The organism is Rhizobium mongolense USDA 1844 (assembly GCF_000419765.1).
In the GTDB taxonomy this organism is placed as follows: Bacteria; Pseudomonadota; Alphaproteobacteria; order Rhizobiales; family Rhizobiaceae; genus Rhizobium; species Rhizobium mongolense.
The window spans coordinates 223,747-281,417 of the sequence record NZ_ATTQ01000009.1; the positions used below are offsets into that span (position 1 = coordinate 223,747).

General features: G+C 60.2%; 42 protein-coding genes and 2 pseudogenes. 15 read left to right on the forward strand and 29 right to left on the reverse strand.

The features are described from left to right. The first annotated feature begins 70 nt into the window (after positions 1 to 70). Positions 71 to 1,009 carry a LysR family transcriptional regulator gene (locus A3C3_RS0119420; RefSeq protein ID WP_022716249.1) on the forward strand — a complete coding sequence of 313 codons (939 nt, stop codon included), beginning with the start codon at positions 71 to 73 and terminating at the stop codon, positions 1,007 to 1,009. Here the strand turns inward: A3C3_RS0119420 and A3C3_RS0119425 are convergent. Next, positions 960 to 1,700, reverse strand: coding sequence for an SDR family oxidoreductase (locus A3C3_RS0119425; RefSeq protein ID WP_028739799.1), 741 nt, complete (start codon positions 1,698 to 1,700; stop codon positions 960 to 962). The genes A3C3_RS0119420 and A3C3_RS0119425 overlap by 50 nt on opposite strands. A 307-nt stretch (positions 1,701 to 2,007) precedes the next feature. On the opposite strand from A3C3_RS0119425, the gene A3C3_RS0119435 reads away from it, so the two are divergent. Further along, entirely contained in the window at positions 2,008 to 3,969 is a 1,962-nt protein-coding gene (locus A3C3_RS0119435) for a methyl-accepting chemotaxis protein (RefSeq protein WP_022716252.1), read from the forward strand. A 392-nt stretch (positions 3,970 to 4,361) separates the two neighbouring features. Beyond that, positions 4,362 to 5,345 carry an AraC family transcriptional regulator gene (locus A3C3_RS0119440; protein ID WP_022716253.1) on the forward strand — a complete coding sequence of 328 codons (984 nt, stop codon included), beginning with the start codon at positions 4,362 to 4,364 and terminating at the stop codon, positions 5,343 to 5,345. Between the two features lie 297 nt (positions 5,346 to 5,642). Here the strand turns inward: A3C3_RS0119440 and A3C3_RS0119450 are convergent, their stop codons facing one another. After that, the gene (locus A3C3_RS0119450; protein WP_028739800.1) at positions 5,643 to 6,284 is read right to left on the reverse strand and encodes an alpha/beta hydrolase family protein; all 642 of its coding nucleotides are present in this window, start codon (positions 6,282 to 6,284) and stop codon (positions 5,643 to 5,645) included. A gap of 365 nt (positions 6,285 to 6,649) precedes the next feature. Between A3C3_RS0119450 and A3C3_RS0119455 the strand changes: the two genes are divergently transcribed. The 4 genes from A3C3_RS0119455 (at position 6,650) to A3C3_RS0119475 (ending at position 14,197) form a co-directional block, all read left to right on the forward strand. Continuing rightward, the gene (locus tag A3C3_RS0119455; RefSeq protein ID WP_022716256.1) at positions 6,650 to 7,732 is read left to right on the forward strand and encodes a substrate-binding domain-containing protein; all 1,083 of its coding nucleotides are present in this window, start codon (positions 6,650 to 6,652) and stop codon (positions 7,730 to 7,732) included. A gap of 82 nt (positions 7,733 to 7,814) precedes the next feature. Next, positions 7,815 to 10,070: an ABC transporter permease gene (locus tag A3C3_RS0119460; RefSeq protein WP_022716257.1), complete on the forward strand. Its 2,256-nt coding sequence runs from the start codon at positions 7,815 to 7,817 to the stop codon at positions 10,068 to 10,070. After that, positions 10,063 to 10,845, forward strand: a complete 783-nt coding sequence (locus tag A3C3_RS0119465; protein WP_022716258.1) for an ATP-binding cassette domain-containing protein — start codon at positions 10,063 to 10,065, stop codon at positions 10,843 to 10,845. The genes A3C3_RS0119460 and A3C3_RS0119465 overlap by 8 nt, the downstream gene beginning before the upstream one ends. A 1,078-nt stretch (positions 10,846 to 11,923) precedes the next feature. After that, a complete protein-coding gene (locus tag A3C3_RS0119475; RefSeq protein WP_022716260.1) occupies positions 11,924 to 14,197 on the forward strand; it encodes a glycosyltransferase in 2,274 nt (757 codons plus the stop codon). Here A3C3_RS0119475 and A3C3_RS43810 read toward each other — a convergent pair. Together A3C3_RS43810 and A3C3_RS0119480 are read right to left on the reverse strand one after the other, a co-directional pair. Next, positions 14,084 to 14,671: a hypothetical protein gene (locus tag A3C3_RS43810; RefSeq protein ID WP_233450556.1), complete on the reverse strand. Its 588-nt coding sequence runs from the start codon at positions 14,669 to 14,671 to the stop codon at positions 14,084 to 14,086. The two genes, A3C3_RS0119475 and A3C3_RS43810, sit on opposite strands and share 114 nt — an antisense overlap. Positions 14,672 to 14,682: 11 nt before the next feature. Next, entirely contained in the window at positions 14,683 to 16,824 is a 2,142-nt protein-coding gene (locus tag A3C3_RS0119480) for a caspase family protein (protein WP_028739802.1), read from the reverse strand. Positions 16,825 to 17,112: 288 nt separating this feature from the next. Here A3C3_RS0119480 and A3C3_RS0119485 point away from each other — a divergent pair, with 288 nt between their 5' ends. From A3C3_RS0119485 to A3C3_RS0119495, 3 genes are read left to right on the forward strand one after another with little or no spacing between them, the layout of a single operon-like run. Next, positions 17,113 to 19,419 carry a type VI secretion system Vgr family protein gene (locus A3C3_RS0119485; protein WP_022716262.1) on the forward strand — a complete coding sequence of 769 codons (2,307 nt, stop codon included), beginning with the start codon at positions 17,113 to 17,115 and terminating at the stop codon, positions 19,417 to 19,419. An 11-nt stretch (positions 19,420 to 19,430) separates the two neighbouring features. Then, positions 19,431 to 19,856 carry a DUF6484 domain-containing protein gene (locus A3C3_RS0119490; RefSeq protein ID WP_022716263.1) on the forward strand — a complete coding sequence of 142 codons (426 nt, stop codon included), beginning with the start codon at positions 19,431 to 19,433 and terminating at the stop codon, positions 19,854 to 19,856. After that, on the forward strand, positions 19,856 to 20,209 hold the full coding sequence (locus tag A3C3_RS0119495; RefSeq protein WP_022716264.1) for a hypothetical protein: 354 nt from the start codon (positions 19,856 to 19,858) through the stop codon (positions 20,207 to 20,209). The genes A3C3_RS0119490 and A3C3_RS0119495 overlap by 1 nt, the downstream gene beginning before the upstream one ends. A 20-nt stretch (positions 20,210 to 20,229) precedes the next feature. Here A3C3_RS0119495 and A3C3_RS0119500 read toward each other — a convergent pair whose 3' ends face one another. From A3C3_RS0119500 to A3C3_RS0119590, 19 genes and pseudogenes are all read right to left on the reverse strand, one after another. Then, on the reverse strand, positions 20,230 to 21,144 hold the full coding sequence (locus A3C3_RS0119500) for a hypothetical protein (RefSeq protein WP_022716265.1): 915 nt from the start codon (positions 21,142 to 21,144) through the stop codon (positions 20,230 to 20,232). An 81-nt stretch (positions 21,145 to 21,225) separates the two neighbouring features. Next, positions 21,226 to 21,876 (reverse strand): annotated as a pseudogene (locus A3C3_RS38765) (IS110 family transposase); the annotation flags it as partial. Positions 21,877 to 22,030: 154 nt separating this feature from the next. Further along, positions 22,031 to 23,014 carry a DUF4150 domain-containing protein gene (locus A3C3_RS47145; RefSeq protein ID WP_022716267.1) on the reverse strand — a complete coding sequence of 328 codons (984 nt, stop codon included), beginning with the start codon at positions 23,012 to 23,014 and terminating at the stop codon, positions 22,031 to 22,033. Beyond that, positions 23,011 to 24,036 carry a beta-ketoacyl synthase N-terminal-like domain-containing protein gene (locus tag A3C3_RS0119515; RefSeq protein WP_022716268.1) on the reverse strand — a complete coding sequence of 342 codons (1,026 nt, stop codon included), beginning with the start codon at positions 24,034 to 24,036 and terminating at the stop codon, positions 23,011 to 23,013. Before A3C3_RS0119515 ends, A3C3_RS47145 begins: the two co-directional genes overlap by 4 nt. Beyond that, the gene (locus A3C3_RS0119520; protein WP_022716269.1) at positions 24,033 to 25,139 is read right to left on the reverse strand and encodes a DUF2169 family type VI secretion system accessory protein; all 1,107 of its coding nucleotides are present in this window, start codon (positions 25,137 to 25,139) and stop codon (positions 24,033 to 24,035) included. Before A3C3_RS0119520 ends, A3C3_RS0119515 begins: the two co-directional genes overlap by 4 nt. Then, positions 25,139 to 25,684: a type VI secretion system-associated protein TagF gene (tagF, locus tag A3C3_RS0119525; protein WP_022716270.1), complete on the reverse strand. Its 546-nt coding sequence runs from the start codon at positions 25,682 to 25,684 to the stop codon at positions 25,139 to 25,141. The genes A3C3_RS0119520 and tagF overlap by 1 nt, the downstream gene beginning before the upstream one ends. Beyond that, entirely contained in the window at positions 25,666 to 29,196 is a 3,531-nt protein-coding gene (tssM, locus tag A3C3_RS0119530) for a type VI secretion system membrane subunit TssM (protein WP_022716271.1), read from the reverse strand. The genes tagF and tssM overlap by 19 nt, the downstream gene beginning before the upstream one ends. A gap of 1 nt (position 29,197) precedes the next feature. After that, positions 29,198 to 30,517, reverse strand: a complete 1,320-nt coding sequence (icmH, locus tag A3C3_RS0119535) for a type IVB secretion system protein IcmH/DotU (protein WP_022716272.1) — start codon at positions 30,515 to 30,517, stop codon at positions 29,198 to 29,200. Positions 30,518 to 30,521: 4 nt separating this feature from the next. Continuing rightward, a complete protein-coding gene (gene tssK, locus A3C3_RS0119540; protein ID WP_022716273.1) occupies positions 30,522 to 31,856 on the reverse strand; it encodes a type VI secretion system baseplate subunit TssK in 1,335 nt (444 codons plus the stop codon). A gap of 16 nt (positions 31,857 to 31,872) precedes the next feature. After that, positions 31,873 to 32,334 carry a type VI secretion system lipoprotein TssJ gene (gene tssJ / locus A3C3_RS0119545; protein ID WP_022716274.1) on the reverse strand — a complete coding sequence of 154 codons (462 nt, stop codon included), beginning with the start codon at positions 32,332 to 32,334 and terminating at the stop codon, positions 31,873 to 31,875. Beyond that, entirely contained in the window at positions 32,334 to 33,602 is a 1,269-nt protein-coding gene (gene tagH / locus A3C3_RS0119550; protein WP_022716275.1) for a type VI secretion system-associated FHA domain protein TagH, read from the reverse strand. The genes tssJ and tagH overlap by 1 nt, the downstream gene beginning before the upstream one ends. Then, positions 33,599 to 34,660: a type VI secretion system baseplate subunit TssG gene (gene tssG, locus A3C3_RS0119555; RefSeq protein ID WP_022716276.1), complete on the reverse strand. Its 1,062-nt coding sequence runs from the start codon at positions 34,658 to 34,660 to the stop codon at positions 33,599 to 33,601. Before tssG ends, tagH begins: the two co-directional genes overlap by 4 nt. Next, a complete protein-coding gene (tssF, locus tag A3C3_RS0119560; RefSeq protein ID WP_022716277.1) occupies positions 34,624 to 36,498 on the reverse strand; it encodes a type VI secretion system baseplate subunit TssF in 1,875 nt (624 codons plus the stop codon). Before tssF ends, tssG begins: the two co-directional genes overlap by 37 nt. A gap of 2 nt (positions 36,499 to 36,500) precedes the next feature. Beyond that, a complete protein-coding gene (gene tssE, locus A3C3_RS0119565; RefSeq protein WP_022716278.1) occupies positions 36,501 to 37,259 on the reverse strand; it encodes a type VI secretion system baseplate subunit TssE in 759 nt (252 codons plus the stop codon). Beyond that, positions 37,246 to 37,695 carry an Hcp family type VI secretion system effector gene (locus A3C3_RS0119570; RefSeq protein ID WP_022716279.1) on the reverse strand — a complete coding sequence of 150 codons (450 nt, stop codon included), beginning with the start codon at positions 37,693 to 37,695 and terminating at the stop codon, positions 37,246 to 37,248. Before A3C3_RS0119570 ends, tssE begins: the two co-directional genes overlap by 14 nt. A gap of 28 nt (positions 37,696 to 37,723) precedes the next feature. Further along, on the reverse strand, positions 37,724 to 39,232 hold the full coding sequence (gene tssC, locus A3C3_RS0119575) for a type VI secretion system contractile sheath large subunit (RefSeq protein ID WP_022716280.1): 1,509 nt from the start codon (positions 39,230 to 39,232) through the stop codon (positions 37,724 to 37,726). Between the two features lie 3 nt (positions 39,233 to 39,235). After that, a complete protein-coding gene (gene tssB, locus A3C3_RS0119580; protein ID WP_022716281.1) occupies positions 39,236 to 39,772 on the reverse strand; it encodes a type VI secretion system contractile sheath small subunit in 537 nt (178 codons plus the stop codon). Then, positions 39,769 to 40,932, reverse strand: coding sequence for a type VI secretion system protein TssA (locus A3C3_RS0119585; RefSeq protein WP_028739803.1), 1,164 nt, complete (start codon positions 40,930 to 40,932; stop codon positions 39,769 to 39,771). The genes tssB and A3C3_RS0119585 overlap by 4 nt, the downstream gene beginning before the upstream one ends. A gap of 93 nt (positions 40,933 to 41,025) precedes the next feature. After that, complete coding sequence (locus tag A3C3_RS0119590) at positions 41,026 to 43,119, reverse strand: serine/threonine protein kinase (RefSeq protein WP_022716283.1); 2,094 nt, start codon at positions 43,117 to 43,119, stop codon at positions 41,026 to 41,028. Positions 43,120 to 43,281: 162 nt separating this feature from the next. On the opposite strand from A3C3_RS0119590, the gene tssH reads away from it, so the two are divergent. Continuing rightward, positions 43,282 to 45,999: a type VI secretion system ATPase TssH gene (gene tssH / locus A3C3_RS0119595; RefSeq protein WP_022716284.1), complete on the forward strand. Its 2,718-nt coding sequence runs from the start codon at positions 43,282 to 43,284 to the stop codon at positions 45,997 to 45,999. Positions 46,000 to 46,036: 37 nt separating this feature from the next. Here tssH and A3C3_RS0119600 read toward each other — a convergent pair whose 3' ends face one another. Further along, positions 46,037 to 46,792: an OmpA family protein gene (locus tag A3C3_RS0119600; RefSeq protein WP_022716285.1), complete on the reverse strand. Its 756-nt coding sequence runs from the start codon at positions 46,790 to 46,792 to the stop codon at positions 46,037 to 46,039. Positions 46,793 to 46,911: 119 nt separating this feature from the next. Here A3C3_RS0119600 and A3C3_RS0119605 point away from each other — a divergent pair, with 119 nt between their 5' ends. The 4 genes from A3C3_RS0119605 to A3C3_RS45355 all read left to right on the forward strand — a co-directional run bounded on the left by A3C3_RS0119605 (position 46,912) and on the right by A3C3_RS45355 (position 51,573). Continuing rightward, entirely contained in the window at positions 46,912 to 47,679 is a 768-nt protein-coding gene (locus A3C3_RS0119605; RefSeq protein ID WP_028739804.1) for a PP2C family protein-serine/threonine phosphatase, read from the forward strand. Beyond that, complete coding sequence (locus tag A3C3_RS0119610) at positions 47,676 to 48,581, forward strand: M15 family metallopeptidase (protein WP_022716287.1); 906 nt, start codon at positions 47,676 to 47,678, stop codon at positions 48,579 to 48,581. The genes A3C3_RS0119605 and A3C3_RS0119610 overlap by 4 nt, the downstream gene beginning before the upstream one ends. Then, positions 48,557 to 51,076, forward strand: coding sequence for an ImcF-related family protein (locus A3C3_RS0119615; RefSeq protein ID WP_084796983.1), 2,520 nt, complete (start codon positions 48,557 to 48,559; stop codon positions 51,074 to 51,076). Before A3C3_RS0119610 ends, A3C3_RS0119615 begins: the two co-directional genes overlap by 25 nt. A gap of 113 nt (positions 51,077 to 51,189) precedes the next feature. Further along, positions 51,190 to 51,573 carry a hypothetical protein gene (locus A3C3_RS45355; protein WP_022716289.1) on the forward strand — a complete coding sequence of 128 codons (384 nt, stop codon included), beginning with the start codon at positions 51,190 to 51,192 and terminating at the stop codon, positions 51,571 to 51,573. A 418-nt stretch (positions 51,574 to 51,991) separates the two neighbouring features. On the opposite strand, the pseudogene A3C3_RS43825 reads toward A3C3_RS45355, so the two are convergent. The 5 genes and pseudogenes from A3C3_RS43825 to A3C3_RS0119645 form a co-directional block, all read right to left on the reverse strand. Continuing rightward, a pseudogene (locus A3C3_RS43825) lies at positions 51,992 to 52,186 on the reverse strand (ISNCY family transposase); the annotation flags it as partial. Positions 52,187 to 52,223: 37 nt separating this feature from the next. Next, positions 52,224 to 53,768 carry an adenylate/guanylate cyclase domain-containing protein gene (locus tag A3C3_RS0119630; protein ID WP_022716291.1) on the reverse strand — a complete coding sequence of 515 codons (1,545 nt, stop codon included), beginning with the start codon at positions 53,766 to 53,768 and terminating at the stop codon, positions 52,224 to 52,226. After that, on the reverse strand, positions 53,768 to 54,133 hold the full coding sequence (locus A3C3_RS0119635; protein ID WP_022716292.1) for a response regulator: 366 nt from the start codon (positions 54,131 to 54,133) through the stop codon (positions 53,768 to 53,770). Before A3C3_RS0119635 ends, A3C3_RS0119630 begins: the two co-directional genes overlap by 1 nt. 14 nt (positions 54,134 to 54,147) lie before the next feature. Beyond that, the gene (locus A3C3_RS0119640) at positions 54,148 to 56,742 is read right to left on the reverse strand and encodes a response regulator (protein ID WP_233450554.1); all 2,595 of its coding nucleotides are present in this window, start codon (positions 56,740 to 56,742) and stop codon (positions 54,148 to 54,150) included. Positions 56,743 to 56,858: 116 nt separating this feature from the next. Beyond that, on the reverse strand, positions 56,859 to 57,617 hold the full coding sequence (locus A3C3_RS0119645; protein WP_376774906.1) for a Tll0287-like domain-containing protein: 759 nt from the start codon (positions 57,615 to 57,617) through the stop codon (positions 56,859 to 56,861). Positions 57,618 to 57,671: the final 54 nt, after the last annotated feature.

Below are 57,671 nucleotides of genomic sequence, written 5' to 3' on the forward strand. Positions count from 1 at the left end.
GCGACATGACAGCGTCGGCGCTCATCTCGCTATTCTATCGCGCTGACTTTGTGCGCTTTGGCCCTTCTCGATGCATCCTAGGTTACTCAAGACATTCCTTGCGGTTGTCCGGCACCGAAGTTTCACGCGGACAGCGGCAGAAATTCACCTCGCACAATCGAGCATCAGTGATCAGATCCAAGCCCTGGAAATCGAACTTGGCACGGCTCTCTTTATCCGAGCGAGATCAGGTCTGGAGCTGACGCAAGCAGGCGAGGTGTTGAGGTCCCATGCCGAAGCCATACTGAACTTGGCAGACGAGGCCCGCGCAGCCGTGGCAGCAATCACAGCGCAAAATGCCGGGTCGGTCACGATTGGTGCACTGGAGACGATTGCTTCCGTCAAGCTTCCAAAATGGTTGTCCGCTTTTCAGAGCCATCATCCCGGCATCGATCTCAAGTTGAAGGTTGCCGGCAGCGGCGGCCTACTGCAAAAGCTCGAAGCAAACGAGATCGAAGTCGCCTTCTGCTTCGATCAGCAGGGGGTCGGCGAACGTTTCGCCAAGCGCACGATTGCCGCGGAGCCATTGGTTCTGATTGCGCCTCCTGGACGGGGACTCGCATCAACGAAACTCGATTTGAGCGCGATTGCTTCGGCGCGCTTCGTGGTGACCGAGGTCGGCTGCGTCTACCGGCATCTGTTCGACAAGGCGTTTGCTGAAGCAGGCATTGCCGCACCGAGGCTTGCCGCCGAAGTTGACAGCATTGGCACAATTGGGCGGCTCGTGGCCGAAGGTGCAGGCTTAGGTCTGGTTCCGCGTTTTGCGGTCGTCGAGGCCCTTGATCGCGGCGAAATCAGCGAGATGTCTTGGCCAAACGCCACGCAGGCGGCTTTGCTTGTAATGATCTGGCGGCGCAGGCGCGTGCAACCGCCAGCCCTGAAGTTGCTGCTGGCGGCGGCAAGCGATGCCTTCGGGCCAGCTAGATCAGCCGATGCCCACCCTCGACGTGCAAGACCGTTCCCGTCGTGAAGGTATTGCCTATCAGGAAGCTGATGGCGTCGGCGATATCGTCCGCACGTCCCACGCGTCCGACCGGCAGCCTATCTGCCATTGCGCCCAGCGTGTCGTCCTTCTTGTCGCCGGCCACAAAGGTCCAAATGGGGGTGTCGACCCAGCCGGGCGAGACGGCGTTGACACGGATCGGTGCCAACTCGATCGCAAGGGCGCGCACCAGTCCCTCCAACGCGGCATTGACGGCGGCCACAACCGCCCCGCGTGCCGATGGCCTGTAGGCTGCGATACCCGATGTAAAGGTAATGGAGCCGCCGGCCGGGAGCAAAGGTGCGCCATATTTTGCCAAGAGCAACGGTCCGTAAATCTTGCTTTCCACGACCCGTTGCGCTGTCTTGAGGTCAAGCGATGGCAAAAGCTCATAAGCGCCTTCGATATCGGCGGCTGTGCTGACGATGTGATCGAGCCGACCGATCTTTCCAAGCAGGCCGGCGACCTGATCCTCCTGTGTTATATCGATTGCGGCCGTGTGGAGTGCCGCGGGGTTGTGTAGTTCCTCGCTGACGCGTTTCAGTTTTTCTGCGTTCCGCCCGGCAATGACGACTTCCGCACCGGCGGCGAGAGAGCGTCTCGTCAGCGCCAGGCCCATTCCGGAACCGCCCCCGACAACGAGGATCCTTGAATTCGAAAATATAGCCATGTCTTCCATTCTCCTGCAGGTGATTGCCGCAGCCGAGAAATTGGCAAAGAAGACCAGACACAGAAAACGGAGAAAAACGATGGCACTATCGAAAGCTCCGATGGAGCTCCGGGGCGCGGCGTGAGCTTTTAGCTGCGAATGTATAACTTACCGTTGTATTTTGTGACGACCTTATTGCCGTAGACTGTATTATGTCCGGTCGTTTGAAGGATAGAATTTCGTTTTTTGGATACTTCAATGTTATTTAAGATTTGTAGTGAATTTTACTTATATATCAAATGCCAGGCGCCTGGCCACATTCAGACTGGAAATACTGATGAGGAAAATGACCCGCTTTCGAATTGGAACACGCTTGGGGATTGGCTTCGGTTTCCTCCTTCTCCTGATGCTGGCGCTGACCCAGTATTCGGTGACCGAGGTCAACGCGATCAATCGCGATCTGAGCCAGATCAACGACGTCAACAGCGTCAAGCAGCGCTTTGCCATCAACTACCGCGGCAGCGTGCACGACCGGGCTATTGCAATCCGGGATGTTGCCCTGGTCGAAGCAGCTGCAGACCGGCAGGCAGCGGTGGAACTGATCGCGAAACTGGCCGAGGCCTATGCCGTCAACGAGAAAAAAATGGCGGAGATGGTGTCTTCGCCGGCGGGCGCCTCGGCCGAGGAAAGGACAATCCTTGCTGATATTGCCGACATCCAATCGAAAACCAATCCGCTCGTTGCCCAGATCATCGATCTGCAGGCAAAGGGCGATGGAGCGCAGGCAAAGAAAATCCTGCTTGAACAGGCCCGTCCGCTGTTCGTCGCCTGGCTCGGCGCCATTAACAAATTCATCGATTACCAGGAGACCCTGAACCAGAAGGTCGGCGGCGACGTTCGTCAGTCCGCCAGCGGTTTCCAGACTTTGGCGTTCGGCTCACTGGCCGGCGCCATCTTATTGGCGATCATCGCCGCCTTTTTCGCAAGCCGCTCGATTACGAGACCGATCGCAAAGTTGCAGTCGGCACTGCAGCACATGGCCGGCGGAGAAGGGCTCGCAGCCGATTCCACGCTCGATGTACGCCGCGACGAGATCGGTGATCTTGCGCGCGCCGTCGGCGCCGTGCGCGACGCGCTCAGTGCACAGGCTACGCACCGGGCCGAAAACGACGCGAGACGCGCCGCTGCAGAACGCGAGCAGCTCGAAGGCGCCGCCAAGGAGCGTGAGGCTGCCGCAACCGAAACCAACGATGCCGTTGCGCAATTGGGTCAGGCACTTGAGGCAATGGCCGACGGCGATCTCGCCTTCCGCCTCGTGCGGCCATTCGGTCCGGCGCTCGACACGCTGCGCATAAACTTCAACAATTCCGCCGACAAGCTGCAGTCGTCCTTGAAGGCAATCGGCGGCAACGCGTTCTCGATCGACGCTGGTGCAGCCGAAATCAGCACGGCCTCCAACGACCTTGCTCGACGCACGGAGCAGCAGGCTGCCTCCCTCGAAGAAACCGCAGCCGCGCTCGACGAGATTACAGCAACCGTTAATGGCTCGACCGCACGCGCTGAAGAAGCGCGCACGGTTGTTGCCAAAACCCGGCAGAATGCCGAACGGTCGGGCGACGTCGTCAAGCGCGCCGTCCTTGCGATGGGACAAATCGAAAGTTCGTCCAGCGAAATCAACAACATCATCAGTGTCATCGACGAAATCGCCTTCCAGACGAATCTCTTGGCGCTCAATGCGGGCGTTGAAGCGGCCCGTGCGGGCGAGGCAGGCAAGGGTTTTGCCGTGGTGGCACAGGAAGTGCGGGAATTGGCGCAGCGCTCCGCCAGGGCCGCCAAGGAGATCAAGCAATTGATCCACACATCCGCCGAACAGGTGCGCTCCGGTGTGGCGCTGGTTGACGAAACAGGCAAGGCTCTGACGGAAATCGTCCTGGAAGTGCAGGAGATCAACCGTCATGTCGATTCGATTGTTGAATCGGCAAACGAGCAGTCGACGGCTCTGCGGGAAATCAACAATGCGGTCAATGCGATGGATCAATCGACGCAGCAGAACGCCGCCATGGTCGAGGAGACGTCGGCCGCCGGACAAAAACTGGCAGCTGAAGCAGCAGCGCTTTCAGCGCAGCTGGCAAAGTTCCGTTTCGACGGTGCAAAGTCGGTGGCCGTCCGTCAAGCGGGTCCCGCGTCCCTGCCAAGACCCTCTGCGCCTGCAGCCATGATCCGTAAAATCTCATCCGCGTTCACCGGTGGAAAGACCCAGGCAGCGACTGCGGTGTCGGCGGATTGGGAAGAATTTTGACAATCCCTCGCCACGTGCCTGAGATGCATTCAAGGCCCGCGCTTTTGCGGGCCTTTTCAAGTTCAAATCATCTTTGCGAAATGGGTCTCACGCTTTCGGCCCATCCTTCAAGGCCTGCTCAAACGACAATCCCACGCGCGCAGCGGATATTCTATTCGTTCTCTGGATATGAGTTGATCTCGTCAGACATTTACGAAGACACTAATGTGTGCATAAAGTAATACTAATGCATGCGAAGCCGCACAGGTCGGAGGAGGACTTGTCAACCGGGGAGAGTGGCGCATTCTTCGTGAATCTCTGCACGGCGCGGCCGTCCAGCTGCCTCAATCAAAGCGTCGCCTCATCTTATACAGCGGCGTGACGGCTTGCGTTGTTCCGGAGCAGTTTAGGCCATGACGGGCAACCTGCACGCTTCCCGTTTTTGCATCTTCGACGCCGATGTTGACGAATTGCGCGAGCATTATGCCAATACGTTGAAGCCGGTTCGGGTTAGCCCGATCGACCGAAGGAGTACGATATCGGTCGAAGACACCCATTTCTCCGTTGGAGAATTCGACATCTGGTCGGGGCTTTGCCAATCCGGCATGGAGGTCAATTTCTCGGAGCCGCTGGACGCCTACGCGCTTTATGTGCCGATAACGGGTGCGATGGAAATGGGCGGAGGCGGGCATCAGTTGACGTCCGCGCCTGGCACGCTTCTGGCCGCCGACCTGTCAAAGGCCAATCTACTGCGGCTGCATAGCGAACGCAGTCATATCGGTATAGCTTTCAGTCGCCAGTCCGTTACCCGCCAACTGAGCGAACTTCTCGGTTCGCCGGTCATTCACGATATCGAACTCTTTGCCGAGTACGATGCACGTTCGGGTGCGGGTGCGAAACTCGCCGCGATGGCCCAGTTGCTCTGGGATAGTCTGATCAGCGAACCGGCGGGCACCATCTCGGCACGTTCCACGGAGTTCTTCTTCCGCACGATCATGGTCGCGCTCCTCGAAAACGTGCCGCATCGCTATTCGGCTTTGCTGGAACGCCCCGTCTCGCCTGCAATGCCGCGACAGATGAAGCGCGCGATCGACTATATGATGGCTAACATTGCAACTGCGGTCAGCGTCGATGAGATCGCGCGCGATGCGGGAGTCAGTGCCCGTGCCCTTCAGGCGGCATTCAAGCAGTTCAAGAATACGACACCCTTGAACTATCTCCGCCAACTTCGTTTGGAGGGTGCCCGAAAAGACCTCCTTCTCGGCCGTCAGGATGGGGTCTCCATCTCCGATATCGCTCGGCAATGGGGATTTACGCATGTGGGGCGCTTCTCCATCCTTTACCGGGAAACGTTCGGCGAAATGCCGACGGAGACGCGCCGGTTTACAAGAGGCTAGGGCGGACGACAGCTCAGGTCACTTTACGGGGCATCGAACAAATCTGACCGGATGTTCTGCGGGGACCGCCCATCGAGATAGGGGTGGTCGATGGGCGGCCGATGCTCAAGCTGGCGGCCGTCATGACCGCCGCATTCGCCTCCAAAACCTGCCCGGCCGAATGCTCGACATCAATGCGCTATGCCCATGGTCGACAATTCAATGTCCACTTTGCTGCGGCTTCCGTATAGGGAATTCGCTATGCGTATACCGCCTGACGCCCGCGACGGTGAGTTGCCGCGCTCAAGCACATCGGGGCTATGGTGCCAGCGAAGATGCCCAGGTTTTGACGGCCTCTGCCATGCTTGCCAGATGATCTGCCAGTGAGAAGCCCGATATCTTCTTTCTCGGCGTCAGATCATGGTCGCCGTCTTCAAGCCAAACGAGTTCAATTTTGTTGGACATCTTGTAGCTTTTGACCTCCTGCCGCGTGCCGAACACGTCTCGCGTTCCCTGGACAATCAGCGCCGGCGTCGTTAGCGTTTCGAGATGCTTTGTGCGGAGCTCTTCGGGCTTGCCAGGCGGGTGGAACGGATAACCGAGGCAGATGAGGCCTGCGATCTTGCCTTTGGCGAAAAGATCATCGGCGATCATGCTGGCAACGCGGCCGCCCATCGATTTTCCGCCGATGATCAAAGGACTGCGCACGCCGAGCCGCTCGATTGCGGCACCATATTCGGCAATGAGCTTGTCGGCGCGCGGCGGCGGCTTGCGGCCCTCGGAGGTTCGCCTTGCCGCCATATAGGCAAATTCGAACCTGGCGACGCGAAAGCCGATGGCGGCCAGAGCTTCGGCCGCAGCCGTCATCGACGGCGAATCCATGGCCCCGCCGGCGCCATGAGCAAGCAGGACCGTAAACGCGGCGTCGTCGGGGCCGTTTATCAGAAAGCCGTTGTGCATGCGCAATTCATAAGGGGTCGTCCAGCCTTTGTCAGCATACTGATGGCAAATTAGGGCTACCATGGGGTGCCTCTTCCAATCGCCGAACCTGCTCGATTGAGCCGGAGACCCCTGACGACGCTGCTTAAGATGCCGCGAGCCTCGGCATTGTTCGCAACCGGCCCGATCATACCGGTTCTCTAAAATCCGGCAATCGGACTCGCTTCGAAATTGAATAAATTCGCCGAATGCGGTGAGTTCGCCATTTACTTCCGCGGGATTTGCGTCGCATATTAGAATATTACAAAATATTGGGAGGGGAGCATTCGAACAACTCAATAAGTGCGCTCGAATGGGCTTCCGATCCTGGTAAGGGAGGACCAATCATGAGGCGAATTATTTTGCTCGCGGTATCGGCCGCGATGGTATCGCTTGGCGTCTCGTATGCCTTCGCGCAATCGGGTAGCGTCGAGAAAGCGGTTGGCGGCTACAATTTCGATGAAGCCGCAAAGGAGGCTGCCGGCACGAAGGATTTCCATTCGGCAGACGGCCATCTCACATTCGCAATTGTAACACACACGGCTGGCAATGGATTCTTCGACCCGGTCTATGTCGGCGCGACGGTTGCCGGTAACATGATCGGCGCCAAGATCCTGTTGCTGGGTTCGGAATCGCCGGTAGATGACCCTGCCCGCGAAATCGAAATCCTGAACCAGATTGTTCAGGACCCGACGATCGACGGGATTATCATGACGACGCCGCAGGTCGGCGCCTACAACGACATCGTCAAGGCCGCCGAGGCCAAGGGCATCCCGGTCGCGACAACCAACTCGTTCGACGAGACCATCCTGAACCGCAGCACCATAAGTCACACCGGCCAGGATGCATCGGCTGCGGCAATCGGCGGCGAGGCGCTCGCCAAATGCGTGCTCGACAGCGGCAAGACCAGCGGCTCGATCGTGCTGCCGTCTTCGACAGCCATGGGCAACATCGAGGTGAACAACCGCGTGACTTCCGCCTTCAATGCAATCGTCAAGACGCTGAAGGATGCCGGCAAGCTCGACGCCTTCAAGGTTGACGCCGGCCCGGAGAATGTCGGGATCGACACGAACCCGAACGACCCGGTCAATGGGCTTGTTACGCTCTTTGAATCGCGCGGTGATGTGGTCGGCGTCTTCACCGCCAACAACGTCTTCACGCCCCCGCTCGTCAAAGCGGTCGCACAGGCCGGAATGACCGGCAAGATCTGCGCCTTTGGCTTCGATCTCGGCCCGGCCCAGCAGGAAGGCATCGCCGCTGGGAACCTGACCGGTTCGCTCGGACAGCAGCCTTTCCTGCAGGGCTTCTGGCCGGTTATGCAGCTTTATCTGCAGATCGATCGCGGCGTCTCGGCCGCCAATCTCGATACGCGCGCCCAGCTCGTGACTAAGGAGACCGTGGCAAACGTCGGGAAGCGTTTCGAGAACTGATGGCGCTTGAAACTTCTGAACAAATGAAGGAGGCGGCGCACATGCCTCCTACCGTCCGATGCAGGATCGACCGGAGAAACCCATGGCGCCTACCACGACGACTTCGCTCGGCCGTGCGCCGCCTCAGCTCTTCGGCGGCTGGGAGGGCGGTCTCGTGGCCTTTCTCGCGCTGCTCTATCTCGCCGGAGCCCTCGTCAACCCGGCGTTCTTCGGGTCAGCGGAGGCACTGCACGCGCTACTCCGTGACACGTCGCGTGTGGGGATCATCGCGGTTGGAATGACGTTTGTCATTGCCAACCGCGATCTCGATCTTTCAGTCGGTTCCACCTACGGTCTCGTCGCCGTGGCTTTCGCTCGGCTTTTTTCGCCGAGTTTTCTGGACTTCGACATTGCTACTTCGGTCGGCCTCTGTTTGCTTTTGGGCGCGGCGATTGGCTTAATCAACGGCGTCCTGGTGACCGCCCTGAAAGTGCCGGCATTCATCGCGACGCTGACGATGCTTTTCATCGGCCGCGGTTTTGTGCTCGCGCTGACGCACGGCCAGGCGATCTACTACTCGGAAAAGGCGAGGGCGGCTCCATTCTTTTTCCAGCTTGGCGAGACGAACGCCCTCGGTTTCAATAACCAGATCGCAATCTTCCTCGTCGTGGCAGTTGTCGGTGCCCATGTGCTTGCCAAGACCCGCTGGGGGTACGAAACCTTGGCCACCGGAGGCAATGAGCAGGCAGCCGTCTATGCCGGAATCCCCACCCGATGGGTGCGCATCCGCGCCTACCTGATCTCATCGCTTTGCGCCACGCTCGCAGCTCTGCTGTCGGCCGCGCAGGACAAGGGTGTCACCCCTCTTTATGGTGTTAGCTGGGAACTCACCGTCATCGCGTCCGTCGTCATCGGGGGTGCATCGATCCTTGGTGGCCGCGGCCGTGTGATCGGCTCGTGCTTCGGCGCCGCGGTCGTCGTCCTGATCGACAAGGTGCTGCGCGAAGGTTGGCCGATCACGCGCGTCATCGTCATCGACGGCGAGAATATCGCGGTCAATGCCAAGTTCACTTTGCCCGCGGGCGCAGTGCTGGTTTTCCTTGGCTTGCTTCTGGTTATCGCTGTCCTCATCGAGCCCCACCTCATTCGTCGCCAGTTTGCGGCCCGGTTCTGGGCGTGGCTCCGCGGCCGGCCGCCCCCTCCAGCCTACGAGATGGGCGGCGTGGCGCTCGAAGGCGTCCAGACCAAAGGAGCGATGGCGACTGATATGGCGCTGTCGGCCAGCGGCCTCGGCAAGTTCCTTGCCCGCCGTGACGCGCTCGCCATCATTTTGACCGTCGTGCTGTGGCTGACAGGTCTGGCGCTAAGACCTGACTATTGGTGGCATCTGTCCAACACCTTCGCCATCCTGCTTAACTATACGGAACTGGCGCTGATTGCGGTCGGGCTCACCTACGTTATCGCCGCTGGCGACATCGACCTCTCCGTCGGAGCGGTGCTCGCGCTGGCCGGCAGCACTGCGGCCTATTTCCTGAAGGTGCTAGGCGCCGACCCGCTGACAGCGGTAACCATGGGCCTGCTCGCGGGGATGACTGCCGGGCTCGTCAACGCCGTCGTGACGGTCGGGTTCAAGCTTCCGGCCTTCATCGCCACGCTCGGCATGTTCTATATCGCGCGAGGCCTCGCCGCCTGGTTCGTCGCTGGCAAGCAACTGACCGGCTGGCCGGAGGGCTATAACCTCCTCGGTCGGAAGATGAATGACGTTTTTCTCTATTTCGGTCTTTCGCTGCCGTCCGGAATTATGCGTACCGTGGCGGAGGTCGTCAGCGTTCAGACGATCTGGATGTTTTTCGTCGCCCTGATGGCCGGCGCCGTGCTCGCCTATACGCCGTTCGGGATGAAAGTCTGTGCCACCGGCGGCAACATCCGCGCTGCTGCCTATGCCGGCATCGATACCAACCGGGTGCGCTTCATCGCACTCATGCTGGCGGCACTGTGTGCAGCCATGGCCGGGATCATCAACGTTGCCTATTTTCGGAGCTTCAATCCGGTTGCCGGTCAGTTCCGCGAGCTTGACGCCATCGCCTCCGTCATCATAGGCGGCGGTTCGATCTTCGGTGGCTACGGCACGATGATCGGTGCACTCGCGGGCGCGGCGGTGATTACGCTCGTGCGGGCTCTCATGCAGCTCAACGTCCAGGGATTCACTATGCCGCAGCACTGGATCAACGTCTTCATCGGCCTCATCCTCATCGTCGCGGTACTGATCGATATATGGGTGCGCCAAGCCAATATTTTCGGACACCTGCTAGCCCGTCTTGCAAGAGTGCGCAGGGGTAAGGAAATCGCTCATGGTTGACGTAACACAATCCGAGCCGATCGTGGAAATGCGGAGTATCGAAAAGGCCTTCGGTGCGGTGCAGGCCCTCCGCAAGGTGGATCTCGTGCTTTATCCCGGCGAGATACTCGGCCTGGTCGGCGATAACTCGGCTGGCAAGTCGACGCTCATGAAGATCCTGACCGGTGCCTATCAGCGCGATGCCGGTGAGATCCTTGTTGCCGGACAACCGGTGCATTTCAAGAGCCCGCACGAAAGCCGGGATGTCGGCATCGAGATGATCTACCAGGACTTCGCGCTGTGCGGCAACATGGATGTCGGTCAGAACATCTTCCTTGGCCGCTGGCCGCTCAAAGGTCCTTTCGTCAATCGCCGCAAGATGTATGCGGAAGCTGACAAAGTGCTGAAACGGCTCAAGGTCGACGTGAACTCCGTCTATCAGAAGGTCGAAAGCCTGTCGGGCGGCCGCCAGCAATCGGTGGCGATCGCACGCGCGATTTCCTTTGACCCGCGCGTCGTGGTCCTCGACGAGCCGACAGCCAACCTTTCCGTGATGGCGACCGAGCGCCTGCTCGAAACCATGCTGGAGCTAAAGAAGCAGGGGGTTGCACAGATCATCATCTCGCATCGCCTCGTCGACATTTTCGCCGTGGGCGACCGCGTCATGGTGCTGAAGCGCGGCGAGTATGTGGGCGACCGCTACATCAAGAACACAGACGAGCATGAGGTTCTTGAGATCATCGTGTCTGGCACGCGAGAGCACGCGCTGACAGCCGACGAAGCAAGGCGGATTTGAGAGGCGAGCTTTTGATGTTTCGAGAGAAAAGGGATGGCGAGATCGATTTCTTCATAGGCGAAGTGTCAGAAGAGGTCGTTGGTGGTCGCTAGGCTGGCAGTGTATCCGGAGCATTTCTGACCGCGTCGAAGAATGATTACGCAAGTTCGGTCTATGAGATCTGCGGGGCTGCCGGCCGGCCGCGTGGGGCGGAGGAATCGCGCGTGCGGGTTGATGAGCATGCTGACGTTGAGTGACATCCAGCACAAGATCGTCCGCTCGTACATTCGCGAGCGCGGGTCGAGAGCGGACCCTTCGATGAGGACGCTTAAATGCGCGCGGCTTGGGGAAGTCGATGTCGGCATTCCGGATGATGAACGGTGGTGGTATGCCGAGCAGACGAAGAATCAATCTAAGACTGCAGATTTACGGCATCGCGCATAGATGTCGTATTTAAAACTGACGCTCTCGGCCACGAGTGGAAATACTGAACGAAAGAGCTGCAGCGTCTTACGGCTGTTCAAATTTACCTAACCACCGGTCGCAGCGGATCGCTGTTTCAGGCCCTCTGCGGAGCTTGTTATTTGGAGATAGTTATTCTACTCTTTCTTGTGGGTTTTTAGCCTTGCCCTGGATTGGAGCGTTCTCGAATGCTGAAACGTGTTGCCGTCCTTTTCTCGGTCTTTCTGACGGGATGTGTGCCGTCCTGGCCGTACCTAACATTGGCGCCACCCAATCCCAGCAACTGTCAAAGTACGCGACCGAGCGCAGCTGAATCTGCCGCTTGGCGCCGGGCACAAAGGCTGAATACACGTCAATCCTACCAGGCTTTCCTCGCTGAATATCCTCGCAGCTGCTACGGGACGTTGGCCGTCGAGAGGATGAAGACGACGGTTCAAAAGCAGCCTGTTACAGTACGGAAATTGGCGACCCAACCTCGGCGAGATTTTCGGGGACGGCGAGTCTACTAGCGCTGTCTGCCCTGCTTCATAGACTGCGGCTTTCGAGGAGCAATGTGCCGCCGCATCTCGAACTTGGGGACACTCTTTGATCTCATTGAGGGAGAGGTGGCGGGCCGCGAAGCTGAGCGGATACAATCGTGGGGTTAGCCGTGCATTTTGACGTTGTTCATGCTGCTGACCCGCGATTTCACGGCGGTACGTCGAGCGCACTGAGAGCCGAGCTGAAGGCGGCGAAACAGTGGGGGGTGAGCTGTGGCCTGCTGCCTTTTTTGGGGCAGCGCACGCGTGAGCTCGGCGTCTTCGACAGTCGTATAGCCTCAGTTATCAAGCAATCGAATACTGTTTGGCTCACAGGATCCGAAGAGGCGACCTGCGACATTCTTCTGGCTCACCATCCTGCAGTGTTCGAGCGAATGCCGAGTTCGCCGGTGCGTTTGCAGCCTCGCCGCGTCGTGTGTGTGGTTCATCATCCTCTGTTCGATGCCAATCGCGTTCGGCAATACGATCTGGCGGTCGTGGAACGCGTGTTGGATCGGCTCTTTGGTGTTCCGGTCATGTTTGCTCCTGTTGGGCCGAAGGTTCGATCCCAGTTCGACAGTATCGGAACCGAAAGTCCGGCGCTGCTCCGGCACGATTTGTGGAACATGATTGACCTTGCTGAATGGGCATCTCCCCAGCGAACAGCTCCAACAGCTACTGTCAATTTGGGGCGCCACACGAGAGCGGACCCGGCGAAATGGCCCAGTTCCGCAGATGAGCTACGGGCGGCCTATCCCGACACACCCAATTTCGCCATCAAGGTGTTGGGCGGTGCCCCGACGTCAATCCAACCCTGGATAGGCTCGAACTGGCAGATCAGTCCATTCGCGCAAAACAGCGTATCGGACTTTCTCAGGCGCCTTGATTTTTATGTTTATTTTCACAGCCCGCAGTGGGTGGAAGCCTTCGGCGTATGTATCGCGGAAGCAATGGCGAGCGGTTTGGTGACGGTGCTCGATCCTTCATTTGAAGGCCTCTTCGAAGATGGCGCCGTCTATTGCAACGTTGCCGAAACGCGGAACGTCATCGAGCGATTTGTCGCTTCACCTTCGACCTATCTCCAACAATCAAATGCCGCGCGAGAGCTTGTCCGGAGAAAGTTTGCGATCGATCAATACCCGCACCGCATGGCACGCCTATGTGATGATCTTGAACTGTCCAGGCCCTCCGCCCTGAAATGCAGCAGAACCGCGGGCAAGTGGCATCTAGCTGGCAAAACCGCCGAAGACAAAGCGCCCGGATCATTGCCACGGCGTATGGGCAAAAAGCGGCGGATACTATTCGTCGCGACAAACGGTATCGGGCTCGGACATATCACCCGTCTGATGGCTATCGCAGAGCGTCTTCCCGATGACACCGATCCTATTTTCTTTACCCGATCGTCCGGATCCGCATTGGCTTATGCGCGAGGTCACGCTGTTGACTATACTCCTTCCGGCTTGGCGATCGGCGTGACGGACGACAGTTGGAATAGGGCATATGCGCAAGAGCTGTTGACGGCCGTGGAGGCGTTTGATGTTTCGGCGGTGGTGTTCGATGGGAACAGACCGTTTCCAGGATTGATTGCCGTTGCCGAAAACCGTCGCGATCTGGCCTGGTTTTGGATCCGGCGTGCCTTGTGGCGCCTTGACCACGACTTTGACCCACGTTCCCAGGATATCTTCGACATGGTGATCGAGCCGGGCGAGTTTGCTCATGACGAAGACCATGGTCCGACACGCGATATGCTGGGGACTGTCGCCGTCCCCCCTCTGCTTCTGTTGGATCCAGGGACGGGACTGCCCAGGAGCGAAGCTGCCAGCAAGCTAGGCGTCGACCCGGGCCGCTTTACTGTCGCGGTACAACTAGGCTCGCAACGCAACTTTGACTTTGAGGATTTGCCCGGCCTAATTTTCGCCAGCCTGGTGAGGCGGAATATACAAACGGTTCAGATTCTCAATCCGCTCGCGAAACCTTCCAAGCAGGAATGGCCGGGCGTTTTGCGCACAAGCGTTTACCCCTTGGCTGAATATGTCAGCGCGATCGATCTTCTTGTCACCACTGCCGGGTATAACAGCTTCCATGAAAGCATCTTGGGAGGAATCCCTTCGATCTTCGTGCCCAATGAAGCGCCGGAAATGGATGACCAGCATCTTCGCGCTGTTTATGCCCAAACAGCAGGCTTGGGTCTCTGCCTGCGGTACTCGGAGTTCGATCGTGTGGAGACAACCCTCGATCTGGCGCTATCTGAGGCCTTCCGCACCGAGGTTCGCCGGCGATTAGCTCGCGTGAGTTACGTCAATGGCGCCGCCATGGCCGCGAATGCGATCGAGCAGCTTATCTTCAGTATCCGCGCTGACCGCCCGCTGCATGCCTCGATTGCTCGCAGGTGAACGAATGGACGCATCGGCGCTCAGCTGGTCGGCAAGAAACTCGTCGATGGTCGATGAAAGTGTGATTTCGCTGGAGATGTCCCATTTCGCGAGGATCAATGACCAGCGCCGGCGAGCGTATCTTCCATAGATTTCAGGGGAGAGCGAAGGCAGGTAGCTCCGGGTAGGGAGAAATTCCAAAGGGGCGGAACTTGCAGCGATCAGATCGGGACGGAGTTCTGACAGAACAACAACAGGAAATTCACCATTTGCCCTGCAAGCCTCCACGGCCGTATCAAGAATCTCGGGGAGATTGGCGGGCATCATGCCGAGGACAGAAACAAGGCTCCTAGGCCTGGCTTCCTCCTTCGGATCTTGCAGGACATAAAGAAGGCTGTCCTCTTCATCGGCCGGATCGACGATCCGGGCATTTCTCCTGCGCCTGCCGAACGGCAAAAACCAGCCAACTTTGTCTATGATCCAGCGCAAAGCCATTCCTGTGTTCCTCAAAGTCCATTCTGCTGAACAAAAAGCTCGACTTCTCCCTCGATTTCCTTTCGCGTGGCAGCGTTCAGTTTTTCACCCACCGAAGACTTGGTGCGTTCTGCCTCTTCGACCTTGAAACGAGTGGCGAGCGTTGCGTTGAAATATGCCTTTTGCAAATCCGGCTTTCCACGGCTAAAACTGCCCTCCTCGTAACCCTTGGCGAGTTCCAGATAGGCGTCCTCGAAGCCTCGGCGTGCTGACAGTTCCAGCAGGGCAAGTGCGCGATTGGCATCGCGAGGAACGTTGCCTTCGCCCTTCACGAGAAGGCGTGCTGCGTAGAAGGGCGCATATTGGTTACCCATTTCCGTCGCGCGGATCATCAGATCATAGCCCCGCTTGACATCTTTCTTGACACCCAAGCCGCTGACATAGGCACGGCCGAGATTGGTCATGGCGTCGATCTGACCTGCATCAGCCGCCGCGGCATAGAGCCTCGTCGCCTCCACATCATCTTTCTTCACGCCGGTACCGCGACGGAAGCTGTCGCCGAGCGCCGTGATCGCATTCGACCAGCCGCTTGATGCTGCAAGTCTGTACCACAAAATCCCCTCTTCGGTATTTTGAGGCACGCCTTGACCGCGGATGTAAGCCGTTCCCACATTCGTCCTTGCTCTGAGATTTCCGAGCGGTGCCGCCTTCATGTAGAAGTCCAGGGCACGCTTGTAATCGACCTCGCGGCCGATACCGGCCCGGGCCATGTAACCGAGATTGACGAATGCGGCGCTGTATTGCTGCTGGCTGGCAAGTTCGTAGAAATGCTCCGCCCAGTCATAGCGTTTCGCTATTTCGAGGACGCGGGCTAACTGAAACTGCAGGCGTGGGTTGCTGGGGTCTGCAGCGAGCGCATAGCCGCAAGAGCGCAGCCCGTCGCGGACATTCACCAGCCCGTTCGTAACACCGGGTACCACGCGTTGAGGATCGTTGGGATCGGCTGCATATAGGTCGCAATCCGTAACGAGCGTCTTCATGCCGCTTTGTGTGTCGGGCATTTCGCGTGGCCAGATACGAAAAGTCTCGCTGACGGCGCGCTCGCCGGCCTGCTGAAAAATAAACTCCGCTCCAGCGGCTGCAGTAGCCTCATCGGACGGCGGCTCGGTGGAAATCGGGGTGGCGGCAAGTGCACCGCTGACAAACAGCCCGCGCTTCTGCAACTCTGCAACCTGGAGACTGCTGCGTTTGAGCGCTTCGGCCGCAAGTTGGCTCTTCGGAAACACTTTGGCGAAACGTTCGAAATCCGTTGGATCAGCGCTGTCTTGAATGAAATACCAGAGGACCTGGTCAATAGTCAGCTCGCCAGCGCCCCCCAGGACCTCGGGTGCTGGTTTCTCGGCGCCGCCCGGCTTTAGGACGAATTTGGTTTCGATCGAGCCTGTGATCCACGGTATCTGCGATCCGTTGGTGGCAAGGCGCACGTCTCCGCGCACTGTTCGGAACGTGTCGTAGATGTCGAGGCCCGGCTGCTGAAGCGCATTGGCCAGCGCCAAAGAATAAGGGCTGTTCACTCCGGTGCCGTCATAAGCTACTTCGCCGGCGCCTGTGGCGAAGGCGATGAGAACCTGACCTGCGCCGGCCTCGATATTTGCCAAGCCCTGTCGCAGTCCCTTTTCCGAGGTGAGGGGGTTATTGCGGCAGGCGTCCAAAATGATCAGCTTGACGCCGACCGGGTCGTCCTTGACGATGTCAATGAGGTCATTGAGAACCATGGCGTCATCGATGACTTCCTTAGCCGATCCGGTTCGTACATCAACGGGTAGCAGCAGGCTTCGCCCTTCGTACTGCAGCGCGTGTCCCGCGTAGTAGAGGATAGCCAGATCAGCGCCGAGGAGATGGGTGCGGATCGCATTTTCGAGGTCGCCAGCGGCGGCTTTCTTGACGTCGTAGAAAAGCAGGACATCGAAACCAAGCTCCGTGAGTGTCGCGGCAATCAGCTTGGAATCGTTTTTCGGGTTAGCGAGAGGCGCAAATTCGTATTCGCCGTTCCCCACCACGATGGCGGCTTTCCGCTCCGCATAGGCCATCTGCGAGAATGCCGTTAAGAACAGCGCCAACAGCGGAAGCAAGAATATCCATTTCGGCCGAAAGTAGGAACTTCTTTGCGTCATGGCAGGTAAGCCCAGGTTGTTGACTTCGTTGTCCTGATGAGCGGCAAGAATAATGCCTCCATAGTAATGCAATTTTTGCAACTTCGCATGGGGGAAAAGGATCGCAGCCGGGGAGAGTCGTTCCCAAAATGGCTTTGCGTGTCCAGGCTGACGCATTTCTGAGGCCGGATCATTTGCCCGCAGAGGATAGACCCGGTGCAATAGCCATGCGTCTTTCGAGGTGGCGGGTCTTTATGGTAAGTTCATGATCCAGGACTGCCGGCGTCACGAGACAGGGGCACTCTCCGCATGGACGAGCAACGCAACACAACCGTCCAGACGCCGCTTGGACCAGCGACGCTGACCTTCACGCACCTTGTCGGCCATGACGAGATCAGCAGGTGTTTTGCCTTCACCGTCGGTTTCATCAGCCCCGACGCGAACGTCGACGCCCTGAGGCTTCTCGGAAAGCCAATTTCGGTTGAGGGGGAGGCCGGAGACCCGAAGCGCTGGTTCAGCGGGCTCGTTTCAGACTTTCGCCTGACCCGCATCGAAGAAGGGTTTGCCTATTACGAGGCGGAGCTGCGGCCTTGGCTTTGGCTGCTGGGTAACACCACCGACTGTCGCATCTTCCAGAACATGAGTGTGGTGGAAATCGTCGAGCAGATATTTTCGAAATATAAGCCCGCCAAGTTCGAGAAGCGGCTGCAGGGTTCCTACGAGGCACGGGAATACTGCGTGCAGTATGACGAAACCGACCTGGACTTCGTGCAGCGGCTGCTCGAGCACGAAGGCATCATGTATTTCTTCGAGTATGGCGAGGGAGAACACACCCTCATTCTTGCCGATGCTATGAACAAGCTGAAGCCTGCGCCGGGTTATGCGACGGTCATGTTCCGTGCCGAAGGAGAACCACTGCGCCGAGACCAGGAATATATCACGGAGTGGGTGGCGACCAGTTCTGTCCACCCGGGAACCTATGCCCACACGGATTACGATTTCACCAAGCCCGGCGCCGACCTGATGGCGCAGTCGGCGCAGCCGTTTGCTCACGCGGAATCGCAGGGCGAGCATTATCGCCATCCCGGCGCCCATCTAACAGTGGGACGCGGTGACACCGTCGCCGTGGTGCGGCGCGAGGAAATTCAGGCAGCGCATCAGCGCATCGCCGCCGCCGGCACCGTGCGGGGGCTCGCTTCGGGCTGCAACTTCAAACTGGAAAATTTCCCGCGCAAGGATCAGAACACGGAGTATGTCGTCCTGCGCGCCGACTACCGCCTGTTCGACCCAGGCTACCGCCCCGCCGTTTATGCGGGGGAAGAAAGCTTTCGCGCGACGCTCCAGGTCGCGCCGACTTCCGTTACTTACCGGCCGCCGCGCACCACGCGCCGGCCGATCATGCGAGGTCCGCAAACCGCGACGGTGGTGGGCCCTTCGGGCGAGGAAATCTTCACGGACAAATATGCACGGGTGAAGGTGCAGTTTCACTGGGACCGCCTCGGCAAGAAGGACCAGAACAGTTCCTGCTTCGTGCGGGTCTCGCAAACCTGGGCCGGTGGGGGCTGGGGCTTCATCCAGATTCCCCGCATCGGCCAGGAGGTGATCGTCGATTTCCTCGAGGGAGATCCCGACCGACCGATTATCACCGGCAGGGTCTATAACGGCAAGGAGATGCCTCCCTATGAACTGCCGGGAAATGCCACCCAGTCCGGGTTGAAGACGAATTCCTCGCCCGGCGGCGGAGGTTGGAACGAACTGCGTTTCGAGGACAAGGCGGGATCGGAAGAGGTCTATTTCCAGGCGCAGAAGGACCACAACCTGCTGATCAAGAACGACCGCAGCAAGCTGGTCCAGCACGACCAAGCGGACCGCATCGACAACAATGCCAAGCACTCTGTCGGGGTGAACCTCGACGAGGACGTCGGCAACAACAAGACGACCAAAGTTGGCGTCGACCGCACCGTCAATATCGGCTCCAACGACACCGAGACGGTGGGTATCAACCGCTCCCTCACCGTCGGGGCTGACGAGACGATCGGCATCGGCGCGAATTCCACCGAGACGATCGGCTCCAACCACACCCAGACAGTTGGCATCGTCCAGACGATCACCGTGGGTGCGGGCCGGATCGATACGGTCGGGGCCGCTGAAGCCCGAACAGTCGGGGCGGCACAGTTGAACACCATCGGCGCGTCGCGATCGGTCAGCGTCGGTATCAGCCAGAGCCATGACATCGGTACATCCGACAGCTGGGAGATCGGCACTAATCAAAGGGTCGAGATCGGCGGCGGACAGACGAGCGAAATCGGCAAGGGGCGCAGCGCGAAGATCGGCGAGGACGATGCAACCGAGATCGGAGGGGCCCGGGTGGTGAAGGTCGCCAAGGGCAGCGCGGTCGAGGTGGGTGAGGACGGGGTGATCAAGATTGGAGAGGATCTGCTGATCGAAGCCGGCGACTCGATCGTCATCAAGTGCGGCTCGGCGGCCATTACAATGAAGAAGGACGGTACGATCTCGATCGAAGGCAAGGATATTTCGGTGAACGCCACGGGCAAGTTCAACGGCAAGGCGTCCGGTGAGGTCGTTTGGAAGGGCAGCAAGATCAGTCATAATTGAGGGGTTTTCAGATGTTCGACACCCGGGAACGTATCGAAGGAGTGGTGATCGGCGTGTTGCTGGGTTTCGACGCAGGTGCGCCACTGGTGGTCTTTCCCGGCAACCCCCGTGATACTGCATTGCCCGCACGAAGCTTAGCCGACCTCACATCAGCAATGATCGGTGCCGAGGTCGCGCTGCTCTTCGAGGGTGGAGACGCGACGCGACCGCTGATCGTCGGCCGAATTGTGGAGCCGGCGCGCAAGTCGTCGACGCCAAATGTCATTCGTGATGGAGAGCGCGTGCGGATCACTGGAGAGGAGCGCATCGAGCTTCGTTGCGGCAAGGCGACAATCATCATGGAAAAGGACGGCCACATCACCATCCGCGGCACCTATGTGACAAGCCACGCCAGCGCCGCAAACCGCATTCGTGGCGGATCGGTGAACCTCAACTGATGCCCACTGTGCCTGTTCTTCGCGAAATCGTCCGCCAGCACGCCGAGCAGGCCGCTTTCCTGTGGACGGTCTACGACTACCACTTGCTCCATCCGGACGAGAACCCCGACATGGATGAGGAGCGGCTTGCGCGCTTGGTCGAGCGGCTCGAGGCGCATCTCGACGGGCTCCGAGTGGCGGGAGAGGCCGGGCTGGAGATCGCGAAGGAGCGGTACGCTGAGTTTCCGGAGGCGGGGGAGTTGTTCGTGGTGAGGATGCTGTCGGTGAAGGCGCCGCCGCGAGTCGTCGATCTCGACCTCGCGAAGGTCCGGGCCGTCCTGACGCAAATGACGAGTTCCCGAGAGGCTTCATAACTTGCGCAGGTCGCAACGCGTCAGATTTCGACGGTCACGAACCCCCAGCCGTCGGAGCTGTGGCGCAGTTCTACAGCCGTCCACGCCTTGCCGTCAAAGAAGGCGACTTGCGGACCGCTTGTTACCGCCATTTTTTTCCGGCTGGCAGTCATGTAGTAGGCAAAATCTAGGTCTTTGGACAATCTGAGCCGCGTCCTCTCCTGTTTGAAAACGCCGGTCTCGTCATCGCCCCAGTAACGTTTCCCCTGAAACTCGCAGATCGTCTGAAACATGCTGTCCGGGACGTCGAAGTCGTAACGCTCCTCGTCCTGAAGGCGAAAGCAGGTCCCTTCGGCTCCGCCGACATAGATCGCTCCGTCCGAACCGACCGATACCGCGCGCAATTCGTTCTCAACGCCGGCGTCGACGGTGTGCCAGCGTGAGCCGTCGAATCTCGCCATGGCTCCGAGGTCTCCCACCGCATAGATGCGGTCGGCCGAAAGGCCATGCATATCGTTCAGCCGCTGCTCCGTCGGCATGTCGAAGTGTGTCCAGCGTGCGCCGTCATATCTGTAGGCATTTCCTTCCGTGCCGAACAAAAAGACATTCCGGCGTCCCAGCCCCCAGACGCGAAGCATCATGCTGTCTGCAAACTTGTTACTTGTCCAAGCGGAGTTGTGGCATTCATGGACGGCACCGGCTGCGTCCAGAACAAAATAGTCCTGCGGAGAGGCGACATACAACGATAGCGGGAATTCATTGAAGGCATGCAGTAACTCGAAACTCGGCAAACGCTCGGAGTCAATTTCGTATATAGCTGCCTCGTTTATCGTCATGTCCTGGTCGCTGAAATGGTAGAGGACACGGCACTTCCCGTCTTCGCCTTGCCAAGCCTGGATCGCTTCCACGTGCGCGTCATCAGGTGCGACAACCAAACTATTCGTGCTTCTCGTCATGGTAGCCTCCAATGAAAGAACTCAGGGGGTAAAAACGGCTCCATTTGGCGGCTTTTCCTTGGGTTCGGTTGTGTTTTGACCGGCATTGGCCTTGGTCATCGTCCGGATCGTTGTCTCCGACTGCTTGATCCGCACATCGATGTCGCCGATGAAGGCAAGGCCTCGGTCGATCTGGATACGGTCGATCTCCGGTACGTTCATCTGAGCCAGCTGAACACGGCCGGCCTTGCCGAACAGATCGCCGAGTTTCTTCAATTGCGCCGTCTGCTCCGGATAGCGATTGAAGACCGTCACGATGCGGTTCTTGGTCGTCGTTCGCAGCCGCACATAAAACATCCGCTCGCGAAGAGCGATGCGCAGTTCTCTTGCTCGTTCGCCAGGAGCCCGCGCTTCCGGCACCAGGTCGGCCCGGAGCAGATGCGCCAGCACGGTGGCGTCGATCTTGTCGGTCTTGATCTTGGCGTCAGCGATCGCCTTGACCTTCAACGGATGGGCGGGAACGACATCATCACAAATGTCGTCGAGCCGGTCGTAGATCACCATCCAGTTGCGGGTGGCCTCGACAACCGCATGCGAATTCTCCCGATAGCGTTCGAGGAACCCACCCAGCGACTGCCGGTCGTTCTTGATCCGGCCGGATCTCAGCGTCTTGCCGCTGCTGTCCTGGACCACCAAGCAGCTATAGGATTTGGAGTAGTCGGCGCCGATATGGTAATCATAAGAGGCGGTCATGCCTCCAACTCCGTTATTGAGATCTGCAGAACCCCAATAAGGTAAGGCGGCGAAGCGTGACTGTCCCTCCATCATATCCATCTCATTCGATCCGTGCATCCGTTCTCTCAGTAGGCGCGGCCTCTTTCATGCCACCTCCTCAAAAGTCATTTGCTCAGCGGATTTTCAATGCGCGTACTTCGGCCTGCGTTATCTTATTGTCGCTACGACGGGTTTCGTTAATCTTGGCAGTCAGATGCCGGATAAATATGAGCTCCAGGCATTTCATGATCTGCTCCGCCTTCTCCTTCTGCGCTTTGGTGCCTGAACTGAGTCCCTTGGTCGGTCCGTGATTGTCGACGACTGCTTTGCAGCATTCCTTCAGCGCCTCATCTATGGTCGGGACCGTTTTGCGACTGGCGAGGAAGTTGCGAACCTGAGCCGTCTTGCCGTGATGAGGGGTTCCGACCTTCGGCCAGTTCGCCTTGTCTACGCCTTTCTTCCGCTTGCGAGCAACCATGCAGATGCATGGCGCCGACCCTTCGTCATAATTCTTGAACCGCGCCACCGTGCCGGCGACACCGCCACGCATCGATTCTTTCTGCATGAACTGGTTTTCCATGAAGTGCTCTGACTCCATTGTATCTTTTGGGCAGTCATTCTTGTCGTGGGGGGTGGTGCTGAGGCCGAACTTCTGGAGCAACTTGACGCAGTTGTCGGGCGTCAGAACCATCTTCCCGATCTTTGGATATGGTCCCGTGTTCGAACCTGGCGAAGAATGATTGTTGGTTGAGAGGTCGGAGAACCGGCTCACCGGTTCTCCGTCCGCCTTTACATTGCCGGACCAGGCCCGCGCATATTCCTTTCCGGTGTTGGCCGAGGTGATAATTCCTTTCTTGGCAGCACAGCCCGCCTCGGTTCCACTCGTCCTCGTGTAGTAGGACTTGTTCTTCTGTGTGATCGTTTGGCCACCGATCTTGACGGTGCCGGTGCCGTTGTCAGTGTCGGAGTCGAAGCCGAACGAAGGATAGGGAACGGGCACGCCGGGCGGCGTTGCCGGATTCTCGGGCGGCGTGAAACACACATCAGGAAAGGCCGCTATGACCTTGTTGGACTGTGCCTTGCAGGCGATCTCGAGCCCGTTGGCGTAGACGGTCATTGCGTCATCCTGTCGCCGAGAAGCGCGGCACCGCAGGCACCTGCGTCATTCGCCGCCTCTATCAGCACTGGAGTGCCGGCCGCATAACCCTTGCGGGCGGCGGTCCACGCCATGCCGACCATCATCGGAACAGACGCAGCGCCGATGTTGCCGAGCGACTCCGCCGGTGACCAGAGGTCTTGGAACTCATGCCGCCCACGCAACAGACGCAGGCTGGCGAGAGCCGTTTGCTTGAACCAGTATTGTTCCCCGATGAGGTCGGAGATGCGGTAGCCGAGCCGGTTCATCTCGATGCCGGCTTCGCCCAGCGCGAGGCTATAGGCATTCGTCATGCCATCGCCGCGCAACGGAAGGTCTTCCGCATTGTAGATTGAAGCTCGCTCCCGCGTCAGACCCAGCCCGTAGAGCCGCAGGCTGCTATTGCCCGTTTGCGCGCAGAGCACCGCCGCCGCAGCCTCGCCGGGAATGAAGCCGTTGGGATTGTCGGGGGTCAGGATCCTCTTCTGGGAAACATAGTGGCCGACAGCCGGGGACGTCAGGTAGGTGTCGACCCCAGCGATCATCACATAGGGGGCTTCGCCGGATGCAATCAGCCTGCGTGCCTGGTCGAGCGCTACGTGTCCGGAGGGTCGTCCGTACGCGACGATGCGCGAGCGGGCGTGCGGCTCAACCGCGACGATCTCGGCGATGCGCCGGAGCAGGTCGGCATCGTCGTGGACGGGCCGCCCCGGACGGTCGTGCTCTGCGAGGCACAGGATCAGCGCCGCCTGGCCGCGCGCATCGGGAACCGCCTCGAACGCCTCGCATATCGCGCCCGCGGCCAGATGCGCCAGCCGCTTCTCGCCGATCCAGTTGCGCGGCAGCGGCACCGGCGCGCCGATGATCCACTCTCCGCCCGATCCGACGAAGCGCGTTTCCTGGAAGCCGTCGAGCTTGGCGCGCATTGCCGCGCATGTAGAGGGCGCATCGAGACCGACGGCCGTCACCATGCCGATCGAGACGATGTCGATTGGCGTGTTCATGCCTCTTCTTCCTCGTCTTCCGGCAAAAGTGCGCCGTTTGCGCGCACAAAGGCGCGGCCCGTCGCGCGAGCCCTCTGCATGGATTCGGTCGGCGGGCCGACCCAGCATTCGCTGAAGTCGAGGATCGTCCGGTGGATGCGCTGCGACACGCGCCAGACCAGTGAAAAGCGCCGGTTCTCCGGATCAAACAAAACGGTGTCGGGCGGTATCGCACTCTCGAAGGCCCTCTCACTACCCTTGAATAACGTTATCGGCAGGCTGGTGGCCGGCAGCCGGAAGCTCTCGCGCCCGGCCGGCGTCAAATTCACGAGCATCACCTCTTCGTTGCCCCTCGGCGGGTCTATCTGCTGGTCAGGCGGCGCCATCTGAAAATAGCGTTCGTCGAAATCCGGCGGCAGGAACGGGAAGATGTTTTTCGTCCAGTTGTCGTCATAGGTGCCGCCATATTCGATCCGGCCGGGCCAGCCGCGCCCCATCGGCCCGAAACTCATCGGCCGGTAGTCGCCGAAAGGCGAGCGGATTTCCTCGCCTATGGCCTGGGTATTGGCAAGCCGCAAGCCGGGGATCAGGTGCTGGTTGCGCGTGCGCGCCCAGCCGATGCCGAGCGGGTTGAGCGGGTAGCTCGCGGGAAGCCTGTCGTCCGGGTCGAGGCGGTCGGTGCCTCCCCACGCCGTGTCGTAGGAGAAGGGCTGACGCAGGAAGGGTTGCGGGGCAGTGGCGATGAAGATCGGTCCGCGGGCGCGCCATTCGCGATGCCCGACCACGTCGAAGATCTTCGACCAGTTGCCCACCTTGATTCCGACGCTGACACGGTCGGCCGGACGGCCGCCAGGAGCATAGGCACAGCCGTTGGCGATGACGTCGCAGCGCGGCTTACGGAATGCAAAGTCCGATTCCCAGAGGGTGGCCGAAAAACCCGGTTCACCCGTATGCGTGTCTGCCATCACCAGCGGCACCTGTACGGATGATTTTCGCACAGGGCCGCCCGGCGTTTCCGGAAAGTCGAAGGTTCCCTTAACAACGACGACGATGTACTCGCGGCCCTCTTTGTCCATGCCCATCGTGAATTCGGTCGGAAAGCCGGTTTGGTTCCAGATCTGCATCAGCCAGCCTCCAAACCTTCGGGGAAGAGGTGGCGGAGCGCTGATTCAGGTGCGCCGGGATCAACCTCGATTTTCTTGCACTGGCCCGTCCACAATGCCATGCGCCGGACCGGGTCGCCGGACGCCGTGATCGCGGGATAGGGCAGGGACGCAAGGCGGGCAGCCAGTCCGTCACCGTCCATCTCGCCGTCGCTCGCAGACTTTCCCGCAGCTTCCAGCGCATCGAGCCAGTCTGCGGCGAGGGTGGCGATGTCAGTGGAGGCGATCGGCGGCGCAGCCGCGATGGTCAACGGAAACCGCCGACCCGCGCGGTCGGCGCTTGCCATCACCACGCCGGTCATGGGTCCGAAGGCTTCCGGCCCGAGGATAAATCGCAACGCTAGATGAGCCGACACCGAACCTTCCGAAAACCGGTGAACCAGATGCCGGGTGATCCAGCGGTCCCATGGGCCAACGAAGGATGCCGTCAGACCGCGCGTGACGAAATCCCCCATCGCGGGCAGTTTTCCGAAGAAGCCTGGCAGGATCACAGCTGCGTCGGGCACGAAAACCTCGCAAACATTTTCAGGTCGTAGGGATTGGCCACGCTTGCTGCCCGAAGCTCGAAATCGGCGTAGTGGCCCTGGGCGGCAAGCCGCAGCTTGTAAAGTTCCGGAAGCTCGGTCCCGCTCAACCGGCCGGCACGCAGCATCCGCAGGAAAGCCCAGCTCCCGGTTTCGCTGACCATCACTTCCGGCGAACCGTCGATCGGCTGGAAGGCAAGAGTAATTACGCCCGTTCCGTCCTTGCCCGGCCAAGTCATCGGCTGCGGGCGAGTTGGGTTGTTGAAATAGGTGAGGCTCTGGCCGTCGACGTTCAGCGTCACGCGGCCGACCGTCGGCGAAAGGTCCTTGGGCTCGAGCGTAAAGGTCAAGATCGGTCCGGCACCACCTGGAAAGAGGCTGTTGCGGATCAGCCGGGCCTGTTCCAAGGCAGCTAAAGCTGACGAATCGAGCCGGATGTCCGCGCGCCATTTCCAAGGGTGACGCGTCATGTCGACGTAGTTGATCAGCTGATTGTTGATGAAGCTGTCAATCAGCCCGCCCGGACCAAAGACCCGCGCAAAGTCGACTACGTTGACATCGATTGCGCTGTCAGGAATGAACGGGTAGCGGTTCGCCAGCGCGGCCTGACAGAAAGGCAACACATCGGCGCGCCAGATGGCGTTAAGTTCAGAGGTGACCGCTTCCGTTGTAAGGCCGCTCGTGTCGCCGGCGATGCCGGCCAGCCAGTCGTCTAGCGGGTCGGGGAGGGTTATGGCCTGTTTTGCCACCGCCCCTGTGAGTTCCGCCAAGCCGCCTTGCCGCTTTATTGCATCCTGGGCATCGGGACTTGCCGATACGGTCTGCAGCATGTTCGAGAGCGCAGTGAGCGCCGCGACGGCGTCATTGAGTGCCGGAGGTTGGCCGTCGACCTCGGCGATCGCGGCCTTGATGGGTTTGAAATGCTCGGCAACCAGCATGCCCGAAAGGTCCACTTCAGCCTTGGAGCCGGGGGCGGGCATCAGCTTCGCGCCCTTCTTGGCAAGCTTGCCGATCTTGCCGAGCTTGGACAAAAGCTTGGAAGTTGCCGCCGGAGGGACTTTGCCCCCAGCGTCATCTTCGGAACGGGTAAGTTCCGTCTCCTGGACGATTGCGTTCAGCAGCCGCTTCATCGAAGAGTCTGCGCTGGAGAGATCCTTGAGATTTTCGCTCGCCGTCTGCAGGTCTACCAGCGGCGCGAGCCTTACGTCGCGCAGGAAGCTGTCCCACTTCGCGATGTAATTGTCGTAGTAAAGCTTGAGGATGTCCTGGGAAAGCGCGGCGACCGACGGGGTGGCACTTTCCGAGCAGCCTCCGGCGAAGACGGAGCGATCGAGTGCAGCCTGCGTGGCCACGTCCTCCAGCCGCGCAAGAACCACGTTGTGAAAGCCGTCATAGGTGAAGGCGCCGCTGATGCCCACTCTAAGGGTCTTGTCCGAGCGTCGAGCGAGAACCTTAAGGCCGTTTGGGCCGACGTGGTCCGCCGGGATCCAATCCTTAAGCGCTCTGACCTCCGGATCTGAGAGCAGTGCATTATAGGCACGCACCGGAAGCGGAATTGAGCAGATGCTCCGCAATGCTTCGCCCACCAGCGCCTCATCGGGCTGGATAAGCGCTTGATCCGCTGCCATGTTGTCGATTGCAGCGAGTTGATGGTCGGCGGCCATCTCGGTCCGGAAGGGCGGCACGGGCGCGAATTCAGGCAGCCGCTCCGTCCACCATTGCTTGGCGAATTCGGGGTCCATCGGCGACAATCCGGTCATCATGCGATACGTCTTCAAGGCGCCGAGAAGGAATTCCGGGTCGCGGATCTGACGCCACATCGTCGCCTCGAGCAGCGCGACCATGCGCGGTTCCAATATGTTGCGCAGCGAGCGGTGATAGGCGTCGGCCTGCGCCTGTCTGATCTCGGTTGCCGCGGAAGGCCCGATCAAGGCGGCTATGCCACCTGGCGGCTCGGTACGGGCATTCGATACTTCGGTTGCGGCCTCGAGCGCCACATCCAGATCGAGCGGTTCCAGCGGCGCTTGACGCGCAGCAACCGGAGTGAGCGGAAGCTGCAAGGCTTCAAGCTGTTCGGCCTGCGCCGAAAGAGCCGCGGTGTTTTTCCGATAGGAAACCGTAAAGGCCAGACCGGCCACGACAACCAATGCCGCGGCGGCCACTGCAGCGCCGCGCCATATCCAGATACGCCGTTCCTCCGCGGCAGGATCGAATGTGCCGAGGCCCGCCTCCTTGAAGATCACTTTCGTGAGCAGGTCCTTCAGGAAGAAGCTGCGCTTCTCGACCCGCGGCATCGGCGCGGCGAGCTGTGCCGGGAGGCCGAAAGAGGAAGCGAGGGCCGCCGTCAGCCGGTCGATTGCCGTGCCTTCCTGAGTGGCGGAGGTTAGATAGATACCGCGCAACCAGGCGCTTTCGGCATAGCGGCTTTCACCGAAAACGGTTTCGACCAGCACGCGAATAGGCTCGGAAAGGCTTTCAACCTGTGCCGGGAAGCGGAAGATCTCTGCGCGGGCGGTAAGGTTTTCTTCACCTTCAAGACGCGGAACGAGGCGTCGTTCGAGCACGCCGGCCAATGCTGCGAGTTCCCGCGTGACTTCGCTGCCGTCGATGCTCGCGCCGGGCGGGAAGGTTGCTCCCCAAACCTGTTCGCGATCGGCCGTCGAGAGCCCTCCGAAGAAAGTCTCGAACCCCTTTATGAGATCGGCCTTGGTCAGCATCAGGTAGACGGGCAGGCGGATCTCGAGCCGTTCCTGAAGTTCGGTCAGCCGTTTGCGGATCTGACGGCCATGCGCTCGAATGGTCGCGTCGCCTTCCAAAAGCGTGTCGATGGCGAGTGCCACGATGACGCCGTTCAAGGCCCGGCGGCCCCGGTGCTTTTTCAGGAGATCGAGGAAGCCCAACCATTCCGCTGCGTCGACGTCGGGTTGGCTTTCCTGTTGAACGTAGCGGCCCGCAGTGTCGATCAGCACCGCCTCTTCGGAAAAGAACCAGTCGCAGTTGCGCGTCCCGCCCACCCCATGCAAATCGTCGGAGAGGTCGATGGGGAAGCTCAGTCCAGATTGCCGCAGTGCCGTTGTCTTGCCGGTCGCAGGCGGGCCGATGATCACGTACCAAGGCATCTCGCGGAGAAACTTTCGGCCGCCGATTTTGTGGCGTTTCAGCTCCGCCATCACTTCCCGGAACTTTGCGCCCACGGAGGCGACGCCTTCCTCAGCCGGGCTAGGGGGCGCTTCCGGCGGCGGGGCGATTTCGGAAACGAAAAGACGATTGGCGCGGACTGCCCGGCGGTGTGCCGCGATCCACCAGATGAGAAACAGCACGAAGAGAAGGCCAATGATGACCAATCGCACCGTCTCGGACGCTAACGGCGCGCTCTCACCGACACTGACGATTGGGCCGAAGATCCAGACGATCAGGGACAGCAACACGAGCCCGATGAAGGTCCAGAGCCAGCGCGAGGTTAGGATCGCCCAGAGGAAACGGAAGATCGCCATCTCAGAGCCCCTTCTCGATCAGGAGCTCGATGCGGCGGTTGGCAGCCCGGCCTTCGCGAGTGTCATTTCTGGCAAGGGGCTGCGTTGCCGCACGTCCTTCCGATTTCAAGCGCTCAGGCGGCAAGCCGCTTGCACGCAGTAAAGCGGCAATCGTTGCGGCGCGCGCCTCGGAGAGGCGCTGGTTGTTGGATAGCGGATTGGTGGCCTGGAGCGGAACATTGTCGGTATGTCCGATAATCGTGACACTTCTGATCAGTTCGGCATTCTCCTTGATAACAGCTGCGACGGAGGCGACGAGTGGCTCGAAGCTTTTCGTCAATTCGGGCCGGGCAGACTGGAAAAGCTCCGGAGTGCTCGACTGAAGCAGGAGTGTGACCCGAGAGGCGTTTTCATTGCCCTTCAAGGCCGGCAGAAGCGCAGGAGGTGCGGCGGCACGGAATTCCGGCAGCAGCTCAAGGACGACAGGTTCGACCCGCGGCGCATCCGGTGCCGGTGCGCGCTTTTCCGGCCGATAAATCTCGGCACGCTCCGGCGGCGGTATTGCCCGAACGAGCGTAGCAAGTTCTTCCGCCTTGGCGCCTAGCCGCATTGACAGAAGCACGTAAATCGCCGTCGCGAGCGCCACAGCCACGACTGCGAGCACCCAGATTGGAACGGCAAAGCGGGAAGGCTCGTCCGCTGCCGCGACACCCTCCCACCTGGGCGAGAGCGGCGCGCCTTCGGCATCGGCGTCCCGCAGGAAACGAGCGGCTGCAGCGCGAACGGCGCTGATGGAGCGATCGCCCGCACGCCCTGGCACCCGATATTTGCCGCGGAAACCAAGCGCCAGACAGAAGTATTGCAGCTCCAGCAGTTCACGATCGCGGCCGGGATAGCGCTCCAGCTCCTCCAGCCTGGCGAAGAACTGCGCTCCGGCATCCACATCGCCGCGGAGCATGACGACCAGCGGCTGGCGCGGCCAGGCGCTGGAGCCGCCCCAAGGCGTATTGAGCGCCAGATCGTCAAGCAGCGAGGCGACAGCCCAGGCGGCCGCGTCTGCCCGTGCCAGGCTTGCGCCGGAGGCCACGGCCGCATCGCGCGCCGAAACCAGCTCCTCCATAAGTCTGGTCCGCAGCGCTTCCGGATTGCCAGGTGGCAATGCATTCTCGAGTTCCGGCGCAAATTCAAGCAAGGTGGCGAAAGCGTTGATCAGCGTGTTGGGGTGGGATCGCGCGCGTGTCGCCAATGCGCCGGTGGGAATGACAGGCATTGCCCCCGCCGGCGGGCGGATGCGTGTGCGGCCCTGATCTTCCGAAAGGCCGAATGGATCCTCACTTGCCATGGTGCTACCTGTTTACCGAATAGCAGTCGACCTGTGGTTCGCTGGGCAAAACGCCGGAAACTCCGATCACGAAGCCGGGCGAGCGCAGAAGCGATTCCCAATGCTCGCTGCGTTGATCGAGCTCAAGGCAGAGACGGTCTCCGTCGTAGGGGATCTCGCGGGGCTGCGAGTGAAGAGGCTTGAGGCGGATGCCGGGCAGTCGAGACTTCCACAGCGCCTCGAATTCGTCCGCAGCACCGACGGTCACCTGATTGACGAAGATCTTGCGCAATGCCTCGTCGGACATGTCGCATCCGACGCGCACAACGATGCGGCTGGCCGTTAGCAGTTCGGGATTGTCGACGCGGACCTTCCAGACGTTGGTCGCGTGCTTCAGAACCGGCAGCGCCCGCGACTTCGGTTCGACATAGCGCAGGCTCAAGATCAGCGAGCGCAATGTGTCGGCGAGTGCGGCAAAGGCCGGCCCCGGCGCCATATGCTCATAGGTGGGAAGCTCGCTCAGCCGCCGGGAGCCCGATCCGTAGGTTGCCATTCGGCCAGCCAGTCCACTGAGCTCCAGAAAGAGCTCGGCCGGATGAAAAACCTCCTGAGGGAGCATGTGGGCCAGTCGCGGGCGCGCACTGTTGGCGAGATCGAGCACCAGGAGATTTTCCACGCTGCGGCCGGGGCCGCCAAGCACCATCTTGCCATGCGCTTCGGCTATGCGGTCGAGCCCCGTGATTACTTCCTGCAGGAGCTGGCCGTAGAAGGGCACCGCACCGGTTGCGAGTGCCGGCGGCAGGAAATTTTCGGAGATCGCCACACTGCCGTCGGAGAGCAGCCCGGTAACGTTCGTCACCGGCATTGCCGTGTAGCCACCGGTCGCCTGCGCCGGCGAGAGCAGCAGGGCTTGCGGCCGGGCGATCTCGATCTCTTCCGGATCAGCGCCCCCGTGGACGGCATCGCGTATCCACTCTATCCGTCCTCTAAACCGTGCTCCGGTTGGTTCGCGGTGAGCCGGGTCGAAGCTGGCGCCGCCGGGTGGCTCCAAGGGCAGGGCGAGCTGCACCGCTCCCGCGCCCATGTCACCCGTGATTGTCAAAGGTGTGGGGGCGTCCATCGTTTCGGGTATGGCAAACGGGGTGCCGTCCGGAAAAATGCCGCGCGCCGACGTTACGGCCACCCGCCCGGCTTCCAGCTGTGCGGCATCGAGCGTGAGGGACCTGAAACCGAAGGTCTGCAGCCGTCCGGCCTGCAGCGCGCCCCGCACCAAGGCTTCTGTATAACGGTCCTGCTGCTGGAAATGCTGCGTCCGGAGGAAGAGCCCCTCGGACCAAAGCACCTTGTTGATATCCGTCATGCTGAACGCCCTCCATTCAGGCGAGCGCGAGCGCCATACCGCCGCGGCTGAGTACGACATTCGCCGTCACCGTCGATTCCGGCCTGATCGGCACGCTCCTGCGCCAGGTGCGACCGCCCGGTTCCCGGAACAGCGCGACAAGACCGAGGAAAGTGGCTTCTGGCGGGAACGCGACCGTCTTTGAGGCGCTTGCACCCGGGGCGACCGTCATTTGCTCGGACCCGACGAGGTCTGCTCCGAGCGCGCCGGCCGGATCGGATTGAAGGGCGAAAATATCGGCAGAGTTGAATTTTCCGACATCCTTCAGCCGAAGAATAAGGAGGGTCACCGGACGTTCCCCACCACCAGCGGCAGCATTCATCCCCGCTTGTCCCGTCGCCGTGACTGTTACGGTCGACGATTTTGGCGGGCCGCCCATGCATGCGGAAAGCGCGCCTGTCGCGCCGATCACCATGAGAAAGTCGCGTCGGTTAAGCATCAGTCATTCTCCCCCTCTTCATAGCCGTCCCGAAAGTCACTGCCGATCTCGCCCAGGAAGCGCGTCGACGCACTCTTGGCGATCTCGCGATAGCGTTTCTCATAAAGCTCCCAGAGCTTTGCCCGCCGGCCACCCGCAAGCAGGGCATCCAACACCGAGTGCGATTTCAGTTCGCTTTCCAGGGTCGCCGGGTCGAAGCGGTCAATCATCCTGGCGAGCGCCGCCTGGACGCCGCGCCACGTTCTCACGTGGTGGTGTGCGAGATCGCGGATGGAACTGCCGATGGCGGCCTCAGGAGGAAGAAAGCCGGCCTGGCGCTGCGCCAGGAAGGTCGCGATCACATCGTCCACCGTGGGAAGGAATTTAAGAGGGTTGACCTCGGATGCTCCAACCACAGTCTGGGCGATCCTCGCTTCGCCTTTTTCTTCGGTGCGCTTGCGCAGGAGATGCATCAGCCCTTCCAGCATCATCCGGTATTCCCGGCCGAAATTCTCCATCTGGGCGACCGGATCGGATGTCATGAACTCATCGGCGCCGAGCCCCAGTCCCCGCAGGAAGGCGTCGCGCAAGGCGGTTTCGGTCTCTGCCGTCCTTTCCTGCATCGGTCTTGCTTGTGGTTTCGGGGCAGGACGCGGTTCGGCTGGGGGCTCTGTGACAGACGGCTCGGGCGGCGTTGTACTGGGTAAAGATAAATCCCAAGCCCCCCTGTCCTGACCCGATGCTGGCAACGGATCAAGGCTGAAGGGATCGTCGAACATGGGCGTCCGTTTTGCTGTCTCGCCCCTGCTTGCCGCGGCGAATGCCCCTGCGGCTGGTTGTTCGAATGGGTCGGGCAATCCCGCCGGCCGCGGGGTGGGCGCTGCCGGCTCCCTGCGCTCGGAGAAGAAGTCGTCCCGCTCGAAGCCGACCGGCGGTGGGGAAGCCGGCTGTTCAGACACCCGCTCCGTCGGCGTCGCCTGGAAATCGACGCGGACGACATAATTGCCGAGCTGCAGCCGCGCTCCGTCATGCAGCGGCGCGGAGTTCCCAAGCCCAAGCGGCGTGCGCGACCCATCGATGAAAAGCCCGCCGCTGGAGGTGTCCGTCACCACATACTGGCCGCGAACGCAGCCGATCGTGCAATGAGCGCGTGAGATATACATGTCGGGATCGTCGATCCGCCAGTCTGCGTCTGCGCTGCGACCGATGACGAGCTCTCCCTCGACGAGCCGCATCTGGCGAACGGCTTGGGGTCGGGGCGCGTGCTCGAGAGTAAGGATGAGGCTCATGCCGCAGCCTCCGGCATTTCCGGCCGCCAGCCAATGATGGTGCGTATGCACAAATCATCCGCGTCACTGCGATCTTTCGGTCGAGCGAGCCAAGCAATTTGTCCGATCCGCGCTGCTCCCATTTTGGCCGCGGGAACTTCGTCCCGCCTGAGCACGAGCCTTACGTCGACATCGAGCCCGTATCCCACGAGATCGCGGATCGCGGTCTGCAGGGTTTCGCGCCGTTCGCAGCCGGGCAGGAAAGCTACGTAGTCGGCAAGCGTCAACGGGCCGATGGAGAGCTCTATCCTTTGCTGTCGCTGGAACGTCCTCGGTCCGATCGTGGCGCTTCGTCCGAGTTGCACATGCGCGCCGCCAAGCCGGGACTGGAGCCCGTTCGGTATAGGCATCCAGGTGCCGACAAATTCGCGAAGCCGAACCGGCACCTTCAAGAGGTCGGCAAGAAACAGGGTGAGCCTCTCCGGTCCGTCTACCTGATGGGCAAGCGCCGGAGCATGAGAGAGCTTCGTGGCATCGATAGCTGCGCACTCATCATGCCCCCTACCACACAAGCCAAGGCCCGCCAGGGCTGCCGACATTGCGCGAATACGGCCGCCGTCGTGGCGCCTGACCTGCACAGCCGGATGAGCGTCGGCCCACGCCCGGTAAAAGAGCGCGATCATGCGATGCTGAAGAATATTCACGAAATCGACGAAGGTCGTATCGCTGACCTCCCGCATGTCCGCCCTGGCAAACCAGCGCTGCGACAGCCGATCCAGCACCCAACGCGTTAGGTAGAGGGGCATTGGACCCTCTGGCCCGAGCAATCCGAGGTTCGAGACCGTGACGCGAGCCGGCGTGGTTTCGGTGGCCGGTTCGACCTTGGCGACATCCTGCACGGCAAAACCAAGCCGCACATGCTGTCCGAGTCGCGCCGGCTCCCGGTCCGGGCGGCCGGCCTGCCCAAAAAGTCGTCCGTCGTCTTCGAGGCGCCGCAGGAGCTCGAAAAAGTCGAACGCCTCAAGGGATGGAGCCGCGTCCTTCAGATCAGGAAGCGATTGCCCGGCGCTATGGGCCATAGCACATCCTCCTGCTTTTGTATGATCCGCGCGCGGGTTCGCACGAATGCGTTGATTGCCGCATAGCGAGCAAAAAGCCTGGCCAGCAGCGCCGAGAGCAACACCGTGCTGTGCCCGGCAAGCACGGATTGGTCGATATGAAGCGTAACCTCGGTGCCGCGCGCGAAACACATTGGCCCGGCAATTGCCAAGCGCTCGATCAAGGGTCGAGCCTCGACGCGGGCGACGGCGCGCACATGCCGGCTTAGGCTTGGATCCCCGCGATTCGCGTAAAGCTCAAGTAGAGCGTGAAGCGGATCAACCCCGCGGCCCTCCTCGGCCAGGCTGAGGAAATTCAGCGAGAGTTGCGCAATGAGCCGCCAGGCGAGTTCATCGGCTCTGGAGCCTTCCACTGCTCCAGCCGGGAGCGTCGCTGGAATCGAGGGCCACGGCGGCCGCAGCGCGCCAAGGAGCTGGATGGTCTCGACGGGATCGCCGCTCTCGAGCGTGAGGGACGGCGTATCGTCCAATATCGGTAGATCGCGATTGGTGCACAGCGCCGTCACCTCGATCCGCTTCGGCGACCGGGCGGCTTTCGACTGAGCCGGGCGCGAAAGCGTGATGAAGACATCGTCACCTGTATAGGAGGTCCGCGTTTGCCCCTGGCGAAGCTCGTCTTCACTCGGGCGCCGCGGGCGGCGTTCGGTAAAATAGACCCAGCCGTTTCCACGGTTCTGGCCCAGGCTGAAGAGAGCCGGCATCTCGGCGTCGGGGCCTTCAGCATCGGCATCGTCGACGCGGATTGCGCGATAGATCTCGAAATCCCGTGCACGGGTGCGATCGGCGTGAAGCACTTGCCGGGTCCGCCGTGCATCGAGTTCGATGACGTTGCAGCCGCGCTCGAACAGATTGATGATTGGCGTTGCGAAGAGTTCGAAATCCTTCGCTGCGATATTCGCAAGCTCGGGGATGGGACGCCGCAACAGAAAGAGCAGTTCCAGCCCAGCCCCGCAGCGCCGAACGACCGGCTGCAGCCCTCTGACGCGCACATAGTGAAATCTTTCCGGCGCGATGAAGTATTCCCGCAAAAGCCTGTAGCCTTCGAATGTTTCGCGTGTGCGCGGCATAAGCGCTTCCTCGTCGGAGATCCCGATCATCTCCGGCTCCGGAAGTGCGCTCAGGGCGTTATCGCGTCCTTCCGGGCGGGCGCCGGTCGCGGCGCAAGCGCCAAAGAGCGTATCGAAGAGCAGCGACGCCTTGCTCTTGTCACCAAAATACAGATCCAGGCGGTCGAGCGACAAGTCGCTGAGCTTGCCTTTGCCAGTTCGATTGAAGGTGATGCTCAATGCCGCCGAACCGGTTACCCCGTCAATCGGAGCAATCCCCGCTGCCGCGAGTGCGCTGCGATCCTGTATGTAGGTGGCCGAGGTGATCGCGAGCGGCCAGAGCATCACATCCTGCGCCGTGGTATAGATGCACCGGGTGGAAATGCCTGGGCGGACGCTCGAAACCAGCCGGGTCCCGCGCTTCACAAGGTGTCCTGCGAGCATCGTTTGAACCTGCTGGCCCGGCTTCAGCAAAGCCATGGCGGTTGCGGGTGTCGGCGAAACGAGATCCGGATAGAAATTTTCGAGCACGCTTCGTGCGAAACGGGAGCTTTCTGCATCCACCTTCTGTCGGGTGCGCGCGGCGAGATAAGCCACGCCGTCCAGCAGGCGTTCGACGAAGGGGTCGGGACACGGGACCGTATCAAGGGAAAGGTTGCGTGCGATCGAGGGATGCATATCTGCAAATTCGGCGGCGAGCGCGCGGATGTGGGTGAGTTCTTCCTCGTAATACTCCAGGAAGACCCGGTCCATGGTCAGGTGTCCTTAAGTTCAGTCCGCGCCGAACCGTCGTCGAGGTTGAGTATCGTGCGCAGGAGCAGCCGTTCCGGCGCCGGCGAGGTAAGCAGCAGTGCGTCGATGTCGATCCTGAGGCCGGTCGCCCTGTCGCCGAGGCTGACGGTAACTTTCGTCGCGCTTTCCTTCAGCCGAGGTTCAAACGCGGCGAGCACGCTTCGGATTTCCTTCGACAGTTCATCGCGGTCGAAGTCACGGGAGGAACGGCCGGAGAAGGGGGGGACCCCATAATTGATCACGCTGCGGCGAACTTCCGGGAAATCCTCAAGCGACGGAGGGTTGTCCCCAGCCTGATCTGACTCTAAATCCGTCAAGAGTGGCGTAGATTCGAAGCGTTGTGCATTAAAAAGCGCCTCGATGTCGCGCCGCACTGCCTCGCGCAGCACATCGGTCGAGACGACGACGCCGCGACTTTCCAGTTCTGCCTGGCGTCGCTCAAGAGAGAACAGGCGGTGTATGTTCTTCTTCTGCTCGGCGCTGATATCCGCAGCGGCCTCCATTTGGTGAACCCCTGCGGCAACCAGCCCGTTCAGACGTTCGAGGTCTATCTCTTTCTGGATCGCCTGCCGAAGTTGGTTGATTTCCGAGTTGAGCCCCGGCAGGTCGTTCACCAGGCGATCCCACAAGGACGGCTGGATCGCTTCGCGAGTCGCCCGCAGGTGCCCCCCGGGTCTCGCCTTCCTTCCAAACCCTTTTTGCCAGCTGTCACTTGCCGACATAGACATCCATCTCGACCTCGTCCTTGTCGTCGTAATTGAAAGTGATGTTCTTGTAAGCGAAGCCGACGCGCTCTTCGATCACATCTGGCTCTTCCTCACTCGGCCTCATGGTGTAGTTGGTCACCGAAGCTTCCTTCAACGTGATGACCAGGTAGTCGCTCGTTTCGCCTTCTATCGTTCTGCGCGCTGAAAACTTGACCTCGTCCAGAAGCTTGTTGTCGAACAGAGCCTTCTTCAGATAGGGCGAGGCCTTGTCGTAGTGCTTGATGAAATTGAGCATGCCCAAGCTGACGCGGCCTCTCCGCGATAGCGAATTCGGATCGAAAGGAGCCTGCATTTCAAACTCCACTCCGTGCACCTCGATTTCGTCTTCGTGGCCGTCGCGAACGCTGGGCCCAGTGATGTCAGGTACCTTGAGAAAACCGTCGATCTTCATGAATAACCTCCCATCGGCTAAATGTTGTTCAGGACTTCATAGACGGCAGCTCCGAAACGAGCCGGAGCGAAGCATTGATGCCTTCCAGCTGGTAGTGGGGCCGCAGATAAAATCGAGCATTGTACCAGCCGGGGCGACCCTCCACGCTGTCAACCTGGACCTCGGCGGCTGCAAGGGGACGTTTTGCGCGGGCTTTTTCGTCGGCAAAGGCAGGGTTGGCGAGAACGTAGCGGTTGATCCACTCCGTCAGCCAAATCTGCATGTCGGCACGTTCCTTGAATGAGCCGATCTTATCCCGAGCGATCGCCTTCAGGTAATGGGCGAAACGGGAAACCGGGAAAAGGTAGGGCAGATTTGCACTCAGTCTCTCGTTGGCCTGAGCATCCGGGTCGACCAGGCGGCCGGCTCGCGCCTCGTCGTCTTGCAACGAATGGGCGCCGATGAAGGCAGCAATATCAGTGTTCTTGCGATGGAGGATGGGCATCAGCCCGAGCTTGGCGAGCTCGGCCTCGCGCCGATCGTCAATGGCGACCTCGGTCGGGCATTTCATCGCCACCGTCCCGTCGTCGGTCGGGAAGTTATGGACCGGGAGATTGATCACTGCCCCGCCGTTCTCGACCCCACGGATTTGCGTGCCCCAGCCGAACAGCTTGTGGCTGCGGTTGATGTTGACCCCCATTGGGAAGGCCGCGTTCATCCAGACATATCGGTGATGGTCGCCCTGGACCTCTTCCTCGAACGCGAAGCCCTTCACAGGAACGGTTTCTGCGCCATAAGGCAGCCTCGCCAGCACCCGTGGCATTGTCAACCCTATGTAACGGGCGTCCTCGCTCTCGCGCAGTGACTGCCATGAGGCATAGGCCGGCGACGACACGATCTGTTGCAGGTCTTGCGGGTTCGGCAGTTCCTGCCAGCTTTCCATGCGGAACAGACGGGGGGCGGCGGCTGCGATGAAGGGGGTGTGCGCCGAGGCGCAGATGCCGGACATGTTGCGGAGGAGACCGGCATCCTTCGGGTGATTTGAGAATTCATAGGCGCCGATCAGGCAGCCAAAGGGGTTACCGCCGAGCATCGAGTATTCGTCGGTGTAGACTTTCTTGAATATGGGGCTTTGGTCCCACATCTGACCCTCGTAATCCTCAAGGGTATCAGCCAACTCCTCCTTCGAAATGTTCATGACGCGGATCTTCAACTTTTGATCCGTCTCGGTATTATTCACGAGGTACCACAGTCCGCGCCATGTCCCCTCCATCTGAAGCACTTCAGGCGTATGGAGAATTTCGTTGGTCTGCTCGGTCAGCAGCTTGTCGATGCCGGCAATCAAGGACTTGATCGATTTGACCGCGTTGGAAGAGATGACGGTCGATTCTGTACGGCCGCGCGCAGCAAGCGCCAGATTTCTGACCAAGGTTTGAAGCTTGTCGCTGTCATCTTTTTTGACCTTGAAGTCCTTTTCCAGAAGTTCGCTGAATTCCTGAAGGTCGACTTCTTTGGCTTCCGTGACACCAACCGCAGCGGTTCTTTCCTGTTCGGCCATGGCTCAGACCTCCGACTTGCTGCTATCTTCGAGCGCCTGATCGGCGATCTTTCCCAACAGGGGCTCGTTGTTCAAAAGTTGCGCGATGCGTTTTTCGGCGTCGATGCGGCCATCCATGAAACCGAGCAATTCCTCAAGTTGGCCGCGCATTCTCAAGAGTTCTGCAAGCTGCGGAACTTGTTCGGCAATACGATCCGGCGCGAAATCGGCCATGCTCGTAAAGGTCAGGTCTAGCGCAAGCTCTTCGTCGCGCTCTTCGCCGGCAGGCTGGGGAAGGGTGTTTTTCACACGAGCTTTGACGCGCGGGCTGAGTGCTTCCATGAAACGACCGAACCTGTTTGCGTCGGTTTCGACAAAGGAGCGGTCCCGGACGGACTTGCGGGCCTCCGGCGTCTGGGAGGCGCCGGCGAGATCAGCCATCACGCCCATGACGAACGGCAATTCGATGGTGGTCGGGCTGCCGTAAGTTTCGACTTCGTAAGCGATCTGGACGCGAGGCGCCCGGTTTCGTTCAATTACCTTGGCCTTAGTTTCGCTCATTGGTGATCACCTTTCGTCCCAGGGACAGGTTTTTTTCTCTCCGGCACACCGGCCAGAAGCCGGAATTCCTTCAAACCGGAGGGCGCCAGGTCCTCCATGAGTTCCAGAAAATCCATCGGCACCATACGTTTGATCCTGTGCGCCAGATGGGGAATAGGACTCGACGGTTCGGTGCGGTCGTAGAAGGCAATGATGAGGTCGATGCACTTTGTGACCTCCTCGCGTGAGGTGAGCCGCGATGGAAAGACTGCCGGTGCTCCGATGTAAGCCGGAGCTGCGTCAGAGATCGTTTTTGCAGGCGCGGTCTCACGATCGAGCGTTTCCTCGTTTGCAGTTTCCTGCCTGGGGTTGGGCTTCGCACGCTCAAGCGTCGAGATCACTCGCTGCAGGAAGCGACTCAGATCCGGCAAGGTCACGCGCAGATCCCCGCCGATTCGCCGATTGAGCGAAGTCTCGAGGGCTTCCATCGCTGTGGCGGCAGCGTTTGCGCTGACGATAAGCGCGGCCGCCTCGTCCCCGGCTTGTTCGGCAAACGCCGCGCAGCCGATCCTCACGCGATTTAGTAACTGATCATGCTCGCTTACGAGCGACGCCTTCTCAGCGTCGCTCAGTCCGGGGGCAGCCTCGTTGAGAACGGTTCGGGTGTCGAGAGCACCGCGCTCGAGATCGCGCCCTGTGACAGGGCCGACGCTCCGTGGCGCAAAGAAAGTCATCTTCCGAAGATCGCCGAGCAGCCCATCCTTCTCGTTTTGGAGTTGGAGAAGAGCATTCGTTCGGCGCAGGGCGGCATCCCGTGGAGGCAAGCCCTCACGAAGTTCCGGATGCATCGTTTCCCAATGCATGTCGAAGGTTCCGGTGATTAGGTTCAAGCCTTCCGCGAGGCCAGCAAGACCCTGTTCATTTGCAAGGGCGCGCGTCACGATCACGAGGAGCCTCAGATCCCGGCCGTGCGGGCGCAACTCTTCTGATTTTCGAAGGACGATCGACCAATCGACAGGGACCTCGGTCCGTGAGACTGGGTTGTTGCGTTCGTCGCGACTGATCTCGATCTGCGGTTGCACAAGGCGTTCCAACTCGTGGAATCGCCCATCGTTCCGCAAGCTTTCGCCCGACGGGTTGTCGCCGTTCAGTGGACTTAACCAGAGAGCCGAGTTGAACAACAGATCCCCCCGTTAACCGACTAGTATTCCCCTACTTTTGCTTTTACCACAACTTCTTGTTCTAGACTAATGGCAGATTTCTTCGACTTGCAATTATTTGCGCGTGTCGATTAACCGGGTCGTCATCGACAGGATCGAGACATGACCGGCCGCTACCACTGCACGCAAATCCTCGGCAAAGGACTTGGTGGACTCGGTTGTTGGCCGAAGCTGCGGGAAAAGCGGCTGGTCGGTCTGCATAGCAATTATCAGAGTTCTGCCGAAGGTGTTGTCGACGGCGAAGGTGAGCTTTGCGGGGTCGGCGGCACCCTCTGCCGTTGGATAGGCCACCCGAATGGTGCGCATGCCATCTGTCACGGTCCCGATTTCGGCGAGTGCATGATCGGGTCTTTTGATGTTCGGAAGAACATTGAAGAGATTGCCGGTGACGTCGGCGATGGCGACCCACAAGTACCCCTTGTCGAGCGAGGCCGGCGCGAGCACGTCGATCACGGGATTGTCGCCAACCGAATAGATGCCCGACATGTTCGGCTCGGGCCTGTCGCCATAGCCAAGAACGATCGTCATCTGACCTTGCGGCGTATCCGGCAGCAGCTCTTGAACAACGCACAGCTGGGCGCTGAGTACCGTGGCATCGAAGCGCAGCTCGCGATCTCCGACATGGGGTGCGAGTGCCTGCTGGAGGGCTTCGAGGTCGCCGCTTGAAGCGACGTCTCCTTTGACGGAGATCGTCGATCCGAGGGGAAAGGTACCTCCCTCCGGTTGTTGAACGCGGAGTGGACCGCAGGTCTCCAGCGGCACGATAAGGGGTTTCAGTTGGTCCGGCGACAGATCTCGCGGACCGGCCGCAATACGGGCGACAGGCCGGTAGCCGGCCGCTTTTGCTGCCGCATTGAATCGTGTGACCGCAGCTTCGCGTCCCGCTTTATCGGGGGCGAGGCCCGTGAGGCGGACCGTTCGATCAGCTATTTCAAGCTTCCACTCGTCGAGCGGAACGGCGGCCGAAAAAAAGACATCGACGTCCTGCGCCCACCGTTCGGATGGAGCGCCCTGGGCGAGTGTGAGGGCGTCATTCGGTGGAGGAAGCCCGACCGTTCGGGTGAAGTTCGCCAGGATTGCCTGATGCTGGTCGGGGTCGGGAGCGAAACCGGCAAGCGTGGGCCGCCCTTGCGCGTCCACCCCGGCAGTGAGTTTGTAGGGCGTCGCGATCGGCAGGGCAGTCGGAGACAAGCTCTCAAAAACCCCGAGAAACCAAAGTCCGCCGATAACGGCCAGCGCCGCGAGAGGCAGAACTAGAAGCCATGGCCGCAACATGGGCCTCGTGTTGCGCCCGCCCGGCCGTGCTTTGGCGTGACCAGGTTGCAGCAACCTTCCGATTTCATTGACGACCGCGGCGGCACTCGGTGGCCGGTGGGCCGGGTCAGGCTGAGTGAGGTCGTCGATCAGCGTCTTGAGCGGTTCTGGAACGCCCGAGGTGTCAAGCCGGCGCTCCTTATGACGGACGACCTCGCCCGGACTCCTTCCGACGTCTGGAACCCTTCCCCGAAAGGTTGCGAGCAGCGATGCGCCCAAGGCATAAAGGTCGGAGCGCGGCTCCGCTTGCCCATGCATCTGCTCCGGCGCGGCATATTCGTACTTGCCCGCAAACTCGTTACCGACGATTGTGCGCGCCCCTGTGTTGCTGTCCTTGGCGATACCAAAATCGATAATGACGGCTTCCTCCGGCCTGCCGTCGCGAAGTATGATGTTGTCGGGAGAAAGGTCGCGGTGGACGATCTTGCGCTCGTGCGTTGCGACAAGACCTTCGGCCACTCTGTGTGCCACCACTAGCAGATCCCGCGGGGTAGCCCCGCCCTGCTCGAGCCACTCACTGAGCGGCGTGCCGGCAACGTAGTCCATCACCAGATAGACGTGGCCGTCGCCGGTCTGGCTGCAGTCGGTGTAGCGCACGACCGCGTGGTGGGAGATGCTGCGCATCTCCTCCTCTCGCTTCATAAGCTCCAGATAGCCGGCATTTGCCGAGAGCTCCCGCTTCAGCGCCTTAATCGCCACCACGCGGCCGGTGATCCGGTTGCTCGCTCGATAGACTTCACCTGTTCCACCGCGGCCGAGGACACCCTCGATCTCGTAGGTGTTGTTGAGCACCTGTCCTTTGCGGAAGATGTCGCCAGGCAGAGGATCAATCATCTGGAGCCTCCCAGCGCACCCAGTGGGAACCACGCGACATAATATTCATCAAGAACACGCGGGTCGAATATTTGTCAAGAATACTCTAATGTGGCACGCTGTGACTAGCGATCGAAGACCAGCGACGCCCTATTCAAGATCACATGATAGGAGCCGACCGACATGCAGCAGAGCTTCAAGCGCAAGGAACTGGTCGGCAAACTCAATCCCGTTTGCTTGCGCGCTTTCAAGGCGGCGGCGGACGCGGCCAAGCTTCGCGGCAATCCCTATGTCGAACTCGTTCACTGGATCGAACAGCTGGCCCTGGTCGACCGCGCAGATTTTCAGCTTATCTTCAACGATGCTGGCGTGGATCTCGGCCGGCTTGCTGCCGATATGGCGAGGGCGACAGACAAGCTTCCCTATGGCGCTACCTCCATCGAGGAGTTTTCCGATCACATCTTTCATGCCATCCAGGAGGCCTGGAGCCTGGCAAGCCTGCAGTTCGGATCTGACGAGGTTCGCGGAGTGCATGTTCTGCTGGCCTGCAGAAAGGTAGCGGTACTTGACGGGCTTCTGTTGAAGATCAGCGCCGAATTCGATCGGATCGAGGCGGATTCCCTTTTCCCCCGGCTGGACGACGTGCTGGCCGGATCACTTGAAAATGCCGGCAAGGCCGAAGCTCCAGAACCGTCGCGGAAAAAACGCCCGGCGGGCGGTGACTCCGCATTGGCGAAATACGCCACCGACCTCACCCGGCGCGCACGCGACGGCAAAATTGACCCGGTCCTGGGCCGGGATCCCGAGATCCGGCAGATCGTCGATATCCTCATGCGCCGGCGCCAGAATAACCCGATCCTGACCGGCGAAGCCGGAGTGGGCAAGACGGCGGTGGTCGAGGGTTTTGCGCTCCGCCTTGCAGAAGGAGATGTGCCGCCGCCGCTGAAGGGTGTGGCGCTACACCTGCTGGACATCGGTTTGATGCAGGCGGGGGCGAGCGTCAAGGGTGAGTTCGAGAAGCGGCTGAAGACAGTCATCGAGGAAGTCCAGGCATCGGAAACTCCGATCATCCTCTTCATCGATGAAGCTCATACACTGATCGGGGCGGGCGGGGCAGCGGGAACGGGAGACGCGGCAAATCTTCTTAAACCGGCATTGGCGCGTGGCGAGCTTCGCACGATCGCTGCAACGACATGGGCAGAATACAAGCAGCATATCGAGAAAGACCCGGCTTTGACCCGCCGCTTCCAGGTGGTCAAGGTTGAAGAGCCTGATGAAGAAGCCGCCATCTTGATGTTGCGTGGTGTGGCAGGCGTGCTGGAGAAGCACCATCAGGTGCAGATTCTAGACGAAGCCATCGAAACAGCCGTCAGCCTTTCACATCGCTATATCCCCGCGCGCCAACTGCCGGACAAGGCAATCAGCCTACTCGATACGGCCTGCGCGCGCGTGGCGGTATCGCAGCACGCGACACCGGCTGAGGTCGAAGATCTTCTGCGGCGCAAGCAGTCTCTCGAGGTCGAGCAGGGCATTATCGGGCGCGAAGCAGCAATCGGCATCGAGGTCGCAGAGCGCCAGTCGAAGGTCGAAGCCTCGCTCGCCGAGACGGAATCCGCGTTGCTTGCCGCAAAGGCTCGCTGGGAAAAAGAACAGTCAATGGTCTCCGAAATCCTCGATCTACGGGCGAGGCTACGGGGAAAGGGAGTTAAGCTTGATGCGGTGCTGGCCGAGGGAGAGGCGGACCCGGAATTGCCGGTGGCCGCTGACGTGGATCTCCCCGAGCAGGAGAGCGGCGATAGAGTACTCCCGAACCAGGGCGCCGATCTTGCACGGCTCAAGGTGCTAATGGCGGAACTTGCAGGCGTTCAGGGCGAGACCCCGCTCATCCTGCTTTCCGTCGACAGGAACGCTGTGGCCTCCGTCGTGCAGGACTGGACGGGTATTCCCGTCGGCCGGATGCTGACCAGCCAGACTGAAAAAGCGCTACAGCTCGCCGAGGTTCTGGGAGAGCGCGTCGTCGGCCAGGAATTTGCAATGGATTCAATCGCGCGGCGCGTGCAAACCAGCCGTGCGGGACTTGGCTCACCTGAAAAGCCTGTGGGCGTTTTCCTGCTGTGCGGCCCTTCAGGCGTCGGCAAGACAGAAACGGCGCTGGCGCTCGCCGAAGCGCTCTATGGAGGTGAACAGAATCTGATCTCCATCAACATGTCGGAATTTCAGGAGGCACACACAGTCTCCACCCTCAAGGGTGCCCCTCCCGGCTATGTCGGCTACGGCAAGGGAGGGGTACTGACCGAAGCCGTGCGGCGGCGACCCTATTCCGTCATCTTGCTCGATGAAGTCGAGAAGGCGCACCCGGATGTCCACGAGATCTTCTTCCAGGTTTTCGACAAGGGAATGATGGACGACAGCGAGGGCCGACGGATCGACTTCAGGAACACCCTTATCCTGCTGACGTCGAATGTCGGTTCGGACGTCATCATGAAGCGAACAGACGGCGGCAGGACGCGGCCGCCGCTTGAGGAACTCGAAAGCGCACTGCGGCCGCCACTGCTGAAGGTGTTTCCGCCAGCGTTCCTCGGACGGGTGATTGTCGTGCCCTATTACCCGCTCTCGGATTCAATGATCGATGCGATCACAGAACATCATTTCGCCAAGATCGCGCGCCGACTGCGCGCCAGCCATGACGCCGAACTGGTCATCGGGAACGGGGTTCTGGAATTGATCAAGGCTCGGTGCACCGAGGTTGAATCGGGGGGGCGCATGATCGACGCGATCCTGACAAACACGCTTCTGCCGACGCTGAGCCAAGGCGTTCTGAACTGGGCGCTCGAAGGCAAACGTCTCACCAAGGCCACGGTCGGAGCATCTGCAGAAGGTTTCACCTACGCGTTTGAATAAGAAACGTGCTCCCGCCGGCTAGCAGCTGCGGCCGCCTTTAGCTCACAGCCTGGAATTCTACGCGCCTGTTCTCGTCAGCCTTCGGATTCTCCTGGTTGAGAAGAAACTGCTCGCCTGCGCCAACTGCTTCGAGCCGTTCCCGAGCGATGTTGCAATCATCCGTGAAGAAGCGGGTTACCTCCTTCGCGCGCAGTACTGACAGGTGCTGATTGTAGCTTGCGCCTCCAACAGCATCCGTGTGACCGATGATACGGACGAGTTTGATGTCCATATCCTTTATTACTCCGCAAAGCTTCTGCAGCATCGCCTTTTGCGTCGGAGCTATGGCCGCTGAATCGAAGTCGAAATTTACGCGGACGTTGATCTGGTCGTCGGGCGGCAGCTTCCAGTATGTCTGCGGATCGCTTGTTACCGCTGCGGATACGGCAGTCGCCGGTGATGTCGCCGTCGGTTGCGGGGTTGATGGCTGTCCTACATCGGGGACAGCTGGAGCAGCTTGGGTTCCTTGGGACGCAATGGCTGCAGGGGCAGGGGGAGCCGGAGCGGTTTTGGCTGCGCCGGTTTCGGGCGTGGCAATTGTCACCGGTATGGCCGCGGCTTTGGGCGTGGAATTGGAGTTGGTCAGAACCAGGCCACGCGTGGCTCCGAGCCGTGCCGCCTTGAACAACTCGATCTGTCGTTGAAAGCGCTCTTTAAGCGCCGAATCGTTCAGTTCCTGCGCACCCAAATCAGTTTGGGTTACGAAGAATAGAGCGAGAAACACCGTCAGCTTGGTGGTCAGCAGGCGCTTCATCTTAGGCTCCTTTGGCAAAAAGGTTTCGCCTCCTATGAAATTACTATAGGATGACTTTGGCTGCAACCGATCCGCTAGCCGCTCTCGCGACGGATCGATTTAGTGGGGTTCATCCGATCATGACCCCGGATTCTCGGGACAATGCTTCGACGCGCGTGCCTAACCGGCCGGGCAGGCCGCAAGGAGCGGGACTAAGTCATACCGGGCATGTGCGAACAAACAACGAAGACGCGATTCTCACCGATCCCTCGGGTGTCCTTTGGGCAGTAGCTGACGGGATGGGCGGCTACGGCCACGGCGACGTCGCAGCTGACCTGGTCATCGAACAGCTCGCCCTGATCCCGCACACTCCCGTTTCCGGCGCTCACCTCGTTGCTGCGCTGCAGTCAGCCAATTCCGCCGTCCGTCGTTGGGCGGCTTCGGCCAATGTGGCACAGATGGGCGCTACAGTGGTCGCGGCACTCATCGACGGCGGAGCGACGACAATCGCTTGGGTGGGAGATAGCCGGGCCTATCGTTTGCGAGGAGGTGAGTTGCTGCAACTCACGCGCGACCATTCGGTGGTGCAGGAACTTCTCGATGACGGGCACCTTAGCCCCGCCGCTGTCCGGCAGCACCCGCAATCCCACGTTGTTACTCGGGCAATCGGCGCCGCCGACCGTCTGGACGTGGATTCCGTCGAGGTCGCGCTGGAGCCGGGCGATTTTCTGCTTCTTTGCTCCGACGGATTGACCGATTGTCTTGCCGAGCCCGAGATCATCACTCACTTGAGCGCGCCGAGCCCAGACGCCGCCTGCCGGCGACTGGTAGCGGCCGCTCTCGATCAGGGCGCTCCAGACAATGTCTCTGTGGTAGTAGTTCGGATTGACGGAGATGCAGCGCCTTGAGGCCACTAAATCCGATTGCGGCTGTCGTCATTGGAATGAGCGTCATTCTTGCGGCGGCCGTTTTCGCGTTTGTTGGCGACCTGCTTCGGGACACGGACCGTGATCCGAATGCAGGAAGGATCGATCGGTTAACTCAACAGCTCGCTCAGCAGGACAGAGAGATCCAGTCGCTGCGAGCTGAACTGAACTCGGTCAAAAGAAAGGTGACGGAACTAGAGGGAAAAGTGAAAGAACTAGCGGAGGCGCGCCCCGAGCCCGTCCCGCCAAGCACCGACGTCACCCCGTCGCCCGGGGAACCTCTGAGCCAGCAGTCATTTTCGATCGACCAGTTCGGCGGTATGGCGCCGCCCGAGGAGACCGAGAATATGACGGAACCCATGCAGCTGGCGAAGAAGCGCTTCAACGAGGGCATCATACGCCCGACCCCGGCAGTGCTCCGCCAAATCCTTGGCGAGCCGCGAACTGCCTATTCCACAAGCTGCCAGCCGGTCAACAACCCGAAATTGCTGAGAAACCTAGTAACCCGAGAAATAGGGCATTTCCGCCTGACGATGATCAAGCCCGCCCTCGATTCGCTGGGGCATATCATGGAGCGCCTCCGAAAGGAGGAGCCGGATATCTATGCCGCGATCGGTACTGCTGGTGCGCTGTGCGCGCGTTATGTGCGAGGCTCGAACAGGTCTGTGTCGTCGCATGCCTGGGGCGCGGCCGTCGATCTGACACTCAAGAAGAACCTCGACAGGATGGGAGATAGCAGCACGCAGTTCGGACTTGTCGTGCTCGCAGAGTTCTTCAACGATGCCGGCTGGTATTGGGGTGCTGGCTATACCCGTGAAGATTCCATGCATTTTGAAGTGGGTGAGGCGCTGCTTCGTAAATGGGCCGCGGAGGGCAAACTGTGAGAGACTATGTCCAAACTCCGGGTCGGGATGGAGCGGGAGCGGACGTGCTTCCAGCATTGGCCGAGCCTCTGCTTGGCCTCGCGAAGCGGGCCGAAAGCGAGAAGCGGCCTGATCCGCAGGAGTTGGCCGCGACCGCTCGCATGCTCGTGGCCGAGTTCGAGAAAGAAGGACGCCGCAGGAACGTTCCGCCGGACTGGATTCTCGATGCGCGCGACGCGCTCGTGGTGTTGCTCGATGTCCGTGTGCGCAGCAATCCGGCGCTGCCAATCAAACGATGGGAGCGTGCGCTCGCGGCCGCTCTTCCGATCAGCCACATGATTGGCGCCGATGGTCTCGCCGAAAGGGCGGCCCAGGCGGCGAAAGGGGGGCTCGCGCGGCGTGATCTGGCGCGCTTTCTCGGGCACTGCAGTGAAGCCGTTCAAGCTGCACAGTCGAAGGAGGAGCAGCACAGAACGCGAGCAGATCGCGGCCTTGTCTTGCTTCCGGTGGCTCTGTTCTTCGCGGTGCTGGTGGCCTGGGCCGGGTGGGCCGAATGGCAGTTTCGCGAGCGGCTGCTGGCACAATTGCCCGACGTCCGGAGCGTTGTGGAAGCTGGCAAGGCCGCCACGCCGGCCGCGCGGGCGGCTCAGCTCGATGCCTTCGTGGCGGCTGTCCGGCTCGTTGAGCAGGATGCCGCCCGCTCACCGCTTGGCCTCATTCACCATATCGAGATGGTCGATCCCGCTGCAGCAGCGCGCCGTCGCTATGGCGAGGCGGTCGAAGGCTTGGTTGCCGAGCCGCTCGCCGAGGCACTGGCTGTTGCGCTTGCCACGGAAGGGGAAGCCAATGCGCTCTACGATTCCCTCCGCGCGTTGTCGACACTGAAAGGGACATCGGACTGGCAGCCCAGGTTTCTGGGGGGCTGGGTCGCCGATCGCGCCGAGAGCTTCCCCGAACTAGCTTTGCTGGCCGAGCATGTTGCTGCCATGCCCAAGCCGCAGCCGGGGCTTCCATCTCCGGATCCCGAAACGATCGCCCAGGCGCGGCAATTCGCTGCTGAAGGCTTGGCCAGTGAGCGGGCCTTGCTCGAACTGGCACGTGCCGAAAAGACGGCAGCTGTTCCTCCCTGGTCTCTCAGTCAGGCGGCCCCCGGTCTCGACACGATCTTGATCCACCGGTCAGGCCTGCCGATCGAGCGCGGAGTCCCGGGTCTCTATACGGAGGCTGGATGGAACTATGCGAGGTCGGGCGCCGCCGATGCGATCCGCCGGGCAACGTCCGAAGCCGCAACGCTGCTCCCCTCGGGCGGCACGACGACCACGGAAGCGGTGATGGATCTCCTTCAAAAGCGTACGCTTGAGGTGTGGACGCACTATCTGGGTGAGCTTCGCGTGAGGCCGTTCACAGACCAACCCACTTCTGTCGTGATCAGCGGTGGGCTGAGCGCACGCAACTCGCCGCTCTCGGCGCTTATCCGCGAGGCATGGCGTCAGTCCGGCGGGAACGACCGAAGCCGAAGCCACGCCAACCAGCTTCGGGTCGCAACGGCATTGGGTCCGGCTATCCAGTTCGTGGAGCAGGGCCGGATGTCGGAAATCTCGCAGCTCTTTGTCTCGCTGAACGTGGCTCTCTCCGTGCTCGATGCGGATGCGGAGATCGGCAAAAAATCCCTCATGGACGCACAGGAGCGCGCCAATTCGATCGTTGCCTTGCAGCAAGCCCCGCTGCTGGTCGTGCAGATCGTCGAGGACGTGATCTCTCAGACGGCTACCCCAAAGGTGCCGGAGGTTGCTGCGGATCATGTCCCAAAGCAGGCAACCTCGGCACCGCAGTCTGCACAGTCATCACAATCACCTTGGGGCTCTCAGGTTGCGGCCGCCTGCCAGGCCGCCGTAAGTGGCCATTATCCATTCTTTGATGGGCCTGATGCGGACATGGCCGAAGTCGCGCGGATCTTCGCGCCGAACGGCACCATAGAAAGGTATTTCCGGGCGCAACTGGCACACTTGATGGACACGTCGACGACACCGTGGCGCTGGAAGCCGGAAGCGCGGCTTTCGGGCTATTCACCCGAAAGCGCGGCCTTTCTCCAAAGGGCGGTTGCCGTTGGCGAAGCCCTTTTTCAAAAAGGAGCATCGCCCGACGTCCCGATTGTGCTGGAGGCTCTTGCCCAACGAGGAGCCGCGACCGTCTCGATCGGCGGCGCTCATGCCCCGGTCATCACTTCCGGCGAGTCGGTCACCTTGAACTGGCCAGGAGCCTCGCCCGCGCAAGGCTTTGAGATATCGTTCGATACAGGTCCTGCGGTCGAGAAGAAGAGCGCACGCGGTCCATGGGGCCTGTTGCGGTTTCTGGATGGGTCGCGCCTGCGGCCCCGCGAGGCCGGCCGGCGGTTCCTGATCGATGTCCGAGCCAAGGGCGCGCGCGCCTATCTTCAGATGTCCTTCGCAGGAGCTGCCAACCCGGTGTCGGTACGCTCACTGATGCGCGGCTTAGCCTGTCCGTTCACGCTCTGACATCCCACCAAATTATGATGGGGCGGTGAGGTATTAGCTCTAATTGACGAGTGGATCCTGCACAGCGAACATGGCCTACTCTTTCCTCCTCCGTTTCAGGGGAGCAAGGATGAATGTCGCTTGATGATCTCGATTTCCTACCTGAAGACTTCAGGAAGACTGCGGCTTACGCGCTTTGCGTCGGTACCGCAGCCGGTATCGGACTGGACGTTGGTCGCAAAACTATGCACCCCCTAGGCGTAGTAGTCCTTGGGGTTGGTGGCACCGTAGCCGGCCTCGTCTATTGCAAACCAGTTTCGAACTACCTCAAAGACAAGCTGCTTGATCCCACCGCAAGAATGTCAGAGCGAGAGTTTAAGGATCTGGTAAGGCAAGTTAAAACAGCATATCCGCACTTAAGCAGGACGCAAATTTTCGAGTTAGTAGCCCTCGCAAGAGAAGAGGCGGCTAGAAATCCTTTTAAATACAGACGCAGAAAGCGCACCCTGGGCACCTAGATGATTGCAATAGGCGTGCAGTCTCATAGTCGAAGTGTCCTGTTTCTGCAACGTGAGATAGTGAGACGACACACTCCCCGCGTTTGATGGCGCGGGAACTTGCGAATGGGATTTATTGCCATCTGCAGTGGCGACGTGAAGTCGAAGGTCATCGTAAGCGGCAATCTGGACGAGATCAGCGCGACAATCTGGATGAGACTCTGGTGTCGCGGTTGTCGGGGAGCGTATCATCTTGATTGTCGCTGGCAACCGTATTGCCGCACGTAACCGTGCTCCCCGAGGTTCGAACGTTGCCTCATCCATTTTGCTCCCGGGGTGGGGCGAAGGAGGTCGGGCGCGGAGATGGCAGGGGTTTCGCAGCGCCTGGCCTCCTTCGCATGCGGCACGGCGCCTCAGTGTGGCCTTGCAATCTGCTGGTCGGCGGCTCCTTATTCAAGGTGCCAAACAGCAACGCGTCCGCCTGTTCGCTGCGCCAGAGCTTCAGCCGGCGCTGGAGCGTTCGAAGCAATTTGTCGGGGTAATCGCCGGGATACTCGGCCTGCAGTCGTGACAGAAGTTCACTGCCGGTTCGCCACGGTTCGGCTTCGAACCAATTTCGCAAGTCGGCAGGTGCGCCCGCGCGATATGGTCGATCCCCATGTGTGGGCTCATCAAATTAAGTAGGTGATGTATTTTCCTATGCCTCGAATCTCCATAACTTCTTGATGGACATCCATGCAGCTCGATCCGAGCGCCTCGAACGTGCTTTGCGATATCTGAATTCGTCCGGGGATACCGTAGGATTCCATGCGGCTGGCAAGGTTTACCGTATGGCCCCATACATCGTAGACGAACCGTTTTCGGCCGATCAGACCTGCAATTACCGGCCCGCTGTTTATGCCAATTCGCAGGCTGAGCGGAGGCTCCGGACCGGTGGCCCTAGCCATTTCGACCAGCAACGCCCTGGCAAAGGCAACCGCTGCCTGCGCATGGTCCGGGCGAGGGTCCGGCAACCCGGCTGCCGCCATATAGGCATCGCCAATGGTTTTGATCTTCTCCATGCCATACTCGTCGGCGAGTTCATCGAAGCGCGAGAACAGCGCCCCGAGCCTGCGCACCAAAACAGTTGCCGGGGTTCGTGCGGCAAACTCCGTAAAATTGACGATATCAGCGAAAAGGATGGTCGCCATCTCAACGCGGTCGGCGATCACCTCCTCGCCTTCAGCAAGCCGCTTGACGACCTGCCCCGGAAGAATGGCATGAAGCAGCGCATTGGCCCGCTCCTTCTCGAACTCGATCTCGGAGAGATAGCGCCTCTCACGCTCGCGCCAGCGGCTGCGTTCAAGGCACGCCTTAATCCGCGCGCGCAAGAGGACTGGATCGATCGGCTTTGGAAGATAGTCTTCAGCTCCAGCCTCGATGCAGCGGACGACCGCATCGTAATCTTTGAGGCCCGAAATCATGACCACAGGAATCTCGCGCCAGCGCCTGTTCGATTTAAGATGGCCGAGAAGTTCGATGCCGTTCATGTCCGGCATCAGAATGTCGGCCAAAGCAAGATCGAATTTCTGCGTTTCCAGAATCCGCAGTGCCTCCGCGCCCGAACCTGCGACGACAACTGCATGTCCGTCGCGTCCAAGGCGCCTGGCTAGGAGATCACGGCTTGACATCGTATCGTCGACGACCAGGATGCGGCCAACCTTCTCGGGCGATGCTGACGACCGGGCTGCCATGGTTCGTACGAAATCCGCCGCGAGCGTCGCATCGGCCTCGTCTGATGTCTTTTCATCCGAATAGAAAGAGGAAGTCTCTGGCGCTTTATCGAGCTGCGCCAGTAGACGGCGGCTTTCGTCAATGATCCTTGATATGTCCGCGACGAGTCGTTCTGACAAGGAACCATCGAAGTCCTCCATGACCATTTCAGAGTAGCCGAGAATCGCATTCATCGGCGTTCTGAGATCATGCCGCAACAGCGAGATGCTTCCGGTCTCGGAAGGCTGGGTGCCCAGGAGCCCCTCAATCAATGCATTCAGTTCCCGGGCGGCACGGAGCACCTTCTCCAGATCAGGCAACGCCTCGCTCGGTCCCTGCCGGCGCACTTCTTCGATGATCAATTCCTGATAGCCGAGGATCGCCTGCGCCGGATCGGCGATTTTTTGCGCGATTCTGGCAATCTGTACCCGATGACCGATGTCTGCAGACTGGACCACGGCCATCACCCTCCGGTCAAACGGGAGATCTTTTCGAGCAGTCCCGGGAATTCGATGGGTTTGGTGTCATAGTCGTCGCAACCGACATCCATCGCTTTTTGACGGTCACCGACCATGGCATGTGCGGTAAGGGCGATCACGGGGATATCGGCGGTGGCGGGATTTTCCTTGATGCGCCTTGTCGCTTCCCAGCCATCGATGACCGGCAGGCTCATGTCCATCAGGACCAGATCGGGCTGCGCGTCCACGGCCGCCTCCACGCCAGCAAGACCGTCGGTCGCGACGATCACTTCGTATCCCCGACGTTCCAGCCGGCGGGAAAGCATGTCGCGGTTCATCTCATTGTCTTCTACGAGGAGAATCTTGACCATACTGTTCGCGCTCCTCAGGCATCCTCGCTCAGTGGCACGTGCCGCTTCAAAGCCGCTATCAGTTCGGCGCGGCCTTCAGCTCCCTTTCGAATAACCTCCTTCGCCCGCACGCCAAGCCAATCCAGCTCATCGCGGGTTAGATCCTTCGATGTGACGACAACGATCGGGAGATCAGAAAGGTCCTGTCTTTCCTGAATGGCACTCAGCAGCCCGAAGCCGTCCATATTCGGCATCATTAGATCGAGCACCATGATTGACGGGCGCCCGGCGTCGAGTTGCTCCAGCCCGCCCCGTCCATCGGCAGCCTCGCGAACGCGCCAGCCTTCGCGAAGGAGGACCCTGCGAAAGAGCTCACGCGTCGCCGGGTCGTCGTCGACCACAAGCACGTCATGCCGCCTATCGCCTGCGACAGCATTCAATGTATCGACGAGTTGTCGCGGATCGATCGGCTTGATCAGGTGGTCGGTGGCACCGAATGCCAGGCCCATCTCGCGATCCCCCACAACGGTCGCGAGGATGACCGGTATGTGGCGAAGCGCTGCATCCGATTTGATTTCGCGCAGCACCGACCAACCATCCTGTCCGGGCATGATCACGTCCAGGATGACGGCATCCGGGCGTAATTTCCGCACTCTTGCCATGCCCTCCTCACCGCCCCTGGCCTCCACCACCTTAAATCCTGCGCCGCGGATGGCGTCTGAGACAAACTTGCGCGCCTTGGCTTCGTCGTCGATGACGAGAACCGTTCCGTGGGTTTGCACCTCCTCCTGCGCCTCATTTTGCGGCGGGATCTCCTCGATCTCCCGCGCCCTGCAGATAGCCGGTATCTTGAAGCGAAAGGTCGACCCTTTTCCGAGTTCGCTCTCTACCTCTATGGTTCCACCCATCATCCGGACAAAATGCTGGGTAATCGCCAGGCCGAGACCGGTTCCGCCGTAGTTTCGCGTGGTCGAGGAATCGACCTGCACGAACGCCTGGAAGAGCTTTGCCTGCTGCCGCTCTGTCATGCCGATCCCGTCGTCGCTGACACTAAACTCCAGCCAGTCACCATGCCGATCGGACTTGCGCTTCACGGTTAGCAGGATCTCGCCGTGGTCGGTGAACTTGGCAGCATTTGATAACAGGTTGAACAGGTTCTGCCGGAGCTTGGTCTTATCTGTCTCGACCTCGTCCGGCTCAATCGAAACCTTGAGCGTCAGCCGATTGCCTTTTTTTGCGACCAGCGGCGCAACGGTGCTTTCCACATCGCTGATGAGCTGCATCAGACTGAAACGTTCGACATAAAGCTCCATCTTCCCCGCCTCGATTTTCGAGAGATCGAGAACATCGTTGATCAGGGCCAGCAGATGGCGCCCGGACGCCATGATTTTTTCAAGGTCGGCAACAAGGCCCGGCTGCGCCAGGTCATTTGCATCTTCAATGAGCATCTCGCTATAGCCAATGATGGCATTCAAGGGCGTACGCAGCTCATGGCTCATGGAGGCGAGGAAGCGACTCTTTTCTTCGCTTGCGACCTCTGCGCCTTGCCTGGCCTCTTCCAACTCTACCTGGCGCTGTTTCAAGTCGGTGATATCGGTGTAAACGGCAATCGTGCCTCCTTCGGGAGTTTTGCGCTTGGCGATGCGAAGCCATGTTCCATTGTCGAATTGCCGCTCGATCATACCTTGCGGGTCCCGGTGGCGCCGGATCGCCTCTTGCACCCAGGTCTCCAAGCCGGCGGCGCCGATCTCGGCCGTGGCGCGCTTCGCCTGCGCGCGCGCAATATCCTCGAAGGGCCTTCCGGGCGTCATGAGCTCCGCAATATCCGGGAATATCTCGAGATAACGTTGGTTGACCAGGACCAGCCTATCCTGCGCATCGAAGAACGCGAAACCATCGGGGATGGTCTCAATTGCCGTCATGACGGTATTTCGCTGCCGCACAGCGGCCGCTTCGAGGATACGGCGCTGGGCCTGGCTTTCGCGCAGCAGCCGCAGCGTCGTTGAAAGCCTCCCGAACTCGTCGTTTCCCTCCGGTGGCAGTTCCACATCCTCCTGCCCCTCCGTCAGCTGGACCATCGCTTTGTCGACGCGGGCGAGGGGAACCAGTATCGACCGAAGCACCAGCCAGGTCATAATTGCGCCCGCTATCGTTATCAGTGCAACCGCAATCAAAGCTCGAGTGTAGGTATTCCTCGCTGCCGCGGCGGCCGCATCACGTGCCCCATCCGCCTCGGTCTCAAGGCGTTCTTCGAGCCCCTTCAGCACGGTGTCGATCTCATCGCTGAATTTCCTGGCGGCGGCCAACTGCGTGTTTCCGATGACCCGATTGCCCTGCGTATAGGCGTCGACGGCCTCCATCGCCTTTGCGTAATAGGCCTTCGAACCCTGATCGATGGTGCCGGCGGCATCCGGCGCAAAAGCCCTGATGTGGGCCAGATTCTCCTCCAGCGCGTCACGTGCTGCTTCGGCTCGCCGCTCTGACAGTGTCAGCAGGCTGACCGACAAGTCCGTGAGCCAATAGCGCATCTCGCCAAAATGCCGGTGCGCCCGTACGGCCGCATCGAACATGTGAAAGCGCGCATTCGCTTCCTCCACGCGCCGCTGGTTCTCAAGAAGATCGTGTGCCATGAAAGCAACGCTCAACAACAGGGCACCGAGCAAGCCAGCGGAGAGACAAACGAGGCGGATCGAAATTTTCCGATCCATCAGACGGTTGAACCTAATGCGAATGAGATTCATCGCGCTCATCGGAAGAGCATGATGCTGATCGCACCCCCCAAATCGCCCTCGGCGGCGCCCTCTTTCGGATAGCCGGAGACATCGATCTCGCCCTTGGGCTGGCCATGGCATGTCAGGCAGGATGGGGAATAATATTCGGGAATGAGCATACGAAATGCCTGACGGCCATCCATTTCGCTCTCCTCGACAAAGGGCTTGCCCTTCGGCCAATCCGCGGACTGGAATTTGCTCTCGATGACGTCCCGCTCCCAATCGTCGGGAAGCGCCTTTCTATTGCGCACGAGGTCTTCTGGGGCCGTGACCTTTATCTTTGCCCTTTCGCCGACTTTTTTCTCCAGACGTTCGTTGACGAGGCGGGCGAAAGTGGCGGGGATAAATCCTTTAAAGCCCACGCCCTTGGCATTAATGACTACCTGGTTTTCGTCGACAATTTCCCGTATCGCTGCAATTTGAGCATCGAACAGTTGTTTCTCCGCCGGCGTAAACCTCTCGTCCGGCAACAAGTGTTCGTTGTTCTTGCTATAGAGGGCTAGCGACTCTTCGACCACGCGTGCGCCAGTCAGATTTTTGTCTCCGATCGATTCATCGTTGATCAAACCCTGATGGCTTGAGATGACGCTGCGACTGGCACGTACCAAGGCGGCGAGCCGCTCTCCTGTTGCCACGTCGGCCTCGTTCGAAACACCATAGGCTACAGGAACGCACAAGGCGGCCATTGCCAGAAGGACAGCGCATCTTAGGCCGAGATGCATAATACGCCTCATATTACATCCATGATTTTACAAGTATATCAAATGCACCTAAAATTAAAAACTCGT

What these genes read in the sequence shown, in the direction of transcription:
- A3C3_RS0119440 (WP_022716253.1), top strand. Translation starts at nt 4,362, where the DNA reads ATGACGGGCAACCTGCACGCTTCCCGTTTTTGCATCTTCGACGCCGAT.
- tssK (WP_022716273.1), bottom strand. Translation starts at nt 31,856, where the DNA reads ATGACGGATATCAACAAGGTGCTTTGGTCCGAGGGGCTCTTCCTCCGG.
- A3C3_RS0119485 (WP_022716262.1), top strand. Translation starts at nt 17,113, where the DNA reads ATGGACGAGCAACGCAACACAACCGTCCAGACGCCGCTTGGACCAGCG.
- tssJ (WP_022716274.1), bottom strand. Translation starts at nt 32,334, where the DNA reads ATGCTTAACCGACGCGACTTTCTCATGGTGATCGGCGCGACAGGCGCG.
- A3C3_RS0119460 (WP_022716257.1), top strand. Translation starts at nt 7,815, where the DNA reads ATGGCGCCTACCACGACGACTTCGCTCGGCCGTGCGCCGCCTCAGCTC.
- icmH (WP_022716272.1), bottom strand. Translation starts at nt 30,517, where the DNA reads ATGGCAAGTGAGGATCCATTCGGCCTTTCGGAAGATCAGGGCCGCACA.
- tagH (WP_022716275.1), bottom strand. Translation starts at nt 33,602, where the DNA reads ATGAGCCTCATCCTTACTCTCGAGCACGCGCCCCGACCCCAAGCCGTT.
- A3C3_RS0119615 (WP_084796983.1), top strand. Translation starts at nt 48,557, where the DNA reads ATGGGCCGCGGAGGGCAAACTGTGAGAGACTATGTCCAAACTCCGGGT.
- A3C3_RS43810 (WP_233450556.1), bottom strand. Translation starts at nt 14,671, where the DNA reads ATGGCTTTGCGCTGGATCATAGACAAAGTTGGCTGGTTTTTGCCGTTC.
- tssH (WP_022716284.1), top strand. Translation starts at nt 43,282, where the DNA reads ATGCAGCAGAGCTTCAAGCGCAAGGAACTGGTCGGCAAACTCAATCCC.
- A3C3_RS0119635 (WP_022716292.1), bottom strand. Translation starts at nt 54,133, where the DNA reads ATGGTCAAGATTCTCCTCGTAGAAGACAATGAGATGAACCGCGACATG.
- A3C3_RS0119570 (WP_022716279.1), bottom strand. Translation starts at nt 37,695, where the DNA reads ATGAAGATCGACGGTTTTCTCAAGGTACCTGACATCACTGGGCCCAGC.
- tssG (WP_022716276.1), bottom strand. Translation starts at nt 34,660, where the DNA reads ATGGCCCATAGCGCCGGGCAATCGCTTCCTGATCTGAAGGACGCGGCT.
- A3C3_RS0119520 (WP_022716269.1), bottom strand. Translation starts at nt 25,139, where the DNA reads ATGCAGATCTGGAACCAAACCGGCTTTCCGACCGAATTCACGATGGGC.
- A3C3_RS0119630 (WP_022716291.1), bottom strand. Translation starts at nt 53,768, where the DNA reads ATGGCCGTGGTCCAGTCTGCAGACATCGGTCATCGGGTACAGATTGCC.
- A3C3_RS0119490 (WP_022716263.1), top strand. Translation starts at nt 19,431, where the DNA reads ATGTTCGACACCCGGGAACGTATCGAAGGAGTGGTGATCGGCGTGTTG.
- A3C3_RS0119600 (WP_022716285.1), bottom strand. Translation starts at nt 46,792, where the DNA reads ATGAAGCGCCTGCTGACCACCAAGCTGACGGTGTTTCTCGCTCTATTC.
- A3C3_RS0119640 (WP_233450554.1), bottom strand. Translation starts at nt 56,742, where the DNA reads ATGGCACACGATCTTCTTGAGAACCAGCGGCGCGTGGAGGAAGCGAAT.
- tssE (WP_022716278.1), bottom strand. Translation starts at nt 37,259, where the DNA reads ATGTCGGCAAGTGACAGCTGGCAAAAAGGGTTTGGAAGGAAGGCGAGA.
- A3C3_RS0119435 (WP_022716252.1), top strand. Translation starts at nt 2,008, where the DNA reads ATGAGGAAAATGACCCGCTTTCGAATTGGAACACGCTTGGGGATTGGC.
- tssC (WP_022716280.1), bottom strand. Translation starts at nt 39,232, where the DNA reads ATGGCCGAACAGGAAAGAACCGCTGCGGTTGGTGTCACGGAAGCCAAA.
- A3C3_RS0119455 (WP_022716256.1), top strand. Translation starts at nt 6,650, where the DNA reads ATGAGGCGAATTATTTTGCTCGCGGTATCGGCCGCGATGGTATCGCTT.
- A3C3_RS47145 (WP_022716267.1), bottom strand. Translation starts at nt 23,014, where the DNA reads ATGACCGTCTACGCCAACGGGCTCGAGATCGCCTGCAAGGCACAGTCC.
- A3C3_RS0119645 (WP_376774906.1), bottom strand. Translation starts at nt 57,617, where the DNA reads ATGAGGCGTATTATGCATCTCGGCCTAAGATGCGCTGTCCTTCTGGCA.
- A3C3_RS0119590 (WP_022716283.1), bottom strand. Translation starts at nt 43,119, where the DNA reads ATGATTGATCCTCTGCCTGGCGACATCTTCCGCAAAGGACAGGTGCTC.
- A3C3_RS0119425 (WP_028739799.1), bottom strand. Translation starts at nt 1,700, where the DNA reads ATGGAAGACATGGCTATATTTTCGAATTCAAGGATCCTCGTTGTCGGG.
- A3C3_RS0119515 (WP_022716268.1), bottom strand. Translation starts at nt 24,036, where the DNA reads ATGAACACGCCAATCGACATCGTCTCGATCGGCATGGTGACGGCCGTC.
- A3C3_RS0119500 (WP_022716265.1), bottom strand. Translation starts at nt 21,144, where the DNA reads ATGACGAGAAGCACGAATAGTTTGGTTGTCGCACCTGATGACGCGCAC.
- A3C3_RS0119450 (WP_028739800.1), bottom strand. Translation starts at nt 6,284, where the DNA reads ATGCACAACGGCTTTCTGATAAACGGCCCCGACGACGCCGCGTTTACG.
- tssB (WP_022716281.1), bottom strand. Translation starts at nt 39,772, where the DNA reads ATGAGCGAAACTAAGGCCAAGGTAATTGAACGAAACCGGGCGCCTCGC.
- A3C3_RS45355 (WP_022716289.1), top strand. Translation starts at nt 51,190, where the DNA reads ATGTCGCTTGATGATCTCGATTTCCTACCTGAAGACTTCAGGAAGACT.
- A3C3_RS0119420 (WP_022716249.1), top strand. Translation starts at nt 71, where the DNA reads ATGCATCCTAGGTTACTCAAGACATTCCTTGCGGTTGTCCGGCACCGA.
- A3C3_RS0119465 (WP_022716258.1), top strand. Translation starts at nt 10,063, where the DNA reads ATGGTTGACGTAACACAATCCGAGCCGATCGTGGAAATGCGGAGTATC.
- A3C3_RS0119605 (WP_028739804.1), top strand. Translation starts at nt 46,912, where the DNA reads ATGACCCCGGATTCTCGGGACAATGCTTCGACGCGCGTGCCTAACCGG.
- A3C3_RS0119480 (WP_028739802.1), bottom strand. Translation starts at nt 16,824, where the DNA reads ATGACGCAAAGAAGTTCCTACTTTCGGCCGAAATGGATATTCTTGCTT.
- tssF (WP_022716277.1), bottom strand. Translation starts at nt 36,498, where the DNA reads ATGGACCGGGTCTTCCTGGAGTATTACGAGGAAGAACTCACCCACATC.
- A3C3_RS0119495 (WP_022716264.1), top strand. Translation starts at nt 19,856, where the DNA reads ATGCCCACTGTGCCTGTTCTTCGCGAAATCGTCCGCCAGCACGCCGAG.
- tssM (WP_022716271.1), bottom strand. Translation starts at nt 29,196, where the DNA reads ATGGCGATCTTCCGTTTCCTCTGGGCGATCCTAACCTCGCGCTGGCTC.